This is a genomic window from Rhodococcus sp. 06-462-5 (assembly GCF_002258315.1).
GTDB lineage: Bacteria > Actinomycetota > Actinomycetes > Mycobacteriales > Mycobacteriaceae > Rhodococcoides.
In genome coordinates, this window is record NZ_NOYD01000028.1 from 1 (window position 1) to 57,671 (window position 57,671).

Consider the following 57,671-nt stretch of genomic DNA (forward strand, 5'->3'; position numbering starts at 1 on the left):
CTTGAGCAGCCACAGCGTCGAGTCCGGGATCCACAGGTCCGGGCGATTTCGGGTGCCCGCGATCTCGGTCGCCGTGTCGGTGGGGCGTTCGGGGCGGACCTCGAAGTTCACGCAGCCGCGCTCGACGTCGCCTGCCTGGGCGACGATCTGCTGCACCGGCTCGGCGATGGAAGTGTCCACCGCCAGCGAGACCGTGTCGAGGGAATCGCAGGAGTCCGCCCCGAACGCCCCACCGACACGGCGACCGAGATCGCGGGCACCCGAAATCGCCCGGACCTGTGGATCCCGGACTCGACGCTGTGGCTGCTCAAGACCCTCCGCTCGACCGGAGCGCTACCCGAGCTGGCCAAGACCTCCGTCGCGAACACGCTCCCGGTCCTGGTCTCGAAGTCCGATGCCGTACCGGTGACCGAAACCTGGCTCAGCGTGCTCCAGCTTCCCGGTCAACGCATCGGTGATCCCCTGACCAGCAGCGCCTCGAACGCCGCGATCCTCGGTGCGCTCGCCGAATCCGAGGTGGCGATCTCCGATGCCAAGGCCGTGTCGGCGGCACTGGTACCCATGGCACAGGACTTCGGTCGGATCGCGGACGCCCCACACGACACCCCGGATCTGGTGGCCCAGGTGGCCGCAGACGGTGGCACAAGCGTGGCCACCGAACAGGCACTGCTCGCGTACCAGGCCGACAACCCGGGGTCGGAGTTGACCGAGTCGGTTCCGCCGACCGGGAGCTACTTCCTCAACTACCCGCTGGCCGTGACCGCACCTGCCGGCCCCGAGTACGACCGTGTCAAGCAGGCCGGAGCGGCACTGGCTTCGGTGCTCGCCACCGCGTCGGCCGCCGACACCCTGGTCGCAGCCGGCTTCCGAACGTCGAGTGGCACACCACTTCCCGACGGTCGAGGCGTCGGGTCCGTCGCGTCGCTCGAGATCAAGAACCCGCTGTCCATCGAGACGACGCTGCGGGATTGGGCCGTGCTCGCGCTACCGCTGCGGACCCTCGTCGTCGAGGACGTGTCGGGTTCGATGGCCGCGAAGTCGGGCGACTCGACTCGTATCGCACTCACCGTCGACGCATCGGTGGGTGCCAACTCGCTGTTCAGCGACCAGACGGAAATGGGCCTCTGGGCATTCTCGATCGGCCTCGGCGGCGGAAAACAGGATTACCGCGAGCTGGTGCCGATGGGTAAGGCCGACGGTACCTTCAACGGAAAGTCGCAGCGCGACGCCATTCTCGATTCCATTCGAGGCCTTCCGGCTCTCGTCGGAGGCGGAACAGGGCTCTACGACACCACGTTGGCGGCGTTCCGGCGGGTCAAAGAGGGATACGACCCCGACTACGTCAACAGTGTCATCATCCTGACCGACGGAGCCAACGAAGACGAGGGCAGTATCTCCCTCGACCAGCTGCTGGCATCGCTGCAGAAGGAACAGGATCCGGTGCGGCCCATCGTGATCATCACCGTCGGCGTCACCGGTGATGCAGATCCTGTTGCACTGCAACAGATCTCGGCTGCGACCGGAGGAACCAGCTATGTCGCCGAGGATCCGCGAGACATCCCGGACGTGTTCGTCAAGGCCTTGAACTCGCGCACCGAACGTCTCGCGGGCGAGTAGATCAGCTCCACAGGAAGCTGATCGCGATGGCAGCGGCGCACGCCAGAGTCACCACGGTCAGCGTCACCGCGTCGGAGGCCTTGAAGCGCGCCTCGGTGGCGGTGATCATTCCGGTGCCTCCGCGGGCGGTGATGGCCCCACCCATCTCGTCGGCCCGTCTGATGGCAACCGACATCACCGTCGTGACGATGTCGACCAGAGAATTGTCGGACGCGCTGTTGACGACCGGCTTGGGGCGCAGGCGTCGGGCAGCGTTGAGGGTGCGCATCTCTTCGATCAGCAACGGAAGCGACCGCAGGCTCAGAGCCACGGCGATCGCCCACTCGTCGACCGGCAACTTCAGCTTCTTCAGCGGCGTGCCCAGTTTGGAGACCGCAGGGGCGATGTCGCTCATCGACGTGGTCCAGCCGATCATCATCGATGCGCCGAGCAGGACGAAGATGAACAGTGTCGCGCGCAGATACACCAGCACTGCCGCGCCGCCGATCGGCAGATTGATCAGGGCACCGACGCCGAACAAAGCCCAGATCCACCACGGTGGACGCGGCACTGCGGTGATCGGGACGTGCGCGATGATCGCGGCAATGACCAACAGCGCGAACACGATTCCGAGGGCGGGCCACGTCGGTGCCACGACGAGAGTGATGCTCAGCAGCAGCACGGCGACGAGTTTGGTGCCGGCCCACAGGCGGTGGATCGGTGAGAATCGCGGGACCTGACGCAATACGACGGTGGTCACGAGTGCACGCTCCCCAGGATCGAATCGGAGACGATGTGGCCGTCGGCCATCGTGATGGTGCGGCTGCAGACGGTGTCCATGCCGTCCACGTCGTGCGAGATGACGACGATGGCGACGCCGCGATCGCGCAGTCCGGCGAGAACGCCGATGATGTCGTCGCGTCCGGGAGGATCGAGCCCGGCCAGGGGTTCGTCGAGAACCAGCATGCGGGGCCGACGTGCAATGAGCCCCGCCAACACGACGCGTCGCATCTGACCACCACTGAGCGAATCGATGTCGCGAGCGGCCAACGACCTGTCCAGGCCGACGGCGTCCATCGCGGCCGATACTGTGGCAGAACCTGTTTCGGGACCGGCAGCGGCAGCGATGTCCTCGGAGACGGTGCGCCGCTGCAACTGCAGGCGGGAGTGCTGAAACGCGAGCCCGACCTCGCCGACGCGTGAGGTCATCGCCTTGCCGCCGAGCTGGGCGGTGCCGCTGGTCGGGCCGGTGAGGCCGGCCATGATCCAGGCGAGGGTGGATTTGCCCGAACCGTTGCCACCGAGAACCAGCACACCCTCACCGCGTTTGACGGTGATGTCGATGCCGTTCAGTGCTGCCTGCGACCAGGGGGTGCGGCGGTTGTACGTGTGCTCGACGCCGCTCAGTTCGAGGAGGCGTTCGCTCGAATTGTCGTGCAGCGCAGCCGGATTCTCGGTTCGAGCCTGCATCCACGTGGTGTCGTGCTGCACCCGGTAGCCCTCGTGCAGATGTACGACGCGATCTGCGGCGACGGTCTCCGAAACATGGTGGGTGACGAGCACGACCGACATCTGGTGCCTGCGGGGCAGTTCGGCGAGGAGCGTGACCAGATGTTCGCGCCCGGAGGCGTCGATCATCGCGGTTGCCTCGTCGGCGATGAGAAGCGCAGGACGGCGAGCAAGTGCTGCGGCCACGGCGAGTCGCTGCATTTCGCCGCCGGACAGGGAGGCAGTGTCGCGCGCTCCCATCCCGCCGAGTCCGACCTCGTCGAGCAGGGCCTCCACATCGGGGCGTGAATCGCCTGGAGGCAGTCCCCACACCACGTCGTCGGCGACGCGGGTGCCGAGGATCTGACTTTCGGGGCGCTGCAGCACCACCGCCGTGCCGCCGTACCGTCCGAGACCGGTCGAGCCGGGCCTGTCCACGGTTCCCTCCGACGGTTCGAGACCGGCGAGGATCCGCGTCAGCGTCGATTTGCCGGAACCGTTGTGGCCGACGATTGCCACGAATTCGCCGGTCTCGATCCGGAGGTCGACGCCGGTCAACGCGGACGTCGCGCTACCTGGGTAGCGGAATCCGACTGCCGAAAGCGTGACCGGCAGCGGCCCGATCTCGTCATCGGTGCTGGGGGCCAGCGGCTCGGGGATGGGAATGGTGGAGAGACGGTCGAGGATCGCGGTGAGAATGAGCCATGCGAACAGCGTTCCGGTGACGATGCCGAAGGCGATCGACCCGCCTGCCCACCACCACCAGTTGTCGAGCACGGCCGTCGAGCCGGTGCGGATCACGTCGGCAACTCCCTGCAGTGCCGATGTGCGCTCGAGCAGTCGAGAAATGCCTTCGAAAGTGTTGCGGAGAGTCTCGAGGAACAGCTCACGCAGCGGCACGAGGACGAGGAGCATCAGCACGGTCAATGCTCCGAGTGCAGGCCCGACGACCATCGAGGTGACCAGAACGCCGAACAGTCCCTGCTTCTTGCGCTTCGCCCGCCCGACCAGCCCGCCCAGTAGGGCGGCGCTGGCGACGGTGATGGCCGTCTGGGTTCCGGCCGCGACGAAACCGACGAGGGTGCCGGCGACCGCGGAGGTGACAAGTGCACGAGTCCGATACCGGAGCGCGACCACCGACATGGGGATCGCCGCCACGACCTGAAGTATCGCCGCCATCGGTACCAGCACACCGATCACCGTCAACGCGACGGTGAAGCTGCTCATCACAGCAGCGGTCGCCATCTCCTGCGGACCGAGGGGCCCTGACTTGTGCGTGGGGGAAGGGCTGACGGTCACCGCTCCAGTGTGCCAGTCGACGAGGCGCACAATGTCAGCGTGACTTCCGAGATCAGGACGCGCAGGCGGATCCACCCGGCCTGGATCGTTGCCGCTGTGGCGTTCCTCGCTCTCGTCGGCGCAGCGGGGTTCCGGGCCGCACCGAGCGTGCTGATGGTGCCGCTGCAGGACGAGTTCGGCTGGCCGCGGTCGATGCTGTCTCTGGCTGTAGGGGTGAACCTCGTTCTGTTCGGATTGACTGCACCGTTCGCTGCGGCACTGATGGAACGCTTCGGAATTCGTGCGGTGACGTCGACGGCGTTGGTCGTCGTGGCGGCAGGCAGCGCTCTGAGCGTGTTCGTGACCCAGGCCTGGCAGTTGGTACTGACCTGGGGCGTCATGATCGGCCTGGGTACCGGATCGATGGCCCTCGTCTTTGCGGCGGTGGTGACCGATCGGTGGTTCGTGCAGCGGCGTGGGCTCGTGTCGGGGATCCTGACGGCAGGCAGCGCGACGGGGCAGCTGATCTTTCTGCCCCTGATCGCTCAGCTCGTCGACAAGTCCGGCTGGCGTGCCGCCTCGTTCCTCATCGCAGGTGGGTCGCTGATCGTGGTTCCGTTCGTCCTGCGCTGGTTGCGCAACATGCCTGCGGACATCGGCGTGACCCCCTACGGAGCGCCGGAGGATTACACAGCGGTCGTTGTGGAGTCGACGGTGAACCCCGCCAGGGCCGCGATACAGGCATTGCGCGACGCGAGCCGGGTGCGAACCTTCTGGGCTCTGGTGGTCGGCTTCGCGATCTGCGGCGCAACGACCAACGGTCTCATCGGCACGCACTTCATACCGTCGGCGCACGACCACGGAATGCACGAGACCACCGCTGCAGGTCTGCTGGCGGTGGTCGGAATCTTCGACATCGTCGGAACTATCGCATCGGGGTGGTTGACCGATCGCGTCGACCCTCGCTACCTGTTGGCGGCGTACTACGGGTTTCGCGGAGTGTCGCTGCTGTTTCTGCCGTGGTTGCTCTCCGCAACCATTCAGCCGTCGATCGTGATCTTCGTGGTGATCTACGGATTGGATTGGGTGGCAACGGTTCCACCCACCATCGCACTGTGTCGCGAGGTCTTCGGCGAACGAGGCTCGCTGGTGTTCGGTTGGGTGTTCGCCTCGCACCAGATCGGTGCGGGTATCGCCTCGGTCGTCGCAGGCGTCGTGCGCGACGCGACCGGCGAATACACGATGGCATGGTTCGGCGCGGCTGGTCTCTGCGCGGTTGCTGCGGTGGTGAGTGTGAGAACAGCAAAGCGCGGAAAGCCCTCGTAGAGAGGACTTTCCGCGCTCAGGCCGATATCAGCGGCTGCGCTGGCTCGTGGCCGGTCCTGCTGCGCGACGGCTGTGGCCGCCACCACCGCTGCGCGGCTGACCTCCACTGCGCGGCTGACCTCCACTGCGCGGCTGACCGCCACTGCGGGCCGGGCCGCCACGTCGCGCGTTGTTGCTGTTGCGAGGATTCGCGGTGCGAGCCGGTGCCTGCTCGGCCTTCGGCGCGGGCTGGACGTAGCGAGCCTGCTCGCCGACGAGGTTCGCCACGGCGGGTGAGTCGGCGGTGACGCGGATGGGCGTGACCTTGATGTCGGCCTTGCGCAGCAGTACTGCGGTGTCCTTGCGCTGCTCGGGCAGGACGACGGTCACGACGTCTCCGGCACTTCCCGCGCGTGCGGTGCGGCCGGAACGGTGCAGGTACGCCTTGTGCTCGGCCGGGGGATCGACGTGGACGACGAGCTGGACGTCATCGACGTGAACGCCGCGAGCTGCGACGTCGGTGGCGACGAGGACGCGAGCCTGGCCGGACGAGAACGCGGCGAGGTTGCGGTCACGTGCGGCCTGCGAGAGGTTGCCGTGCAGGTCGACGGACGGGATTCCGGCGTCGGTCAGCTGCTTGGCGAGCTTGCGGGCCTGGTGCTTGGTGCGCATGAACAGGATGCGACGTCCGGTGCCGGAGGCGAGCTGGTGGACCAGCTTCTTCTTGGCTTCGACGCCGTCGACCTCGAACACGCTGTGCGTCATGGCCTCGACGTGTGACGTGGCCTCGTCGACGGAGTGCGTGATCTGGTTGTGCAGGAAGCGCTTGACCAGCTTGTCGACGCCGTTGTCCAGGGTCGCGGAGAACAGCATGCGCTGGCCCTTGTCCGGGGTGGCGGCGAGGATGCGGGTGACGACGGGCAGGAAGCCCAGATCGGCCATGTGGTCTGCCTCGTCGAGGACGGTGATCTGAACGCCGTCGAGGGTGAGGTGACGCTGCTTCATCAGGTCTTCGAGGCGGCCGGGGCAGGCGACGACGATGTCGACTCCGCCCTTGAGTGCGGAGACCTGGCGTACCTGCGAGACACCACCGAAGATCGTGGTGACCTTCAGCGAGTATGCGGACGCGAGGGGTTCGATCGCGACGGCGATCTGGGTGGCGAGCTCACGCGTCGGCGCGAGGATCAGGCCGCGGGGGCGGCCGGGCTTGCGGTTACCGGGAAGCTGGCCGGCGAGGCGAGCGACCATGGGGATGGAGAAGGCGAGTGTCTTGCCGCTGCCGGTCTTTCCGCGTCCGAGCACGTCGCGTCCCTGCAGTGTGTCGGGGAGCGTATCGGCCTGGATGGGGAATGCCTCGGTCTTGCCCTGGCTCGCGAGTACATCCGCGATGGCCTGGGGCACACCGAGTGCAGCAAAAGTCTGTGGGGTCGTCATAGTGATGAAAAGTGCCTTTCGGGCAGGGTGTTGCACCTGCGGGCCTTCGGGCCGAGATGCAAGGTGGCGAGACTGCCGGTGGGCAGTTTCGATCGCCGTAAGAGAAGCCTGTGCAGGGTGCACATGGAGGTTCGGGAGCATTCCACGACGTCTGGCGTGCAGCTGGGCGCGCCGTTGACGAGTGTAACCGAGTTGATGCTCGGTTTCTTCCCGCCGCGACCTGTCATGCGGCGTCGTCGTCGAAGAGACCGGTGATCATCACGTTCTCGATCCTCGAGCTGTAGAGCTCGACAACCGGCATCGGCGGCGCGCTCGAGTCATAGGTGTGCCCGGTGGGTGAGATGAGCGTGTAGCGGTGCCGTGCGTTGCGTTTGTCTCGTAAGGCCTCGGCCGTCCAGCCCTCGCCCTCTTTCGCGTAATTGCATGCGGCACAAAGGCCTGCGCCGTTCTCGGCACTCGTTCTGCCGCCTGCGGAGTGGGGTCTGACGTGATCGTGGTGACGAATCGGCGCGTCGCACCACGGAGTGCGGCAGGTGCGATCTCGAAGATCGATGAGGCGTCCCAGCGCCGTCGGAAATGCGCGTGATGTGGACTCCACTGCCGTCAGTGCGCCGGATGTCGGATGCGCGTAGAGGCGACGCAATGCGACGTGCGTCTCACTGTCGAGTGTGTCTCGGATGAGTTGTCGTGCGACGTCGGACGGAATGTCGCCGTAGCCGTGCATGTATGCGGACGTGGAACCGCCGGCAAGGAGGGCGGAATCGGCGATGACGATGTCGACGGTCACCGGTGGGCCCTGTGCGGCGGATGCGCCGGTGATCCGCTCGAACACGAGGTCGGCCATGATCTGGTCGCGGGTGCGCGTGTCACCGCCGGAGTTCATGATGGTGTCGGCGTCTCGTCGCAGCGTTGCCCACATGCAGACCGACTTCTCCATCGAGGTGAGCACGGTGAAGAACCCCATCGATTCGGGTGCGGGGCGGGTGCTGGTGCTGGTGCGTCGGGCGGCGTAGGCCTTGGCGCGGCGCTTCACCTGGGAAGCGGCGTCGAGTTCGTTGGCGAGAGCGCGGGCGCGGCCTTCGATGGTGCGGTCGCCCGCGCCGGCCAGTGTGGCGGGGTCTGCGCACAGTCTTTCGTCGATGGTGCGGCGGTCGTCGACGGTGAGGCATGCGGTTTCGCGGGCGAGGATCATGGCACGCCACTCGTTGAGTTCTCCGGCTCGTAGGCGAGCCAGGGTGTGCGGCATTTCGTGCACCAGAGCGCGAGCGAGGCCAAGATGAGTGCCGCCGCGGTTCGGTGATTCGCGACGGGCCAGGCCGATCTGTGACGCAATACCGATGCGCCACTGGGCTTTCGGCTTTCCGTGCTCTTTACGTTCGTTGCTGATGGTCGTCGCCACGGCGTCGGTCACCACGGCTTGAACGGCCACGCTGGCGCACTTGATCGTCTCGAGGGCGGAGATCAGATCGATGCCCGCTGCTGCGTCGGCATCGAACTCCGATGACTGAAGACGCGCAACGAAGCGCAGCACTTCATCGGACGTCAACGGCGAATCTTGTACAGCTGTGACCACGAGTTCCTCCCCAGTACTCGAATGCATGTTCGATGATACGGGGGATTTTGTGGCAGCGCAATAGTGGCAAGCAACTGATGGAGGCAGAAAGCGGGGACGACTCGTGGTGCCCTCGGCAGGATTCGAACCTGCGACCTACCCTTTAGGAGAGGGTTGCTCTATCCCCTGAGCTACGAAGGCTGGTGACCGTTCTCTGATCCGAAGCCCTTGTCCAGCAACGGCTTTCGATCCATCGAACAATCGGTTGCGGATGGGTTCGCTGCCTCCGGTGCACAGCTGGCCCACATCGCGCTCGCTAGTCTAGCGGCCCACGGTGTCGATCGTGAAGCAGGTTGCCGCTGCTCGTCACCGTCCCGGTCAGCGATGCGATCAGGTTCAGGGCAGTGCGGTGCTGGTGAGCGGTGTAATCGGCGATCGATTCGATGCCGACGAAGCGCTGGATGTCACGCGCGAAGGCGTCGAATGTCGTCACCCTCCTGCTGCAAACGCGCGCGCATTTGTCAGACGCGCGCATAGTCGACAACCGGACGTTGTCTATTTCGCTCGCACCTGACGAACGCGCGCGCGTTTGCGGATCCCTGGGCCCCGCAGCCGGAGTCCAACACCGATCCCCACCACCTAATCCGCCGCAATAGCGTCCACGATGTTCAGTCGCGATGCGTGCACGGCAGGCGGAGCCGAACCCAACAGCGAGAGGCCGAGGGCGACGAGTCCGTACAGCAGCACCGACCAGCTCGCGGTGTAGGCGACCGGAATCCCGATGCTGGCTCCGAGGATCAAGGTGCTCAGGTATTGCAGCCCCGCGCCGATGATGAGGCCGAGCACACCACCGACGATGCCGACCGACAGCGCCTCGGCGAGCACCATTCGCGCCAGGGTTCCTCGACCACCGCCCATGGCTCGCAGTACGCCGAGTTCGCGGCGACGCTCAAGCACCGACAGTGTCAAGGTGTTGAGCAAGGCGACGGCAGCGACGAGCGCGACGATCCACTGCAACGCGATCGCCAGTGCGCCGGACTGCCGGATGGCAGCGCTGGTGCCTTCGAGTGCGGCAGCGCCGGTGTAGACGAAGGCCTCGGGTGGAAGCGTCGAACGCAGTGAATCCTGTACGGCGGCAACGTCTCCGTCGACGCCGATCTCCAGGTAGGTCGCCCCGGGTCGGTCGTACCACCGCTGCATCGAATCCAGCGAGATCGCCATCGTGCCGCCGGCGGCGTTGATGTAGTCGACCAGATCCAACACCCGCACGGTCTGGACGCCGGTCGGCGTCGGCAAGTCGATGGAGTCGCCCACCGAGACACCCAACGTTCTGCCGAACCCCCGGGACAGCACAACCCCGTCACCGGCGAGCACCTGGGAACGCACATCTTCGGTGAGCGAGGTGAGAGTCACCGCGTTGCTACCGTCGGCGACGCCCTGGATGGATACCGTCTCGCCGTCGATCGTGGCGTATGCCCACTGCCCCTCGACGATGCGAGACACACCGGGCGTCGATGCGACGGCGTCTTCCACCTCGGCGGGAACGATCGGGCCCGACGGTATGGCGTCGGGCGAGGACATCGACACGTACAGGTCGGTATCGGCCAACGACGACAACGATTCGGCCGCCGAGTCGGTCATGTTGGTGAGCGAACCCGACACTCCCACACTGACTCCCACCGCGATCACGATCGTCATCACGGTTGCCCAGATACGCCGCGGGGCGCGTTCGATGGTGGCGGTCGCGAGGCGTCCGGCACCACCCCAGCGGCGGGGGACCGCTGCGGTGATCGACACGATCGGCCCCGTCGCGCCGACGCACAGCGCGACGACGCCGAACATGAACAGCGCACCGGCCCCGAGGGTCAGCTGCCCGTCGACGTTGACGGCGAACAGGAAGGATCCGGCGACGGCGAGCACGCCGAACACGGTTGTGGCCACGGTGAATCGCAGACCGGGACCACCCGAGGTCTCTCCGCCGCCGACCGCTAGTGCCTCGATCGGCGAGATTCGATACACCTGCACCGCAGCGACGGCCGAGGCACCCGCGCAGGCCAGCACGCACGCCACGATCGCCACCGGAATCGCGAAGCCGGGCAACACGTATTCGATCCGCGCATCGAAAGCCTGTGAGAGAAACGGCGGCAGGCTCTCGATCGCGATGCGGCCCATCACGATTCCGAGCGGAACTCCGACGGCACCGCCGACGAGACCGACCAGAACGGACTCGAACAACAGGTCTCGGACGATATCGCCGCGGCGGCCGCCGACTGCCCGGAGCAGAGAGATGGTGGGTCGACGCTTCGCGATGGCCATGTTCATGACATTGAAGACGAGGAACGCCGCGACCACGAACGCGATGAGCGAGACCATGAGTGTCGCATTGCGAGTCAGGCTCATGGCCTGGTTCGCGCGGTCGGCCCTGAAGTCCGGATTCATCACCGACACCCGGCCCGCCAGTGCGGCGTCGAGGTCGGTACGCAGAGTGTCGCCGCTGCCGAGGACGAAGATCGAATCGAGCTGATCGGGGCGGTCGGTGAGCGTCTGAGCCGTCGGGATGAGCGCGACGGCGAACATACCCCCGCCGATCCGCTGCGTCCCCGGGCCGTCGACCACGCCGACCACCGCCGTCGGAACATCGTCGATGGTGACGGTGTCGCCCTGCGTCAGACCTGTTGCGGCTCCGACCAATACCCCGGCCGGGTCGGTGAGCAACCCGGCCGCGTTTCCTACTGCGCCTTCCAGATCGGATTGCAGTGCCGTGATGGACGAGTCGACGCCGAGAATCGTCAGGTCTCCGACGTCGGACCGAACGGTGCTGCGCAGCAGTGGGACTGCTGTCTCGACGCCGGGAACAGCACGGACGGCGTCGAGTTCGCTCTGATCGAAGCCCGAGTCGGTGACACCGACGACCTCGTAGTTCGCGCTACCTGCAATCGACACCGCGAGGCGCTCGACGGATCCGGTCAAGGATCCGTACGTGCCGAGGACGGCGATGAGCAACCCGGCGGCGACGGCGACGACACCGGCGGAGACCAGCGAACGCACCCAGTGCATGCGGAGGTCGCGCAGGCTGATGACTCGAAATCTGCTGAGCGCGGTACCTATCACCGATCGAGGCCGGCCGTAGGAGTGTCGGTCTCGACGCGGCCGTCGATCATGCTGACGATGCGGTCGGTGGACCGAGCCGCCTCGAGGTCGTGGGTAGCCATCACCACTGCTCGACGCCCGTCACTGGCGTGCGCTACCTCGGCAAGAATCTCCAGGACGTTGTGTGAGGTCTTCGAATCGAGATTGCCGGTCGGCTCGTCGGCGATCAGTAGTGCCGGATCCATCATCAACGCCCGTGCGATCGCGATGCGCTGGATCTGACCGCCGGACAACTGTGCCGGACGGTGCTCGGATCGGTTCGAGAGTCCGACCATGTCGAGCAGACGCATCGCGTCGGACTTGGCTTTCTTGATGGGGGTGCCGTCGAGCAGTTTGGGAACGGCGACGTTCTCCCACGCGGACATCGTCGGCAGCAGGTTGAAGAACTGGAAGACGAACCCCACCTGGTGGCGTCGAAAATCGGATTGGGCATTGTCGTCGAGGGTGGTGACCTCGACGTCGTCGAACCGGATGGAACCCGACGTGGGCGTGTCGAGTGCGCCGAGCATATGCAGCAGCGTCGACTTGCCGGCACCGGACGGTGCGACGAGCGAGACGAACTGGCCACCCTCGATCGTGAGATCGATACCGTCCAACGCGCGTACCGGTTGCTCGCCGGTGGGGTACTCCTTGACCACACCGGACAGCTCGAGCTTCAACTTCGTCATCCAACAATCCCCTGCTCCTCGAATACTTCCGACGCTACCTGCCGTCGGGTCGAGAAACCGGTCGGAGTTCTCAGATCACGCTGCGCCGCGCGAGGATTCGAGGCGTCGGGCCACCAGGGCGGCCTGCAGGTGTCGGATTCCGGACGGACGCGTGGGGTCGAAGCCGGTGAGTTGAGCGATCCGCTTGAGGCGGTAGTCGACGGTGTTGGTGTGCAGGTGGAGCTGGCGAGCAGATCGCTGCCGGTTCAGATCGTGCGAGATGTGGATCTCGAGGGTCTCGAGCAGCTCCGGCGACGAGTCGAGTGGCTCGAGGATCTGGGTCAGGTGGCGACGGCCGGGTCCCGGTCGCGTGAGCTGGTACTCGAGCACCAGGTCGTCCATGCGGTACAGCCCGGACGGACGGTGCAGCTGGTGTGCCAACGACAGCAGTTCGTGGACCTGATCGGCTGCGGTGGGGATGTCGGCGGTAGCGGCCTGCTCCGCGGTGACGGTGACGGGAACCTCGGCTGCGGTACCGATGCGGTGCACCAGGGCCTCGACCCACTCGTCGTCGTGAACACCGGGGATCAGCACGGTGCCGCCTTCGGTGCTCAACAGGGACAGTGGGGTACGGCCGCAGATCGTGGCGAGCTCGGCCTGAACGCGGCGCAGCTTTCGCCGGGCGGCGACGGTCTTCTGGATGTTGGGGTCGTTCTCGTCGGGGTGCGGCGGCACCGAGATGGCGAGCACGAGGTAACTGTCGGCGAGCTCGATACCGGACTGACGGGCCATCGACACCGCATTGTGGCCGCTGAGCAGCGAGGTCACCAGGGTGTGTGCTGCCGTGTGGTGCTCACTGGCCACCGATTGGAGCTCCTCGACGTAGCTCTTGCTGGCCGCGATGGACACCTTCTCCGACAGCAGCACGAACATCCGCGCGGCCTCGATCAGTTGAGCGGCGTCGCCTTCACCTGCCCGCTTGGACACGAGATTCCAGCCGATCTGGATGCCCTCGTGGTAGACGCTGAGCACGGACTCGAGGGGCACACCCTCGCGCGCCCACTGACTGGCCTTGGCGCGGAGTTCGGCCAGGTCGGACTCCGCCGGAGCACGTCGTTCGTCGAGCATCTGCACGGCGATACTGATGCACTTGACGGTGAATTCGGTGACGTCGCCGTGGAGCTGTTCGCCCGGCAGCGACCCGCAGGGGGTGTTGGCGGCGAAGTGCCCCACGAGGAGCCGAGCCACCGCGCGGAAGTCGCGAAGAGGAGCCGACGCAGGCTGACCCGCGACCATGATTCCGAGGCTAGTCGAGTTGTGAACGGTCACAGATCAACCCTTCGTGTTGGATTCTTCAGGTCTCGAGAAAGCAAACTCACTCACGCGTATCGACGCGCTTCCACGGCTCAATGTATGCAATCCCCGACGAAACCGCGGCGTTTTCGTACTTCAAGTTTGTTTCTGGGCCTCTAACAGGATCGATCATAGGTTGTTATCAACGCGTGATCCACCATTTCGGCAAAACTCGTTGTGACCTATCTCGAGCGCGTGCCCCGGGCGCTTGCGACTTGCCCTAAACAATCGTCAAGCCGTCCCGACGGACGGGCCGCGCATCTACGTTGATCTCCGTCGGAGTGGGTGTGCGGGCGGCGAAGGGGTGGGTATGCGCAGTGACATCGGGCAGTTCGCGGTTCTGCGAGAACTGTTGCCGGCCATCGAGGCGAATCTCGTTCGGCATCGTGCCGAAGCCGTGCGGTGGGAACCGGCCGACTTCGTTCGGGCCGAGATGTACTGGGGTTCGCGTCCCTCCACCCTGACCGAAGCCGCCAAGGCGGCTTTGGTGACCACTCTGCTTGTGGAACAGAACATTCCGCTGTACCGGCGCGACACCACCGCCTCCGAGATCGGGGCCTGGCCGTCGTGGCTCACCGAGTGGAGCGACGAACGAACCCGGCACGCGGTGGCCGTCACCGACTACCTGGTCGCCACCCGCAGCGTCGATCCGATCGCCCTCGGTCGCGCCCGGGCACAATGCATGACGGTGGGTTTCGACGCCCCGATGAACGGAGCGCACCTGCTTCGGTCGCTGGCGCAGGTGACTCTCGACGAGTCGGTCGCGAGCATCTGTCATCGCAACACCGCCGCTCAGTGCCACGATCCGGTGGCCGATCGCCTGCTCGGACGCATCGTCGCCGATCAGGATCTGCATGTCCGCTTCTTTGCCGACCTGGTCTCCGCGGCGCTCGAGGTCGCACCGTCGCTCACCGTCACCGCGATCACCGAGGTGGTCATGAACTTCCAGCTCCCGGGCAGCAATCTGCCGGGGTTCGCGCGCAGCGCGATGCTCATCTCGCGTGACGGAATCTACGATCTGCGCCGCCACCTCGACGAGGTCCTGCGTCCCTTGCTGGCTCAGTGGGGCATCTTCGAGCGCACCGATCTCGGCGCGGGAGCCCGCAGCCGCGACCAACTGGCCGACTATCTCGATCATCTCGACGCCCAGGACACCGCTACCGAGCTCAGCCGCACGCGAAGCCAGGAGTACGCAAACGCATTGCGCGCCAGCTGACACCACATACCCCGGGGGGTCCGTGGGACCGGCGCCTCTTCGGTTCGATTCGAATCGAAGAGGCGCTTCGGCGGGGTCCATCGACTAGCCTGAACTCCTATTCGTCATACGCCCGAGGCCTGGTTCTCGCGCAACGACCGGAGGCCCGAAACGTGACAGGCTCTCGACCGATCATCGTCGGCATCGACGGATCCGCTGCAGCGGACAAGGCCGTGATCTGGGCGGCGCTCTGTGCTCACCGACGCGATCGGCGATTGCACATCGTGACGGCCGTGGACATGCCAGGGGTGGTCGACCTGAGCGAATTCGCCGGAGAAGCAACCGAATTCGTGGCCACGGCCAAATCCAGATTGGTGGCGGCGGAAACTCTGGCGGCACTGGTGGTCGACGATCCCGCGTTCGATGTGACCTCGAGTGCCGTCGAGGGCGGTGTGATGGACGTTCTCATCGGGGTCTCGGCTCAGGCCGAGCTCCTGGTGATCGGGGCCAGCGAAACCGGTGCTGTCACACTCTCGTTGGCTGCGCACAGCGTCTCTCCGGTCGCGGTGGTGCGAGGCCGTGACATCGACGGTCGGCCGGTCGCCGAGGGGCCGGTCGTCGTCGGTATCGACGGCTCTGAGGTCAACCAGGCTGCGGTCGAGTGGGCGTTCGTCGAAGCATCGGCCCGCGGAGCCGTGTTGATCGCGGTGCACGTGTGGTCGGATGTCGATCTGACCCAGTCGTTCGGCCGTGCACCGAGGGACTGGCAGGCCATCGCAGACGGTGAGGAGGCTCTGCTGGCAGAGAGCCTCGCCGGCTGGCAGGAGAGATTCCCGGACGTCGAGGTGCAGCGCATCGTTGCTCAGGACCGTCCGGTGAGGATTCTGAGCGGGTTGTCCGAGACCGGAGCGTTGATCGTGGTGGGCAACCGGGGGCGCGGCGGATTCGGTGGAATGTTGTTGGGCTCCACGAGTTTCGCGCTCGTCAACACCGCGGACTGCCCGGTGCTGGTCGTGCGGAAGCCGCTCACATAGCGACGGTCAGCAGAAAGCTCACGTCTTCGAGGGCCTCGACGCTGTGGCGGGCGTCGGGAATGACGAGAAGGTCGCCGGTCGAGCCCTTCCAGGAGCGCTCACCCGAGATCAGTTCGAGCTTGCCGCTGAGCACCAGGACGGTCGACTCGCCGGAGAGGTCGTGTTCGGCCAGCTTGTTGCCGGCGGCCAGAGCCACGACCGTCTGACGCAGGTGGCGTCGGTGACCGCCGTAGACCGTCTGCGAACTGCGGCCACTCGACGCGCCGACTGCAAGCTTGAGCTGTTGGCGGGCAAGGGCGGTGAGTGACTTCTTGTCCATGATCGTCAGTATGACGCACCGCTCGCAGTCGCGACGGGGGAATCCTGAACGCGCTCAAGAAGGTTGGGTAGGCTTTCCGTACTCGACCCAGCGGAATCGGGTGCCGTCGACGCGGCTGCTCTGCCAGTCGCCTGCCCTGGCGACCCAGCCGTCGGGAATTTCGGGAGCGCTCGTATCGCCCTCGACGTCGAGATCGACCTCGGTCACTTCCAGATGGGTCGCGATACCCATTGCACTGCGATAGATTTCGCCGCCCCCCATGACCCACAACGGGCTCTCGCCTACCAGGGCCAGGGCGTCGGCGACACTCGGTGCGTTCTCGGCACCGTCGGCGGTCCACGAGGAGTTGCGGGTGACCACGATGTTGCGACGGCCCGGCAGCGGACGGAACTTCGCAGGCAGTGAGTCCCAGGTCTTGCGGCCCATGATCACCGGATGCTCGGCCGTCTTCGACTTGAAGTGCGCCATGTCCTCGGGGACATGCCAGGGGATGGATCCCGCGTCCCCGATGACGCCCGCGGTGGTCTGGGCCCAGATCAGACCCACGAAGTGCGGTGCACTCACACCGCTACCGGTGCCTTGATCGCCGGGTGGTGCTGGTAGTCCACGATCTCGATGTCCTGGTAGGTGTAGTCGAAGATCGAATCCCGTTGCGCCAGTTTCAGAGTGGGGTACGGGTACGCCTCGCGCGAGAGCTGCTCGGTGACCTGATCGCGGTGGTTGTCGTAGATGTGGCAATCGCCGCCGGTCCAGACGAACTCGCCGACCTCGAGGCCGGTCTGCGCCGCCACCATGTGCGTGAGCAACGCATAGCTGGCGATGTTGAACGGCACACCGAGAAACATGTCCGCACTGCGCTGGTAGAGCTGGCACGAGAGCTTGCCGTCGGCCACGTAGAACTGGAAGAACGCGTGGCACGGCGGTAGCGCCATCCGCGGGATCTCACCGACGTTCCAGGCCGAGACGATCATCCGCCGCGAATCCGGATCGGTCTTCAGGGTCTCGATGACCTGGCTGATCTGGTCGATGTGCTCGCCCGACGGGGTGGGCCACGATCGCCACTGCACTCCGTAGACGGGGCCGAGCTCGCCGTCGGGAGCAGCCCACTCGTCCCAGATGCTCACGCCGTGCTCCTGCAGCCAGGTGGCGTTCGAATCCCCGCGCAGGAACCACAGCAACTCGTAGACGATCGACTTCAGGTGGACCTTCTTGGTGGTGATCAACGGGAAGCCCGCGGCCAGGTCGAAGCGCATCTGATGTCCGAACACGCTGGTGGTGCCGGTTCCGGTTCGGTCGGATTTCGCCGTCCCGGTATCGAGGATGTGGCGCAGCAGATCTTCGTACGGAGTCGGAACCATCACGACGGTCATCGTAGCTGCATACTGGGTACATGCCGGAATTACCCGAGGTAGAAGCCCTTGCCGGCTTTCTGCGCGAGCATGCCGTCGGTGCGGTGATCGGTCGCATCGACATCGCTGCACTGAGCGTTCTCAAGACGTTCGATCCGCCGATCACCGAGCTGCAGGGCAAGGACGTCACCGATGCCGCCCGCTTCGGGAAGCATTTGGCACTCCGCGCCGGTGACCTCTGGCTGATCACCCATCTCTCCCGCGGAGGATGGCTGCGGTGGGTGGACAACCCCAGCGTCGCACCGCCGAAGCCGGGCAAAGGGCCCCTGGCGCTGCGGATCCATTTCTTCACCCCGGAAGGAGCGACGCCCGCCATCGATCTCACCGAGGCGGGTACCAAGAAGCGGCTGGCGGTGTGGGTGGTGCGCGACCCGCAACAGGTCGCGAGCATCGCCAGGCTCGGGCCGGATGCGCTCACGGTCACCGAACTCGAATTCGCCGAGATCCTCGCCGGCACCACCGCGCGACTGAAGACCTCGTTGGTGGATCAGTCGCTGTTGGCCGGCATCGGAAACGCCTACTCGGACGAGATACTGCACGTCGCGAAGCTCTCGCCGTTCGCGTCGTCGAGCAAGCTCGATCCCGAATCCGTCGCGACGCTCTATGCCGCGATGCGCTCGGTCCTGTCCGACGCGGTGGCGCGGTCGGCCGGGCAGGATGCGGCGCGTCTGAAGGGGGAGAAGCGATCGGGGATGCGAGTGCACGCCAGAACCGGACTTCCGTGCCCGGTGTGCGGCGACCCGGTGCGCGAGGTCGCCTACGTCGATCGCTCGTTTCAGTACTGCGCGACATGCCAGACGGCCGGCAAGATTCTCGCCGACCGTCGCATGTCGCGACTGCTCAAGTGACGGGTTCGAGCTTCTGGCTGTCGTAGCCCCGGTAGCCTTCCCATGCCTTGCGCCGGTCGCTCCGTGGGTCCTTCTGTACCCGGGTGCGGGTGTCGAAGATCAATGTCCGACGCGAATCCTCGTCGTACGCCGGCCACGTGTCCAACGGTTTTCCGTTGGTGGCGAACGCAATCCAGTTCGACTGCACCTGCTCGGTGACCTCGGCGAAGGCCTTACGTCCTCCGGCCAGAGTGAGCCCCTTGCCGAAGAGGGTCTCGTTGATACCGAACACGGCGAACAGCTCGAAGCCGTGGGTGGCATCGAGGCCGAGCAGTTTCATCGACCGTGGGGCGAAGTCGAAGCGGTAGAAGTACGTGGGTGCGTGACGCGAATGTCCTTCGGCCACTTCGAGAGACGGCTTCCAGAAGGTGAAGTCGCCGCCGAAGTCGATGGCTGCCCGCTCACTGGGGTAGCCGCGATAGCCGGCGGTGACCACGGCTTCGGCGTCGGGATCGGTGAGTGAGAACAGCTTGGTGATGCGCTCGGGGTTGGTGGGCAGTGCGTCGAGGAACTTCGGAAACAGTGTTCCCTCACGGGCATTGGTGCCGATGATCAATGGGACGCGGTGCGCGGTGCCGTTCGCGTAGGCCTCGACCGGGCTGACCGGTAGGAAGTCGCCGTCGATCACCGGTCCGAACGGAAGCAGTCCGGGAGTGCGGTGCAGGGTGGTGAGGCCGAGTTTGGTGCCGGCGCGCCCGAGCCGGAGTACCTCGGCGTTCTCGAGGGTCTCGGCCGCTTTCTCGGCGGTGCCGCCGAGGTAGCCCACGTACTCGCGCGCCCATTGATCGGCGCGCTCCTTGGTGGCCGTCATGCCGGGAGCGGAGCTCTCGGAAATGGCCTGCTTGAAAAGGCCTTTCGCGGCGGGAACCGTCATGAGGGTGGTGACGGCATTGCCGCCGGCGGATTCGCCGAAGACGGTGACGTTGTTCGCATCACCGCCGAACTGGGCGATGTTTCGCTGCACCCACTCCAGCGCTGCGACCTGATCCCGCAGGCCCAGGTTGGAGTCGAACGGCCGCTCGGGAGTGGAGAACTGGGACATGTCGAGGTAGCCCAGTGCGCCGAGACGGTAGTTGACCGAGACGTAGATGATGCCGTCGCCGTCCTTCAGCGAGCGGCGCACCAGAGAGCCGCCGCCATACAGCGGGGTCGCCGACGTGCCGAGCGTGTAGGCACCGCCGTGGATGAACACCATGACCGGACGCGGACTCGCGCTCGGTGCGCTCGGGGCCAACACGTTGAGCGTCAGGCAGTCCTCGCTCGACGGCTGGTACTTGCCGACCGCGAGCATCGTGCCGCGCTTGTGCTGAACGGAGGCGTTGCCCCATTCGGTGGCGTCGCGCACGCCCGACCACGGTTCGGTGGGTTGCGGCGCTCGGAACCGAAGCGGTCCGACGGGCGGGGCGGCGTAGGGGATGCCGCGCCAGGTGGTGAGGTCGCCGACGGGCTTGCCCTCGATGATGCCGTCGGAGGTGGTCACGCGTGTCGTCACAGCCATGGCGCGAGTGTACTGATCCGTCCTTACCCGCGGGTAAGAACCGGCGGAGTTCGGTACCGGGCACACTCGAGAGCATGCCTTTCGAGTACCGCGCCGAGATCGTGCAGCTGCTGCGCTCGCCCACCCACGCCTACTTCGGTAGATCCAAGGACGGCCCGGCCGATTCCGCGACGGACCTTCCGACCAGCGTCGAGATCGTGGCGCACAAAGGCATTCGTGGAGATCGGTTCTTCGGCGTGAAGGCACACATCGAGGCGGCGGTGAGCTTTCTGGCCGTCGAGGCCTGGGACGCCGTCGGCGACGTACTCGGCGTCGATGTGCCCGATCCGGCTGTGGCCAGGCGCAATGTCGTCGTACGCGGTCTCGAGCTCGACCCGTTGCGAGGTCTGGAATTCGAGCTCGACTCCGGTGACGGCTGGATCGCGTTCCGCGGTGGCCGACCGGCCCATCCGTGCGCGTGGATGGACCGCATGGTGGTCGACGGTGCACGTAAAGCGTTGATCGGTCGCGGCGGACTGCGGGTCGAGCCCCTGTCGGACGGGGTCCTGCGGGTCGGGGAACTACTGGTCCGCTCGCCCGTCGAACTCGATGCCTCGCGGGCCGCGCTCTCGATCAGGCGCGCTCAACCGATCTGACCTGGCTCTCGGCGGACCCTCGTGGCTCGACGCTGCCCATGCTCTTGCTCACGAAGTAAATCTATGCCCATAATGTGGGTATTGGTGTGGTGGATCACACCGAACCGTGTGCCATGGCAGCGGTCACTCTCACCCAGCGGGAAGAATTGCCGATGTCCGACATGTGGATCGTGATCAACACCGTCGTCGCCGTGCTGGCAGTGGTGGTCTTCATCGTTCGTTTTCACTTCAACCCGGTGATCTCCCTGGTGCTCGGGGCTGCGTACCTGGGATTGGCGACGAAACTCGGGGTCGGGACCACCGTCGACACCATCACGGGCGGATTCGGCGAGATCATGGCCGAGGTCGGTCTGCTCATCGCCTTCGGCGTTCTGATGGGCTCGGTGCTGCAGGAGATGAATGCCATTCAGCGTCTGGTCGGCACATTGCTCAGAACCTTCGGTCCCAAACGGCTCCCGTACGCGCTGTCGCTGACCATCGCGACTCTGCTGCAGTCCATCTTCCTCGACGTGCTGCTCGTCATCTCCGCTCCGCTCGCTCGGAACCTCGCGCCCAAGATCGGCAAGTACGGCACAGCGCGAATGGCCACGGCGCTGGCCATCGCGCTCGAATGCGGCATCGTGTTCATGGTCCCCGGTGTCGCGACGCTCGCACTGGCCGGACTGCTCGGCGTGCCGCTGGGAAAGATGATGATCTACGGACTGATCCTGATCGTTCCGGTCGTCGTGCTGTCGGTGGCCGTCATGTCGTTCGTCTTCCGGCACGGTTGGTGGAACGAGGAGAAGGACGAGCAACAGATCACCGTAGTCCCAGAGCCAGTGGTCCCGGAGCCTGCCGACTCCGACGACGAGCCCCTCGAAACCGGAGGTGGCGTCGCCCAGAAGGTCCGCACCGAGAAGCAGACGTCGCTGCTGGTGTTGCTCTCGCCGCTGTTGCTCGCGCTCGTCCTCATCGCGATCGGTGCCGTTCTCGAAGTCGCCGAAATATCGATCCCCGTAGTCGAATTCATCGCCAGCCCGGTCATCGCGCTGCTCATCGGCTTGGTGGGAACGTGCCTCATCGGCCGCTACCACGTCGGTCAGGCACGAGTGGAGAAGGCGTTGGCGCGCGGTTTCGCCGAGAGCGGTCAGATCCTGATCCTCACCGGTGTCGGTGGGTCGCTCGCGGCCGTCATCAACGAGGCGGGTCTCGGCGACATCCTCGGCCAGTACTTCACCGCCAGCACGGCCGCTCCATTGTTGATGGTCTGGGTCATCGCTGCCGCGTTGCACATCGCCGTCGGATCGGTGACGATCTCCGCCATCACTTCGGCAGGCATTCTCGCCCCGGTCGCTCCGCTGATCGGTCTCGACCCGGTGTTCATCGCGCTCGCCGCCGGTGCCGGATCACTGTTCGCCGTGCACGTCACCAGCAACACATTTTGGCTCCTGCAGTCCTTGATGGGTCAGTCGACCCGGGGCACACTCAAGACGTGCTCGGTGGGCGTCTCGGTGGCATCGGTCATCGCCATCGCGTTGATCGTGCCGATGAGCTGGATCCTGTGAGCTTGTCTCCTATGAGTATCGAAAGGAACACGATGGCACTGCCGCTCAGCGGAGTTCGAGTACTCGAGCTCGGCAACTACATAGCCGCCCCCACTGCGGCGCGGATGCTCGCCGACTTCGGTGCCGAGGTCATCAAGGTCGAACGGCCGGGAACCGGCGACGAGCTTCGCAACTGGCGGCTGTACTCCGGCACCACGTCGATGCTCTATCGCACGATCAACCGCAACAAGAAATCGATCGTGCTCGACCTGCGTACCGAACAGGGCCGCAAGGACGTCGTCGACCTCGCAGCGAAATGCGACATCGTGCTCGAGAACTTCCGGCCCGGCACACTGGAGAAATGGGGTATCTCGCCGGAAGTGCTCAGCGCAGCCAACCCCGAATTGATCATCACGCGCATCTCGGCCTTCGGCCAGACGGGCCCCATGTCGCAGCGACCGGGATTCGCCGCTGTCGCAGAGGCATACGGCGGCTTCCGCAATCTGGTGGGTGATCCGGATCGGCCACCCGTCCGGGTCGGGGTCTCGATCGGGGACTCCATCGCCGGGCTGTACGCGGCGTTCGGATGCGTCATGGCACTGTTCCAACGGCAGACCCAGCGCGCGGCGCAGGCACCGGACTTGTCGCTGGCACAGCGTTCCATCGATGTGGCGCTGAACGAATCGATTCTGTCGATGATGGAATCGCTGATTCCGGATTACCTCGCCTACGGTGTCGAACGCGAGCGCACCGGCGGCCGGATGGAGGGCATCGCACCCTCGAACGCGTACCCGTGCAACGACGGTCACTCGATCATCATCGCCGGCAACGGCGATGCGATCTTCCAGCGCTACATGGAGACCATCGATCGTCCCGATCTGGGAGCCGACCCGGACCTGGCGTCCAACGCCGGCCGGTGGCGTCGACGCGACGAGTTGGACGCAGCCATCTCGGCCTGGACCGGATTGCATTCTCGCGAGCAGGCTTTGAAGATTCTCGACGCCGCCGGGGTGCCGTCGGGCCCGATCTACACCGCGGCGGACATCGTCGCCGACGAACAGTACGCCGCTCGCAACATGATTCAGCACTTCCCGGTCGACATCGGGGGCGACGAGCCCACCGACGTCGGATTCGTCGGCGTCGTCCCGGTGATCGGTGACGCGTCCCTGCCGATCCGTTCGGTCGGACCGGATCTCGGCGAACACACCAGGGAAGTACTGTCGACACTGCTCGGCCGCACCGACGAAGAGATGAGCCCCTAGATGTATCGATTCGCTCCCGCCGCAGAGCTTCGCGACGTCACGATGCGCGACGGCCTGCAGCTCACCGGCAAGATGCTCGCCACCGAACGCAAGCTCGAGATCATCAGAGCCCTCATCGAACTCGGCGTGCCCTCGCTCGAGATCGGATCGATGGCGCGGGGTGACAAGGTGCCGCCCATGGCCAACACCCTCGAGGTGATCGGTGAGCTCACCGCCGCCGAACTCGCGCGATGCTGGGTGTGGGTCGCCACTCCACGTCACGTCGAGAAGGCCGCCGCCGCCGGGGCCCGCAATTTCCAGTACTGCTTCTCCGCCTCGGACTCGCACAATCAGGCCAACATCGGCCGTACCACCGAGGTCTCGCTGGCTGCGATGCCCGACGCCGTCGACATCACGCGATCGGTGGACGGTGAGATAGAGCTCTGCATCGCGACCTCCTTCACCTGCCCGTTCGAGGGACATGTGCCGCAGGACCGTGTCATCGAGATCGCCAACGACGAACGAGCATCCGGTGCAACCGATATCGTCATCTGCGACACGCTCGGGCAGGCGGTTCCGGTTCAGGTGCAGTCGCTGATCTCGCGGGTGCGCGCGGAAACCCCCGACCGCAGAGTGGTGTTCCACGGCCACGACACCTGGGGGCTGGGCGTCGCGAACACCCTCGCCGCGATCTCTGCCGGAGCCACGATGGTCGACGGTTCGCTCGGCGGACTGGGCGGGTGCCCATTCGCTCCGGGGGCCAGCGGAAACACCTCCTCGGAGGACATACTCTTCGCGACACGGCCGGACTGGTTCGAGCCGAAAACCCTTGCAGCCATGGTGACTCTGTCGGAGGAGCTGCTCACCGAACTGGGCGAGCCCATGCGGTCGAAAACCGTTCAAGGTGCCAGGTCCGGAGGGCTGTCCTCATCCGGTCGTTCCGCAGGCTCCACTCCTGCCGCCTTCGAGTGGGTCGTATGAGCCGCATTCTCGTCACCACCGAGATCCCCGCGCCGGGGATGGATATCCTGCGGGCCGCCGGGGACGTCGACCTGCGGGAGGTCGACCACGAGCAACTCGTCGACGCCTGTGCATCGGGCGAGTACTCCGTTGTCGTGTCCCAACTGCGTGACCGGTTCGACGCCGACCTGCTGGCCTCGGCATCACTCGTCGGAATATCCAACTACGCCGTCGGATTCGACAACATCGATATCGCAGCCGCAACCGAGCACGGCATCACGGTCGCCAATACTCCCGGGGTGCTGACGGATTCGACCGCAGACATCGCGATGTTGCTCATCCTGTCCACCGCCCGCCGAGCCGTCGAGGCCGATGCATTCGTCCGTTCCGGCTCGTTCACCGGATGGGAGCCGGAACTGCTTCTCGGCAGCGATGTCTCGGGCCGAGTGCTGGGGCTGGCCGGCTTCGGCCGCATTGCCCGCGCCACCGCTCGCCGGGCACTGGGCTTCGGTATGACGGTCAAGTTCTGTCCCCGCCCGCCCGGCGACCGCGAGGTTTCCGAGAACGAGCTCGGTGCGTTCGTCGGTCGCGTCGAGCACGCATCCTGGGACGAGATCGTCACGACCAGCGACTTTCTGTCCCTGCATGTTCCGCTGTCGGACTCCACCCACCATCTGGTGGACGCCACCGTACTCGGGGCGATGAAGCCGTCGGCGATCGTGATCAACACCGCGCGAGGACCGGTGATCGACGAGGCCGCTCTGGTGACCGCGCTCCGTGAGGGGACCGTTGCCGCAGCAGGATTGGACGTCTACGAGCGCGAGCCGGCCCTCGAACCCGGGCTGGCGGATCTGCCCAACACGGTATTGCTCCCACATGTGGGGAGCGCGACGGTGTCGGTGCGTTCGGAGATGGCGCGGCTGTGCGCGACCAACGCAGCGGCGATGTTCGGCGGTTCGATGCCTCCGCATCCGGTGAATCCCGACGCCTGGTCTCACGCGGGGTAGCGGCCGCCGAGGGTCCTCGTGATCCGCTCGGCGTGGGAGATCAGCAGATCCACCCAGTCCTCGCACTGCGACTGCGGCATACGTAGTGTCGGTCCGCTGATGGTGACGGCACCGACGATGTCCGCGGCCGAATCGAACACCGGTGCGGACAGTCCCGATGCGCCGGTCTCGCGCTCGCCGGTGGTGATCGCGTAGCCGTCGGCTCTGGTCTGCGCCAACAGTGTTCGCATCGTCTCGGCTTCGGTCACCGTCTGCGCGGTCATCGATTCGAGTTCACGAGACAGGACACGCTCGGCCAGGTCGTCGTCCCAGGCCAGCAGGACGCGGCTGGCCGATCCTGCGCTGAGCGGAATCACCTTGCCGACGTACATGTCCCGTCGCAAGGCGTGGCGGGTCTCGGCGATGGCGACGCACACGCGATAATTCTGTTCCGGCCGAAAGAAGCACGCGGTCTCGGTCGTCAGATCGCGCATGTCCTTGAGCACGGGATTGACGACCGACAGCACGTCGAGGTCCTTGGTCGCTGTCGCCGCCCAGTAGGCCATGCGCACCCCGATGCGAATGCGATCCCCGCCCCGGTCCAGAAATCCTTGCTGCACAAGGTTGGTGACGAGACGCTGCACCGTCGAGGTGGGCAGGCCGGTGGTCTGCTGGATCTCACCGAGCGTCATCGAGGGACGGTCGAACGAGAAGGCGTCGAGAATCTCGGTGATCTTGCCCAGCACGAGAAGCGGTTGCTGCTTCGACGCGCTCTCGGTACTCACCCGACCAATCTACTCGTCAGACACGGCCGAGGAGGCGGTTGATCGGCGCTGTCAGCAACAGGACCAGCAGCGACCACAGGCCCAGCGGCGTGAACGCCAGTCCGAGAGCGGCCAGGATGAGGACCGAGGTGATCGCGCCGTTGCGCACGCCGCCGTGACGCGGTGTGTCGTCGGCAACGATGTTCGGATGCCGAGACACGATCACGTCGGCTACGAACATCGCGATGACCGACACTGCGATGGTGGCGACATACAGCGGCGCCGCGCTCGCGTCGTACCCGCTCTTCTCGGCGATCAACTTGGTGGGGAACGGCAGGAACACGATCGCGAGCAACCAGACGAAGTTTACCCACATCAGACCCCGGGTGTAGCCGACGAGGTTGCGGAACACGCGATGATGACTCAGCCACTGCGAGAAGATGATCAGAAAACTGAGCACGAATGCGAACAGCTCGACGCCGTGATCACGCAGAATATCGACGAATTGTGCACTGTCGTCCGGTTCTGCCAGCTCCACCAAGGGAAGAACGAGCAGTGTTGCGGCAATGGCGACCACGGCGTCGCTGAAGTTGACCAGTCTCTCGAAACCCCGCTCGTATTCCATGCCGGCAATTGTGCCCGTTCGATTACTCAGCGACGAGATTCGAGCAGCCGGAGCCAGATTTCGCTGACCGTCGGGTACGACGGCACCGCATGCCACAGGTCGTCGAGCGAAACCTTGCCGACCACAGCCACAGTGGCCGCATGGACCAGCTCTGCGACTCCCGGTCCGACGAAGGTCGCGCCCACTATCGTGTCGGCGGCGCGGTCGATCACCAGCTGCGCGCGTCCCGAGTAATCGTCCTGCTGCAGAGAAGAACCCGCGACGGCGATGTCCTGTGCGACGATCTCGACGTCGATGCCGGCCTCCCTGGCCTTGGCCTCGGTCAGCCCGACGGAGGCCACCTCGAGTGGAGTGAACACCACTTGGGGAACCTGACCATGATCCGCGGTCGCACGGAATCTTGTGCTGTCCAGGGGCTTTCCCTCGGCCCTGGCGGCGATGACGTCGCCGGCCACCCGGCCCTGGTACTTGCCCATGTGCGTCAGCGGCGCTCGTCCGTTGACGTCGCCCACCGCGTAGAGCCACTGGTGGCCGGGAACGTTCAGATGATCGTCGACGTCGATGTAGCGCCCCTCCTCGAGTCCGAGAGTCGACAACCCGAGATCCGCACTCGCCGGAGTACGTCCCGCGGCGACGAGGACTTCGTCGACCGTGATCTCGCTGCCGTCGACGACGAGACCGACCGGGCCACCGTGGATTCGGCCGATGCCGGTGTCGGACGGATTCTCCCGTGACACGGACTCGAGGGAGGCGTCGAGCATGATCGTGGCACCGCGCTTCTTCAGAGCCTCGGCGACGAGTTCGCCTGCGAACGGCTCGGAACCGGCCAGCAGCGACGAGCCACGCACGATCATCGTCACCTTCGCCCCGAGCGAGAGCAACCAGGTGGCCGCTTCCGTCGCGACGACGCCACCGCCGATGATGGCGATATGACCCGGGGTCTCGTGAATGTTGGTGGCATCGCGGGAGATCCAGGGCAGGGCGTCGCGCAGGCCCGGTGTGTTCGGTACCGAGGCAGTGGTTCCGGTGGCGAGAACGACTGCGTGCCGCGCGGTGAGCGTACGCCCGTCGACCTCGACGGTCTTCTCCCCGGTGAGGCGTCCGTGACCCCGGACGACGGAGATCCCCGCCGTCTCGGCCCACGTCATCTGCGACGAATCGTCGAGGCCGTGGGTGAAGGATTCGCGTCGGGCCAGGACGGCGTCGGCATCGAGGGGTTGATCGCCGACCAGTTCCTTGACCCCCGGCATGTTTCGTGCGGTGTCGAGAACCTCGCTGGGGCGCAGCAGCGCCTTGCTCGGCATGCACGCCCAGTACGAGCACTCGCCGCCGAGCAGTTCGTGCTCGACGATCACGACGGTGCGGTCGCTGCCCTGTGTCGCATACTGAGCGGCGTTCTCTCCGACCGGTCCACCGCCGATGACGATGACGTCGAATTCCGAGCTTTCTGAGGCCATTGCTCCACAGTGACATAGGCTCGCCGCTTATGGCGACCACTCGGAACAAGATTCTGATCACCGGAGCGAGTTCGGGGCTCGGTGAGGAAATGGCGCGACGGTTCGCGGGCATGGGCCGGGACCTGGCGCTCTGCGCCCGGAGGGTCGACCGACTCGACGAACTTCGCGCCGAGTTGATGCACCACAACCCGAACATCACCGTGGTGGTCCGAGCACTCGACGTCACCGATCACGACGCGGTGGGCGAGGTTTTCGGGAAACTGCGAGACGAATTGGGCGGACTCGATCGAGTGATCGTCAATGCCGGCCTCGGTAAGGGCGCGAAGATCGGAACCGGGCGAGCCGACGCCAACCTGCAGACCGCGCACACGAACTTCATCGGGGCGCTGTCGCAGGCCGAGGCCGCACTGTCGATCTTCCGTGAGCAGAAACGCGGGCACCTGGTGTTCGTCTCGTCCATCAGCGCCGACCGGGGACTGCCGGGGGCCAAGGCGACATACTCGGCCAGCAAGGCAGCAGTGGCGTCGTTGGGTGAATCGTTGGCCACGGAACTGTCGCGAACCGTCATCGCCGTCACCACCCTGCTGCCCGGCTTCATCGCCACCGACATGTCCGCCAATGCGGGCGACAGTGCCGCTCTCACAGCCACTCTGGACGAGGGGGTGTCGGCGATGGTCGACGCGATCGAGAGCGAAACCCGCCGCGCCGCGCTACCCGGACTCAAGTGGCGGGGCATCGACGCGGCGCTGCGGTTCCTGCCGAACGTGCTGACGGATCGGATGGTCTAGCTGCAGAGCTGGGGTTACTGCAGGTACCCCTCGACCTGGTCGACGCTGTTGGCGGTTGCGGTGTCGGGGTTCTTGCCTGCGTCGATGCGCGCCCGACGCTGGCGGAGCAGGTCCCAGCACTGATCGAGGGCGTGCTCGAGGGACGCCAGCTGGGCCTTCTCGGTGTCCGGGTCGATGTCGCCCGACTGGGCCTCGGTGCGAAGCTTGTGCTCTGTGGCGATGAGCTGCTGGATCTTGGTGTGGATATCGTGCTCGTTCATGGCGACAACGGTAGACCTACCAGGGTTCGGCGGCCAGGTTCCGCGTCGCCAGGGCCCGTTGCACGGCCGCGGTGAGCTCGGCCGTCGACCCGGCCAACGCGTCGTCGGTGCACACGAGCGAGAGTGTGTAGTTGCCGTCCAGGCGGGAGAGATAGGTCGACATTCTGATCGTCGACAGCGCGCCCGACGGATTCGGATGGATCGCGCGGGTTGCAAGTCCGCACGATCGGTGGGTGCCGAGTGCGGAGATGCCGTCGGGAATGTCGCCGATGTTGGAGCACAACACTTCTCCGCGCCCCGGGGTCGACGTCAGTTTCGCGGCGACTCGATGGGGGAGCAGCTGGACGATCTCGGGTGGATAGCCTGCCGGGGCTCCGACAGGCTTGCCGAACGCCTCCTTGCACGCTGCTCGGATGGCCGCGGGCGAGTCGTCCCCACGGACGGTGACGGTGGCCATCCCGATCGCGTTGGCGTCACCGGACCCGGTGCGAAAGGGAATGTCGACGGTCACCGCGGGTGACCCGAGTTCGCTCATCGTAGCGGCGACGACGGAGACGAACAGCGAATTGGCCGATCCGCCGACGCGTCGCGCAGCCGAATCCCATTCCGCAGCATCGATATCCACGATCACCGACTGCATCCTGTGCGCGTGGTGCGGTGCGATACCGCCGCGGTCGGCGGTGGTGAACGCCCGCAGTTCGGCTCGGGCCTTCTTGCTCACCCACAATCTCGCCGTCGCCGCGATCGATCGTAGGAGAACCGTGACGATCATCGAGATCGCGTCCTTCACATCCGAGCCCGGGTGCAGCACCGGCGCGGGTGTCGATCCGGAGAACGCTCGAGCGGCAGAGTCGATCAGCTCGCGAGCATCGGCCAGAGCATGCGAACACACAAGAGACAACACGGTGCCGCCGTGCGCAACCGGCGCCGCCGTCAACCGCCAGCCGGGTCCGTACTGCGGGTCGAGTCGAACGTCTGCCTGTGCATCGGCCCATCCGATGATGTCGTCGACCGCGTCGGTTCCGTACTCGAGCGGAAGCGATTCGGACGAGACGTCCCATCGAAGTCGTGCCCCGGGTGTGCGGGGCTTGCCGACTCGACGGCCGAGTTGCCCGACGGCCAGTTCGTCGTGGACCCGGTGGAGTTCTTCTTCGCTCACCGTCTCGGTGGTGCGCCAGATGCCTTGGAGTGCAATGGGAATTCCGTAGCCGCGGTGGGTCCGGAGAAAGATCTCGTCGATCACCGACAGGCGGGTGGATTTCACGGGCTCGGGGTGCCGTGTCGTCCCGCCCCCGAAGCGAACCTGCTCGCGCCGCTGAGCGCGTCGGCGTTGATGGAGATGGCACCGTGTCGGAATTCGTTCCTCAGGGCGGACTCTTCGTCGAGGCCGTCCTGTTCGAGCAGAGACAGTCGATCCTCCCGCATGCAGGTCTGCGGCAGCAGCGCGAGTTCGGCAGCCAACGCCTCCGCTTCCGACCGGGCTCGGCCTACCGGAACCACTTTGGTGATCAGTCCGATGTTCAGAGCTTCCTCGGCGTCGACGGCGCGACCGGTGAGGATCATGTCCATCGCGCGGCCGGTGCCGACGATGCGCGGCAATCGCACTGTGCCGCCGTCGATCAACGGAACTCCCCAGCGTCGGCAGAAAACGCCGAACGTGGCGTCGTCCTCGGCGATGCGGAGGTCGCACCACAGCGCGAGTTCCAGTCCGCCCGCGACAGCGTATCCCGACACGGCCGCGATGACGGGCTTGGACAACCGCATTCGCGTCGGACCCATCGGGCCGTCCCCGTGTTCGGTCGCGTGATTCGAGCGCGGTGTGCCCAGTGCCTTGAGATCGGCTCCTGAGCAGAACGTGCCACCCTCGCCCCACAGCACCGCCACCGAGGCGGATTCGTCGGCGTCGAACTCCTCGAACGCCTGGATCAACTCCTGGGCGGTGGGGCCGTCGACGGCGTTGCGTGCCTCCGGGCGCGACAGGACGATGGTGGTGACGGGGCCTGATCGCTCGATCCGTACCGGCATGTCAGTGAACGTTACTCGAGTTCTCTTGCGTGAAGCAATGAATCAGTGCTTCAATCCTTGCATGCCGTACCGACGAACCCCTGCAGTGCAGGCCAGGCTCGATGGCGCACGCACGAAACTCTTCGCCGCTGCCATCGAGGTCCTCTCGACGCAGGGGTACGCCGGCCTGTCGGTGGCGTCGGTCGCCGCGGCAGCGGGGGTGTCGTCGGGCAGCGTCTACACCCATTTCGAGGGGAAATCGGATCTGGTCGTCGCGATCTTCCGCGAGGTCTGCAGTCGGGAGGTCGCGGCAGTGGTCACCGCATGCGAACACGGCAGCGCCGTCGAGCGAGTGACCGCAGTGGTGCAGACCTTCGCCGGACGTGCCCTGAAGAACCGGACGATGGCGTATGCCCTGCTGGCCGAACCGGTCGACCCGGCCGTCGACGCCGAGCGGTTGGTGTTCCGGCAGAAATTCACCGACGCCTTCGCCGACGCGATCGTGGCCGGCATCGAAGCCGGAGAGATCCCCGAACAGGACGCGGCTGTCTCGGCAGCAGCGCTGGTCGGTGCCGTCGGCGAAGTGATGGTCGGTCCGTTGTCCTCGCACGATTCGGTGGATCCGATACCCAGTCTTGTCGCATTGTCGTTGCGCGCGTTAGGAGTTCGAGATGGACACACATGAGGTATTCAACCAGGCAATCGACCTGACGCCCTACGACACCTCCGCGGACCCGTCGTTGCTCGACGGCGTGGCGCGGGCAGGTGCAGGCTGGGCGCTCGACGAGGTCCGCCGGCTCGGGGCCCTGGCCGGTGGAGTGGCAGCCCAGGAGTGGGGCAGGCTCGCAAACGAGAACCCGCCCGTGTTGAAGACCCACGATCGGTACGGTCACCGAATCGACGAGGTCGAATTCCACCCGCATTGGCACAATCTGATGACCGTTGCCGTCGAGCACGGACTGCACGCCAGTCCGTGGGCCGTCGATCGCGTCGGTGCACACGTCGCCCGCGCCGCGAAGTTCTACGTCTGGGGACAGGTCGAGGCCGGGCACATGTGTCCCATTTCGATGACCTACGCCGTCGTTCCGGCGTTGCGGCACAATGCTTCTCTGGCTGCGCAGTACGAGCCGTTACTGGCGTCGAGGGAATACGATTTCGGCCTGCGGACCCCGTCGAGCAAGCGTGGACTGATCGCAGGCATGTCGATGACGGAGAAGCAGGGCGGATCCGACGTCCGAGCCAACACCACCACGGCCATGCCGTCGTCGGACGGGACGTACTCGATCGTCGGTCACAAATGGTTCACCTCCGCGCCGATGTCGGATATGTTCCTCACCCTGGCCCAAGCACCGGGCGGGCTCTCGTGCTTCATGCTGCCGCGCGTCCTGCCCGACGGCACCCGCAACCGAATGATGCTGCAGCGCTTGAAGGACAAGCTCGGCAACAAGTCGAACGCATCCGGTGAGCTCGAATACCACGGGGCCACCGGCTGGCTCGTCGGCGAAGAGGGGCGCGGTGTGCGCACCATCATCGAGATGGTCAACATGACCAGGCTCGATTGCGTCATCGGGTCGGCGGCCGGAATTCGCAACGCCACCGTGCGCGCAGTCCATCATGCGCGTCATCGGTCTGCGTTCGGGGCGGCACTCGTCGATCAGCCGCTGATGCGAAACGTGCTGGCAGACTTGACCATCGAATCCGAGGCCGCCACCGCCGCCATGATCCGCCTCGCACAGGCCACCGACGGTTCGGCCCGCGGCGACGAGCAGGAGAGCGCACTGCGCCGAATCGCGTTGGCCGTCACCAAGTACTGGGTGTGCAAACGAGCGCCGGCCCACGCCGCCGAAGCACTCGAATGTCTCGGTGGCAACGGCTATGTGGAGGAATCGGGAATGCCTCGGTTGTTCCGCGAATCGCCGCTGATGTCGATCTGGGAAGGCTCCGGCAATGTCGCCGCACTCGATTCCCTGCGCGCACTGGCCCGTCAACCCGACAGCGTCGAGGCGTTCTTCGGCGAAATCGGCCAGGCGTCGGGCGCGGATTCTCGACTGGACGACGCCATCGCCCGCGTCGGCAAGGAACTCTCCGACACCTCCGACATGGAATACCGGGCCAGGCGAGTCGTCGAATTGATGGCGCTGACCTTCCAGGGCGCGCAACTGGTGATGCACGGGGATTCTGCTGTGGCCGATGCCTTCTGCGCCAGTCGACTCGACCGAGACTGGGGCATCGCCTTCGGCACCCTGCCGACCGGAGTCGATACGGCAGCAGTGTTGGCTCGGGTGTGATGCTGGGGATTCACGCCCCTCGTGGGAATTCGCACCGCCTGTAGGGTGCGCATATTCCTACGAGCGCCGTAGCTGCGGGGAGGGGGAGCTCGGCGTACCGTCCACTCGGCGGGCCGAGGAGCAACGCACGCCGATAGGCAGCATGAAGCCTGTCGATGATGACGTGCGGAGTCGACAAGTCCCGCCAGTCGAATCTGAAGACGGTCCTGCCCTGCTCGGCGAGCCGGTTGTGGCGATTCTTCTCTGCGATGACTGCTTGCCGTGGCTGCGGACCGTACTTGCTTTCCCCGTCGAACTCGGCGATCACCTCGGCCAGATCGGGAAACAGGAAGTCGGTACGGGCGATGCGACGACCGCCGTCGTCGAAGATCGTCTGATTGGACAGCGGAGTCGACACTGTCTGCAGGATCAGTCGCGATCGACTTTCGCCGACACTGTCGCTGCGTGCACTCATCGCGCCGATTGCACGTCGAGCGCGTCCGGCACCGCTTCGGTGTTGCGCCGCATCGCAAAATTTCTCGAGTTCGTCGATTGTGGTGAGGTTGTGCCGCAATGCCCTATCACCGAGACACACCGCAACGTCGAGGGGCTGAGTCCTGGCGACGTCGACGATTGTGCGCGCTGGGCGTGTGACACGCATACCGTCGAGATGAAGCCACTCGTCGTCGAGTAGATCGGTGCCGTGAAGGAACCGGCGTCGACTGCGCTTGCCCGAGTGGCCGCGACGCGTGGTCATCGTCACCGTGTCCAGCGGTAAGTTCCACACGTCGAGTCCGAGAACCACCGCTGCGGATACATGACTGAGTACGACGTCGTCGCCGGAATCGACATAGGTCGCCTGAGCCAGGAGTGCATGCTGCTGCGCAGAGTCCAGTGTTGCGTGAACATCCCCTCGAACGAACCAGAGTCTGCGGATTGCAACGACGGACCTGTGTGCGCGTGCCCGTCGAAGGTCGTCATCGGTGAAGCCCGACGCGAGTGCATCGGCACGGGTGAAGAGCCCACGTTGGTCGAAGTCCATGCTCGATTGGACGCACGGCTGACCTGTTCGGATCCGCTGAGCGCAATCTACGGCCCGTCCAGGAATCCGCACCGCCTGCAGGGTGCGTAGATTCCTACTGGGGCCGTAGATCCACCGACCGCCCTCAGGCCGAACGACCCCGCTGCGATCGGTACCAGCGCACCAAGGCGTCCGTGGATGAATCCGATTGCACTGCAGGAGCTTCGGCGTCGGTGAGGACCGGTGTCAGTTCGAGTGCCTGGGTCTTGCCGAGCTCGACGCCCCACTGGTCGTAGGAGTCGACGCCCCAGATGACGCCTTCGACGAAGACCTGATGCTCGTACAGGGCGATCAACTGACCGACCACCGACGGCGTGAGCTTGGGGGCGAGGATCGAGGTGGACGGACGGTTGCCGGGCATCACCTTGTGCGGCACCACATCTGCCGGGGTGTCCTCGGCGGCGATCTCCTCGGCCGTCTTGCCGAAGGCGAGCACCTTGGTCTGGGCGAAGAAGTTGCTCATCAGCAGATCGTGCATCGAGCCGGTGCCGTCGCGGGTGGGCAGGTCATCGGTGGGCTCGGCGAATCCGATGAAGTCCGCAGGCACCAAACGTGTTCCCTGGTGCAGCAATTGGTAGAAGGCATGCTGGCCGTTGGTGCCCGGCTCGCCCCAGAAGATCTCGCCCGTCGGCGTGGTGACGGGGGAGCCGTCGGCCTTGACGGATTTGCCGTTCGACTCCATCGTCAACTGCTGCAGGTACGCGGCGAAGCGGGAGAGGTCATTCGAATACGGCAGCACTGCACGGGTTTCCGCGCCGAAGAAGGAGCTGTACCACAGGCCGATGAGGCCGAGCAGAACCGGCGCGTTCTCGGTGAGCGGCGTCAACCGGAAGTGCTCGTCGATGCGATGAAAGCCGTCGAGGAATTCGCCGAACGCTTCCTTGCCCACGACGGCCATGACCGACAACCCGATTGCCGAATCGACGGAGTAGCGTCCGCCCACCCAGTCCCAGAAACCGAACATGTTGGCGGTGTCGATACCGAAATCCGCAACCCGCTCGGCGTTGGTGGACACGGCGACGAAGTGCTTGGCGACGGCGTCTTCACCGAGTGCGTCGACGAGCCAGCGGCGGGCCGCGGTGGCGTTGGTCAGCGTTTCGAGGGTGGAGAACGTCTTGGACGCGATGATGAACAGCGTCGATGCGGGGTCGAGTCCGTCGAGCGCACCGACGAGATCCGCTGGGTCGACGTTCGAGACGAACTTCGCGGAGATCCCGGCGTCGGCGTAGTGCCGGAGCGCGTTGTAGACCATGACCGGACCGAGGTCGGATCCGCCGATGCCGATGTTGACGACGGTGGAGATCTTCTCGCCGGTGGCACCGACCCATTCGCCCGAACGCACTCGATCGGTGAATTCGCCCATGGCCGTGAGGACTTCGTGTACATCGGCAACCACGTTCTGGCCGTCGACGGTCAGGGAAGCATCGGACGGTAGACGCAGCGCCGTGTGCAGAACGGCGCGGTCCTCGGAGGTGTTGATGTGCTCGCCCGCGAACATGGCGTCGCGCTTGCCTTCGACATCGGCTGTGCGGGCCAGTTCGACGAGCAACTCGACGGTCTCGCGAGTGATGCGGTGCTTGCTGTAGTCGATGTGCAGGTCCGCGGCCTCGAGGGTGAACGTACGGCCTCGGTCGGCGTCCTCGGCGAACAGTTGCCGAAGGTGAGTTTCGGCGATCGCGGAATGGTGATCGGTCAGCTTCTGCCAGGCATCCGTGCCGGTGATATCGACGCTCATACGAACCAACACTAATCCCGTGCCCAGTCGCGCGCGCGTCGTTCTCGTTTGCGCCGGGCGCTGCGGAGGCATCATGGACGGTATGGACCAACGTGCATTGATCGAATCGATTCCGGCAAAACTGTGGATCGGCGGAAAGGCCGTCGACGCCGAAGGAGGTAAGACCTTCCCGGTGAACGATCCGGCCACCGGGCGGCCCCTGACGGAGGTTGCCGACGCCTCGCCTGCCGACGCGATGAAGGCGCTCGACGCAGCCGCGGCGGCGCAGAAGAGCTGGGCGGCAACACCTGCCCGCGAGCGCAGTGAAATTCTGCGAGCGGCATTCGAGAAGGTCACCGAACGCGCCGACGACATCGCGCTGCTGATGACCCTGGAGATGGGCAAGGCCCTCGCCGAATCCAAGGCCGAGGTGAAGTACGGTGCCGAATTCTTCCGCTGGTTCGCCGAGGAAGCAGTACGCATCGGCGGTCGCTACACCCCGGCCCCGGCGGGCAACGGACGAATCCTCGTCACCAAGGCCCCGGTGGGGCCGGTACTGGCGATCACCCCGTGGAACTTTCCGTTGGCGATGGGCACCAGAAAGATCGGGCCCGCTTTGGCGGCCGGCTGCACCATCGTCGTCAAGCCCGCTCGTGAGACCCCGCTGACGATGCTGTTGTTGGCTCAGATCTTCGACGAGGTCGGCTTGCCCGAAGGCGTGCTGTCGGTGTTGACGACGTCGAAGTCCGGCGACGTCACCGGACCCCTCATCGAGGATCCGCGGATGCGCAAACTCACCTTCACCGGCTCGACGGGCGTCGGTAAGTCTCTCGTGCAGAAGTCCGCGACTCGGCTGTTGCGCACGTCGATGGAGCTCGGTGGCAATGCACCGTTCGTGGTGTTCGACGATGCGAACATCGACGACGCGGTGGACGGCGCGATGCTGGCGAAGATGCGCAACGGCGGCGAGGCCTGCACGGCGGCGAACCGGCTGCACGTGCACAACAGCGTTCGGGAGGAGTTCACCACCAAGCTCGTGGCGAAGATGTCCGAGATGAAGCTCGGCCCCGGCGTCGACCCCGATACGAAGCTCGGACCGCTGATCAACGCCGATCAGCTCGAGACCGTGCAGGAACTCGTCGACGACGCGGTGGCCAAGGGGGCGACGGTGGCACTCGGGGGTACCGCACCGGGCGGCGATGGGTACTTCTACCCGGCGACCGTCCTCACCGACGTGCCCGTCGAGGCGAGAATCCTGAAGGAAGAGGTGTTCGGGCCGGTGGCTCCGATCGTCGGCTTCGACACCGAGCAGGAAGGTATCGACGCTGCCAACGCCACCGAGTACGGCCTGGCGTCGTACATCTACACCGAGAATCTCGATCGCGCGCTACGGGTGGCCGACGCCATCGACAGTGGCATGGTGGGCGTCAACCGCGGAGTGATCTCGGACGCGGCTGCGCCGTTCGGTGGGGTGAAGGAATCTGGATTCGGCCGCGAAGGCGGATCCGAGGGAATCGAGGAGTATCTCGAGACCAAGTACATCGCTCTGAAGTGAACGAACTCAGGTCGGGTGCGCCCACGGCGCGCCCGACCTGGGGGAATCAGTGGCCGAGACGACCGCGGCCGAGGCGGAGCAGCAGCATGGCGAGCGTGTGGCCTTCCTGGCCCAGGCTGCTGAAACGCTCGAGGACCTTCATCTCACGGCTGTGCACCAGGCGCGGTCCGCCGGAGGCCATGCGGGTGCGTCCGATGATCTGCGAGACCTCGGATCGACGTCGAACCGCGGCGAGAATCTCGGCATCGAGGCGGTCGATTTCCTGGCGCAGGTCGTTGATCTCGGCTTCGCTGGTGGGCAATGCGGTCTCTGAGTCGATCTTCGTCGTCATGGCCATCGTCTCTCCTCGGGTCACATCTTGGATCGTTGCGTCGTCCGTCACCGTTACGCCTTTCGTATTCGGAACTGCATCGCCGATCGTTCGGTTCCCGTCCGGAACCGGGGGCGTTGCGTCTATCGACAGGCTCCTGCACGCGTGGCCGAACAGCGGCCGACCCGATGCAAGCGATGACGTACGGTTTTTTCGATCACCGATCCAGTGTGCCACGGGTCAACCCTCCTGAAAAGTCGTCGGTTCGGCCGACGACCACGGGATGTGGGTTTGTCGGTACGCGCCGGTAACCTGACCAGACGATGAACACATTTCTCCAGGGCCTCCAGTCCCGACAGAACACCTCGTCCGACACACTGCTGGAAGGGCTCAATCCTCAGCAGCGTGAGGCCGTCGTGCACACCGGTTCTCCGCTGCTCATCGTGGCCGGAGCCGGGTCGGGCAAGACGGCGGTACTGACGCGTCGCATCGCGTATCTGCTGGCCGAGCGAGGAGTGTCACCCGGCCAGGTTCTGGCCATCACGTTCACCAACAAGGCCGCTGCGGAGATGCGCGAGCGAGTCGCCGGACTCGTGGGGCCGCGAGCGAACGCCATGTGGGTATCGACGTTCCACTCGAGCTGTGTGCGGATTCTGCGCGCGCAGGCTGCGTTGCTGCCCGGTCTGAACTCGAACTTCTCCATCTACGACGCGGACGACTCTCGGCGGCTGCTGACGATGATCTCCAAAGATCTGCAGATCGACACCAAGAAGTTCTCGGCGCGGCTGCTCTCGACGGCGATCTCGAACCTGAAGAACGAGCTGATCGGCCCCGACAAGGCGGCGGAGGACGCCGATGGCGATCCCGCCGAGCTGCCGCGGCTGGTGGCCAAGGTCTACGGCATCTATCAGCAGCGGCTGCGTGCGGCCAACGCCATGGACTTCGACGATCTCATCGGCGAAACGGTGGGCATTCTGCAGGCCTTCCCCCAGGTGGCGCAGTACTACCGACGCCGGTTCCGGCACGTTCTGGTCGATGAGTACCAGGACACCAACCACGCCCAGTACATGTTGGTCCGCGAATTGGTCGGTACCCCCGACGCCGACGGTGCACTCGAGGGCACCGTTGCACCGGGCGAGCTGTGTGTGGTGGGCGACGCGGATCAGTCCATCTACGCATTCCGTGGTGCCACGATCCGCAACATCGAGGAATTCGAGCGCGACTATCCCGACGCGCGCACCATCCTGCTCGAGCAGAACTACCGGTCGACGCAGAACATCCTCTCGGCCGCCAACGCGGTGATCTCGCGCAACATCGGCCGACGCGAGAAGAAGCTGTGGACCGACACCGGCGAGGGCGAGTTGATCGTCGGTTACGTCGCCGACAACGAGCACGACGAGGCGTCGTTCGTGGCCTCGGAGATCGACCGACTCGTCGACGGCGGAGACGTGCGCTTCGACGAGGTGGCGGTCTTCTACCGAACCAACAACTCCTCGCGTGCGCTCGAAGAGATCTTCATCCGACTCGGTCTGCCGTACAAGGTCGTCGGTGGTGTTCGGTTCTACGAGCGCAAGGAAGTACGTGACCTCGTCGCGTACCTACGCGTGCTGTCCAACGAGGACGACACCGTCAGCATGCGACGCATCCTCAACACTCCGCGCCGGGGGATCGGCGACCGTGCCGAGGCCTGCGTCGCCGTGCACGCCGAGCAGCGCGACATCAGCTTCTCGCGCGCATTGCACGACGCGGCCGCGGGCAAGGTGGCGCTGCTCAACTCGCGGCAGCAGAAGTTGATCGCGCAGTTCATGGAGCTGCTCGACGAACTACGCGCCGTACTCACCGCGACCGACGGGGACGGCAACGACATCGCAGACATCGGTGATGTCGTCGAAGCCGTACTCGACCGCACCGGCTACCGCGCCGAACTCGAAGCCAGCAGCGACCCGCAGGACGGTGCGCGCCTGGACAACCTCAACGAACTCGTCAGCGTCGCAAGGGAATTCACCTCCGAGGCGCGCAACCAGGCCGCAGTGGCGGCGGAAGCTCTCGAAACCGGGGACGACGAGAACGGCGACGAGGACGGTGGCGTCGACGGGTTGGCCGAGCCGGGTTCGCTCGCGGCGTTCCTCGAACGGGTCTCGCTGGTGGCCGACACCGATCAGATCCCCGATTCGGGTACCGGCGTCGTCACTCTGATGACGTTGCACACCGCGAAGGGTCTGGAATTTCCGGTGGTCTTCGTGACGGGTTGGGAGGACGGCCAGTTCCCGCACATGCGGGCGCTCGGCGACCCCAACGAACTGTCCGAGGAACGACGCCTGGCGTACGTGGGCATCACCCGTGCGCGGCAGCGGCTCTACCTCACGCGCGCCATCATGCGTTCGGCATGGGGCCAGCCCATCGCCAACCCGGAATCGCGCTTCCTGCAAGAAGTTCCGCAGCACCTGATCGACTGGCGACGCGAGGATCCGGGCACCGGAGGAGGCCGTGCCATCGGCGGCGGCAGATCCGGCGGTTACGGCTCGGGTGGCGGATACGGCTCCAACAGTTACGGCTCGAACAACTACGGCTCGGGTGGCTACGGCGGGTCCTCGAATCGCGGTCAGAGTTCGACTCCCAGTTTCGGTGCTGCCAAGGGCCGTAACTCGAATCTGGTTCTCGCCGTGGGCGATCGCGTCAGCCACGACAAGTACGGCCTGGGCACGGTGCTGGAATCGACCGGTGCCGGAGTCAAGGCGATGGTGTTGATCGACTTCGGTTCGGCAGGCCGCGTGAAGATGATGCTCATCGGCGGAGTCCCGATGACCAAGCTCTGAGTCTTTCGGTGCACGAAAAAGCCGGGCCCTGCGAAAGCGGGGTCCGGCTTGTTGTGCGATGTAGGAGTATTCAGTCCATCTCGGGGCCGAGGGAGATTCCTCGGGACGCGAGCCACGGTAGCGGGTCGATCTTGACCTCGCCCGGAAGGTGGACCTCGAAGTGCAGGTGCGGGCCGGTGGAGAAGCCGCGGTTGCCCATGGTTGCGATCTGATCGCCTGCCATGACGTCCTGGCCGACAGTGACGGTCGAGGTGTCGATGTGGCCGTAGACGGTGATCGTGCCATCGGCGTGCTGCACGCGAACCCACATGCCGAAGCCTGCGGCCGGACCGGAGTCGATCACCTTGCCGTCGGCGACGGCGTAGATCGGTGTTCCGATGGCATTGGCAACGTCGACGCCGGCGTGGAGAACGCCCCAGCGGGTGCCGAAGTTGGAGGTGTAGGTGCCCTGTGCCGGCAGTGCGAACAGGGGCCTGCGGGCAGCGGCTTCGCGTGCGGCACGCTCTTCGCTGAAGCGCTGGCCCTTGGCGAGCAGGTCGTTGAACTGGCTCAGATCCACCGGTGCAGCGATGCTGAGAATCTGCGGTGCCTCCGACGGCGTCGCGCTGGACGAGTCGGCGTCGACCTCGGTCGTCTGCGGCGTGGTGGTGGTCGGGACTGCTGCTGCGGCGGGTGCTTCACCTGCGGCGAGTGCGTACTCGGAGGTGGCGACCGCGGCGGGTGAGTCGTCGTTGACGACGGCCTGGCCTGCCGCGACAACCGCACCTGCGGCGACTGCGAGAACGGCAGCTCGGCCCTTGAGCGCGGTGGGGGGAAGTGGAATGCGATGTGCGCCTCCGCGACGGGCCACGGGGGTGGCGTCTGCGGTGGTGGCGAACGAGGTGACGACGGTCGGTGACTCGTCGGCTGCGATGTACGGAGTCTCGACGAACTCGGCCTCGGCGTACTGGTACGCGGGGTAGGAGTACGCGTCGTACGCGCTGTTGTCGTCGGCAGGTTCGGAGACGGGCTCGTAGCTGTAGACCGTGGTCGCGTCTTCGGCCGTGGGTCGAGAGAACCGGCTGGAAGTGAAGGACGCACGGTGTTGCTGCAAGACCTACAACCTCCGTTATCCGTGACCTGGCCGTTACTGAAAGACTCGGCAGACGGTAACGAAATGATTGCGGGGCGCGCAAGTTAACAGCCCAAACCCGGGGCATATGTGAGATGGCTCACAAGTCGACCAGCGGTTATGTCGTGACGAGCCACATCCGTAATCGGACACGAGAACCCGTGGACGGCACACGGCGACAGTAACGGTTCTCGCACCGATCGAGCCGATACCGTGATCCGAGTGCCCACTCCCACCTTCGACGACTCGTCTGCCCGCGGCTCCGAGCGAGCGGAACCACAACGGATCCGACCCCAGGACGGAGAGTTCGGCCGAGCGGACGATCCGTCGCCCACCCCGCGCGTCGCGCTTGCCGTCGCACTTGCTCTGATCGCTGCGATTGCCGCAGTGGTGGCCCAGCTGATCGGTGTCGTCCGCAGCGCCGACGGCTCGCCGGTGGGTGACGGGGAAGTAGTTGCCGCGATCCTGGCCGGTGCCGTCCCCGTTCTCGTGGTGATCGGAGCCGCGGTGGGGGTGGCGGGCAAACGCGTCGAGCTTGCGGCGGCCCTGCTGGCCGGATTCGGCGCAGTGGCACTCGGATTCACACTGCTCGACGTTGCGCTGTTGTCCGATCCCATCGACGCGAATCGGCTCGAGCTCTTCCGCCCGCTGAGCGCCGCGATGCTCGACGCCACCCCCGGTGCCTACGTTCTGCTCGTCGGTCACGCTGTGTCGGTTCTGGCGGGTGTTGCGGGGTGGTCTGCGGTGCATCGCGCCGGGCTCGGTGACGGGTACGGCCACTCGGTGTATTCCGAGCATGTGGGACGGTCGGCGGCGGGGCGTGTCGGGCCGATGCTCGCGGCGCTGCTCGGCGCGTTCGGTGTACTGGCGGCCGTTGCGGCGTTCGCCTCGCTGTATCGCTCGTCCGATCCCGTGGTGATCGTGACAGCGGTGGTGGAGTCGCCGGTGTTCGTCGCGGTGGGCTCCGGAGTCGTCGGTATCGCGGCACTCGTGGTGGCCGCATCTGCGCTGGCCGCACTGTCGCCGCAGGTCGCCTCGGGCGCATCCGTCGGAGCCGGGCTCGGAGTGCTCGGATTCGCCGGGGTCGGTCTGCTCGCGGGTCTCGGTACCGGTGACCGGGTGGATGCCGGCCTCGGTGCGTATCTGGGAACGGTCGCCGGGCTCGGACTGCTGGTCTGTGGCGCAGTGCTTGCGCCAGTCGCTGCAGCGCGCGACCGTCGAGCGTTGGAGAGAGCGCAGCAGCGCGAGACGGGTGCGCGAGGTGTCCGCGGTGTCGCCGGTCCAGGAACGACGCGGTGGCACGCCGTAGCCGGGAGCGCAGGAGTGTTGTCCGGAGTGCTGTTGGTCGTCGGATCGTTGCTGCCGATTCTGGAGACCGACTCGGGAATCGCCGCGCCACAGATCTTGGCCACTCGCGTGGTGTTGGTCGCCGGATTCGTGATGATTCTGGGTTCGGTGCCGCTGCTGTTCTCCGAGTTCGCCTCGGCTGCTCGGCCGTTCGTGTCGATGTTCTGGCTCGGCGCGGTTGCGGCCGCGGCCGCGGTACTCCAGTCGGTGGTGCTCGCCGAGGACGTGGAGGGGGTGAGCACCGGCGTCGGCGCTCTGGCGATCATCGCGGGCGTCGTCGCCGCGGCAGCCGCCGGAGTGCTGGCACTGTTCGCCGGATCTGCCGAGCGCGACGACGTCGACACGTCCCAGGACGCAGCGACCGACGGCGTGGTGCTCGGCACCGGATTGTTCGGTGCCGTGCTCCTGGCGGTGGGCCTGGCCCTGCCCCTGTATCGCGGCAGCGACCTGACGGCCGCAACGGTCACCGAATTTCCGTGGGGCTGGGACACCTGGGGCCAGATGCTGCTCGCCGTCGGAGTTCTCGTCGCCGCCGTCGTGGCTGCGCGTGCCAGGTCCGCTCGCGGTGCCGTTCTGCTCGCTGCCGCAGCCGTCGCGGGCATCGTGCATCTGTCGTCCTGGCCGCTGACATCCGCTCGCGCCACCGATCCCGAGATGGGACCCGGCGTGCTGCCGTCGGTGGCGGGAATCGTCGTTCTCGCTGTCGCGGCGGCACTTTCGGCCCGCCGCGCAGATCGGTGACGGCCGTTTCAACGAGCCGGTAGCGGTGAGATAGGCCACATAGCATGCATGCGCCCGATACGCCGTCGAGGCACCTGGATAAAGTCCATGCTCAGACCCGCTCACACCCGACGGAGCGGGCGTCAACGTAGACGAGACGGTGAGCTGATGGATCTCTTCGAATACCAGGCGAAGGAATTGTTCGCCAAGCATGGCGTACCCACCTCCGCAGGCCGTGTTACCGACACGGTCGCCGGAGCAACAGAGATTGCCGAAGAAATCGGCAAGCCAGTAATGGTCAAGGCACAGGTCAAGGTCGGCGGCCGCGGCAAGGCCGGTGGCGTCAAGTACTCCAAGGACGTCGCAGCAGCCACCGAGAACGCAGAAGCGATTCTCGGACTCGACATCAAGGGCCATGTCGTCAAGAAGCTTCTCGTTGCAGAAGCGTCCGACATCGCCGAGGAGTACTACATCTCCTTCCTGCTCGATCGCACCAACCGCACCTACCTCGCCATGTGTTCGGTCGAGGGTGGCGTCGAAATCGAGGTGACGGCGGAGGAGAACCCCGACGCACTCGCACGTATCCCGGTCGACGCCGTCAAGGGTGTCGACCTTGCATTTGCTCGTGAAATCGCCGAAAAGGGCAAGCTTCCCGCCGAGGTGCTCGACGCCGCTGCGGTGACCATCCAGAAGCTGTGGGAGGTCTTCATCAACGAAGATGCTCTCCTGGTCGAGGTCAACCCGCTGGTTCGCACCCCGGACGATCAGATCCTCGCCCTCGACGGCAAGGTGACGCTCGACGCCAACGCAGACTTCCGCCAGGCCGGCCACGCCGAGTTCGAGGACAAGGACGCAGCCGATCCCCTCGAGGCCAAGGCCAAGGAGAACGACCTCAACTACGTCAAGCTCGACGGACAGGTCGGCATCATCGGAAACGGTGCCGGACTGGTCATGTCGACCCTCGACGTCGTCGCATACGCGGGCGAGGCACACGGCGGCGTCAAGCCCGCCAACTTCCTCGACATCGGCGGCGGCGCATCGGCCGAGGTCATGGCCGCTGGCCTCGACGTCATCCTCGGTGACGAGCAGGTCAAGAGCGTGTTCGTCAACGTCTTCGGCGGCATCACCGCATGCGACGCAGTGGCCAACGGCATCGTCGGCGCGCTGAAGAAGCTGGGCGACGACGCCAACAAGCCGCTGGTCGTCCGTCTCGACGGCAACAAGGTCGAAGAGGGCCGCAAGATTCTCGCCGACGCCGCGCACCCGCTGGTGACGCTCGCCGGAACCATGGACGAGGGCGCCGACAAGGCCGCCGAGCTGGCAGCGAAGTAGAGGAAAAAATGTCTATCTTTCTGAACAAGGACAACAAGGTCATCGTCCAGGGCATCACCGGCGGCGAAGGCACCAAGCACACCGCCCTGATGCTCAAGGCCGGCACCCAGGTCGTCGGCGGCGTCAACGCACGCAAGGCCGGAACCACGGTCAAGCACGTCGACGCACAGGGCAACGACATCGAATTGCCCGTCTTCGCTTCGGTTTCCGAGGCCATGGAGAAGACCGGAGCCGACGTGTCCATCGCGTTCGTGCCGCCGGCATTCTCCAAGGACGCCATCGTCGAGGCGATCGACGCGGAGATCCCGCTGCTCGTCGTCATCACCGAGGGCATCCCCGTGCAGGACTCCGCGTACGCGTGGGCCTACAACGTGGAGAAGGGCAAGAAGACCCGCATCATCGGCCCGAACTGCCCCGGAATCATCACCCCCGGTGAAGCTCTCGTCGGCATCACGCCCGCGAACATCTCGGGAACCGGCCCCATCGGCCTGGTCTCCAAGAGCGGCACGCTGACCTACCAGATGATGTTCGAGCTCCGTGACTTCGGATTCTCGACGGCCATCGGCATCGGCGGCGACCCCGTCATCGGAACCACCCACATCGACGCCATCGAGGCGTTCGAGGCGGACCCCGACACCAAGGTCATCGTCATGATCGGTGAGATCGGCGGCGACGCCGAAGAGCGCGCAGCCGACTACATCAAGGCCAACGTCACCAAGCCGGTCGTCGGCTACGTCGCAGGCTTCACCGCTCCCGAGGGCAAGACCATGGGCCACGCAGGTGCCATCGTCTCCGGCTCGCTGGGAACGGCGCAGGCGAAGAAGGACGCACTGGAGGCCGCAGGCGTCAAGGTCGGCAAGACGCCGTCCGAGACCGCTGCTCTCGCACGCGAAATCCTGGAATCGCTGTCCGTCAAGTAGCACTCGCTTCTGGAAAAGCCCGCCACCGACATCGGTGGCGGGCTTTTTCGTGCGCCCCCGGCCCCGCGTCAATGGACCACTGCATGCGTCTGAGCGGTGCAATGTCACATTCACGCGGAGGGGTCTAGATTGATCCGCGTGCACAGGATCTTCACCACCGCCTTCAGCTCGGTCTATCCGCATTACGTGACCAAGGCCGAACGCAAAGGTCGGACGAAAGCCGAGGTCGACGAGATCATTCGATGGCTCACCGGTTTCGACCAGTCGGCCCTCGACCGTCATATCCAGGCCGACACGACGTTCGACGACTTCTTCGCGGCCGCCGACCTCAACTCGAACGCGGAACTGATCACCGGAGTCGTCTGCGGCATCCGCGTCGAGAACGTCGAAGACCCACTGATGCAGAAGATCCGCTACCTGGACAAGCTGATCGACGAACTCGCCAAGGGCAAGAAGATGGAGAAGATCTTGCGCGAATGACCTCGGATCCGAGGGTCTTAAAATCATGCTGAATCGAAGTGTGGTCATCGATTCGATGCCGGACTTCACTGATCGTCATGACAACCACCGAGAACCGTGCCCTCACCAAGTCCTGGCCCGACGCCCCCACCACTGCTGCCGGATGGATTTCCCGCGCGGGTGAGGTAGCTCAACTCCTTGCTGTCGATGCCGTCGCTCGCGACAAGGGCCGCGAGATTCCCGCCGCGGAGGTGCAGCTGCTCAAGGATGCCGGTCTCGTCACCCTGCTCGGCCCCGTCGAACACGGTGGCGCAGGCCAGGACTGGCCCACCGCGTACCAGGTCATTCGCACCGTTTCGAAGGCCGACGGTTCCATCGGCCAGCTGCTCGGATACCACCTGCTGTGGTTCTGGGCCGCGCGTCTGGTCGGCACACCCGAGCAGATCGAGGCCGTCGAGGCAGACGCCACGAAGAACAAGTGGTTCTTCGGCGGTGCAGTCAATCCTCGGGACAACGACGTCGCCGTGACCGACGAGGGCGACACCATCGTCTTCGACGGTTCCAAGACCTTCTCCACCGGCAGCCGCGTCTCCGACGTCACCGTGCTCGAAGGAGCACTCGAAGGCAGTACCGATCACGTGTTCGCGATCGTGCCGTCGAACATCGAGGGATTGTCGTTCCACGACGACTGGGACAACATCGGCCAGCGGCAGACCGAGAGCGGCAGCGTCACCGTCGACAAAGTTCGCGTCGACTGGGCCAGTGCAGCCGGCTTCGTGGACAAAGCCTTTCAGCCTCGCGTCTACAACACCCTGAACGTCCCGACCATCCAGTTGGTGTTCGTCAACTTCTACCTCGGGATCGCGAGGGGTGCTCTCGAAGAGGCGGCGTCGTACACCAAAGAGAAGACGCGCGCGTGGCTGCACAGCACCGTGGACAAGGCCGTGGACGAGCCGTACATCATCGACATCTACGGCGATCTGACCTCCAAGCTCTGGGCCGTCGAAGCCCTCGCCGACGCAGTTGCGCTGGAAGGAAAGAAGATTCACGACAACGCCTGGAACGTCACCGCCGAGGAGCGCGGTGAGCACGAGGTTCGGGTCGCCGCAGTCAAGGCTCGCGCTACCGAGGTCTCGCTCGAGATCACCTCGACGGTGTTCGAGGCGCTCGGCGCACGAGCGACGGCCAGCAAGTACGGCTTCGACCGCTTCTGGCGCAACGTGCGCACACACACCCTGCACGATCCGGTCGCGTACAAGCGACGCGAGGTCGGACGCTGGGTTCTCACCGGTGAGCTACCCGAGCCCACCTGGTACTCGTAATCCCCACCTTTCCGGCCCTGATCCGACCCCCGATTTCCGGATGAATGTGCCATTCACGCCGTCCGAGTGCGTGGATGGCACATTGATCCGCTGAAGGATGACGCACACATGAGCACCGAAAAAATCACCGACGCAATCAAATTCGCGTACTGGGTACCCAATGTCTCGGGTGGTCTGGTCACCAGCACCATCGAGCAACGCACCAGCTGGGATTACGAATACAACAAGAAGCTGGCGCAGACGGCCGAGAACAACGGCTTCGAGTACGCGCTCAGTCAGGTTCGATACGAGGCCAGCTACGGAGCCGAGTTCCAGCACGAATCCACCAGCTTCTCGCTCGCGCTGCTGCTGGCCACCGAGCGGCTGAAAGTCATTGCCGCCGTGCACCCCGGGCTGTGGCAGCCGGCGGTCCTGGCCAAGCTCGGTGCCACTGCCGATCACCTCTCGAACGGCCGTTTCGCAGTCAACGTCGTCAGTGGCTGGTTCAAGGACGAGTTCACCCACCTTGGTGAACCGTGGCTCGAGCACGACGAAAGATACCGTCGCAGTGCAGAATTCCTGCAGGTGCTGCGCAAGATCTGGACCGAGGACGACGTCGACTTCCGCGGTGACTTCTACCGGATCCACGACTTCACCCTCAAGCCCAAGCCACTGAACACTCCCGATCGGCCGAACCCCGAACTGTTCCAGGGCGGCAATTCGTCTGCAGCACAGGAGAATGCCGGACGTTACTCGGACTGGTACTTCAGCAACGGCAAGGATTTCGACGGCGTCACCGAGCAACTCGACAACCTCCGACGCGTTGCACGAGATCACCGGCGTGAGGTGAAGTTCGGGCTCAACGGCTTCATCATCGCGCGAGACAGCGAGAAGGAAGCCCGAGACACATTGCGCGAGATCATCGAGAAGGCGAACAAGCCCGCTGTCGAGGGTTTCAAGGGAGCGGTGCAACAGGCGGGCAACTCGACGGGCGACAAGAAGGGAATGTGGGCCGATTCGACGTTCGAGGACCTCGTTCAGTACAACGACGGCTTCAAGACCCAATTGATCGGCACCCCGGAGCAGGTAGCCGAGCGCATCGTCGCCTACCGTCGCCGCGGCGTCGACCTGATTCTCGGGGGCTTCCTGCACTTCCAGGAAGAGATCGAGTACTTCGGGGCCAAGGTCCTGCCGCTGGTTCGGGAGCTCGAGGCCGCCGAATCGACCGACCACGAGCTGGTTGCTTCGCGCTGACCTGGAGTTCCTCGAGCGGTCGGGTCCGTGCAGTAGCGTGAGTTCTCGGACCCGACCGACCTGGGGTACGGACAATCTCAGATGAGGAGACGCGATGACCTACTCGCCCGGCAGCCCTGAAACAGGGGGCTCCAACTCTGGTGGCTACGGCGGTGGTGGACCGTCCTACGGCCCGTCGTCCTCGCCGAATCAGCCGTCGTCCAACCCGCAAGGTCATCCAGGCCAGAACCAGCCGTTTCACCAGCCGTCGGTGTCCAATCCCTTCGGCCCTCCGGTCCCCGGTACCTCGGCACCGAACCCGGCTTCCGCTGCATCGCAGTCGAAGTCACCCGGATCGGCGCTGTCGAACCTGCCGAAGATTCTCACGTTCGTGATCCTCGGGCTCGGCATCGTCACCTTCCTGCTCGGACTGCTCGACCTGGTCACCGCCGAGGTCACCTCGTCTCAGGAACTGCCGAGCAGCATCCAGACGTCGTTCAGCACCACGTTCTTCGCGTCCGGTGGTAGCGCGGTGTCGATTGCTCTACTGCTGGCTGCGGGCTTGGTCGCGGGTGCTTCGCTGCTGCAGAAGGACGCCAGGAATCAGGCCGTGGTGGCTGCCCTGGCGATCGCCGGTTGGCTGGTGCTGGTCTTCCAGTCGTTCAGCCTGCCCAGCGCAGAGGGCAACGAGTTCGCCAGCACCACCAGCTCGCTGGGTATCGGTGCGATCCTGGTGCTCGTCCTGGGCTTCGTTCAGGCGGCCGCCGCAGTGGTGGCACTGCTGCTCGATGCCGGCATCGTCAAGGCTCCGGCTCCCAAGCCTGCGGGCTACGGCAATCAGAACCAGCAGCCCGGATACGGCCAGCAGAACCCGTACAACGCGCCGACGACATCGTTCGGTGGACCGTCGCAGCCGCAGAACTACGGCAATCCGCCGTCGTACGGTCAGCCCCAGGGAACCTCGTCCAACTTCGGTCAAGGCCTCAGCGGTCAAGCACCGAGCGGGCAGTCGTCGGGGCAGCATTCCTACAGCCCGGGTGGCCAGCCGCCGTACGGACAGTCCGCCCCCAACACCCCGTCGCCCCAGGGTGGCTACGCACCACCGCCGTACACCGGTCCCAGCGGCCCGGCCGCGGGGCAGGCCTACCCGCCGAACCAGTACGGCCGGCCGTCCGGATACGGCCAGCCCCCGGCCAAGTCGGACGAGCCCGAACCGGGCGAACAGTCGACTCCGTACGGCGCGCCCACCCAGTCGTTCGGTGCCACTCCCGCCGAGGATGAGAACAAGCGCGACTGATTCATTGCTTCATCACAGTTCGCTTCGCGGCGCGCCTGACCGGCGCGCCGCGAAGATGATGCGACTCTCGTTGCGATGAGCGATCTATTGAACCGAGAGACGCGACGCGCGGCCGCCCGGGCTCCCCGCGCGGGTACCGGACCGACGCCCGATCAGTCGCGCATGCTCGCCGCAGTGGCCTTCAAGACCTCCGGGCTGGTCGTGGTGATCGCGACGACTCTGGCTCTGATCACCCTCGTCTCGGTCAACAGCGACCTCACCGGAACCCTCGGGGCGATCGCCGGGTCGTGGTTCGCCGCCCACCTGGTACCCCTGAGCATCGGCGGGACGTCCCTCGGAGTCGCACCGCTCCTGCCGACATTGGTCATCGGCTGGTCCGTCGCCCGTACCGTCCACCACGCCGTGGACTCCGACACCGACCGCCGCATGGTTCGGTGGGTGTTCGCGGCATCGATGGCCGGCCCACTCGCCGTCACTGCCATCGCCCTGGCCGTCGCCAAGGACGCGTCCACCGTCATCGGACTGTCCAGCCCCAACGCACTCGTCGCCTTCTCCTGGGTCGCAGGCGTGCACGCGGCCGCATCCGGCACCGGCTTGATTCTCGCGCGCTGGGACTCACTGGTGATCCGCCGCGGACTCCCGGACTGGGTGCGCGCGCTCGTTGCGCCCTTCGTGCGCGCGATGTCGATCCTTGCCGCAGGCGGCGCGGCCGTCGTACTGCTGGCCCTGCTCGCCTCATGGGAGACCGCGGGCGCGCTGGTCGAGAGCGGGCGCGATGTCGTCGGCATGCTCGGGTTGACCGTGGTGTCGGTGCTCTACCTTCCCAACGTCGTGATCGGTGCCCTCGCGGTGGCCACCGGTTCCACTGCCGGGTTCGGCGAGGCGTCTGTCAGCCTGTTCTCCACCACGGGAGGTCCGCTCCCGCCGCTGCCGATCCTCGCCGTCCTCCCCGAAGGACCGGCCCAGACGATCTGGGTCGTGATGCTCGTCGTCCCGATCGGTGCCGGACTGCTGCTCGGCCGTGACTGCGCCATCCGCAGCGCCGACATCCAGGTCGCTGTGTCGTCCGTGTGGATCGTCGCGGCTGCAACCGGCGTGCTCGCAGCGCTGTTCGGCTACGCCGCAGGCGGCAACCTCGGCACCTTCGGCACCGTCGAAGTCACCGTGTGGAGCTTCGGGCTGCTGACATTCGCGTGGCTGGCCGTCGTCGGGTCCGCCTCCGCAGCCTTCGTCGTGTGGCGACGAGCAGAACCCGAGCCGGTCCAGGACGAGCCCGCTCCGACTCCTGTACCCGCGGCGGCCGAGTTGGCGATCGAGGCCGCCCCAGCCGAGTCCGAGGACGACGAACAGGTCGAGGAGGTCGTCGAGGCGGAGGTCGTGGACGAGGCGGTGGACGATGTCCCGGCCGAGATGCCCCCGGCCGAAGAACCGGACGCACCCGTCGAGGCCGCTACCGACGAACCGTTGGACGCCGAGGTCGTCGCGCCGCCCGGAGACCAGGACGGACCTGCCCGGTAGGGCTCGGAGGCGCAGCGACTAGGCTTTCCGCTGGCTCGAACGATCCGCCTCGATAATTCAGGAGTAGTGCGCTGACTGCCTTGCGTGAGACACCCGCGCGGGTCGTCGTCCTCGCATCGGGGACCGGCTCGCTCCTGCAGTCGCTCATAGCCGCGACTGCCACCGAGAACTATCCAGCCCGCATCGTCGCCGTCGGAGTCGATCGCGACTGCGACGCGGCCCGCCGTGCCGACGAGGCCGGAATCGCGAACTTCCGAATCGGGCTGAAGGACCATGCCGATCGGGCCCAGTGGGACATCGCACTCACCGAAGCCGTCCTGGGTCACCGGCCCGACCTGATCGTCACCGCCGGGTTCATGAAGATCCTCGGCCCGCAGTTCCTCGATGCTTTCGACGGACGCATCGTCAACACCCACCCCGCGCTGCTGCCGTCGTTCCCCGGCGCACATGCCGTGCGGGATGCACTCGACCACGGCGTCAAACTGACCGGTTCGACGGTTCATCTGGTCGATTCCGGCGTCGACACCGGGCCGATCCTCGCGCAGGAAGCCGTACCGGTTCTCGACGGCGACGACGAATCTGCGTTGCACGAACGCATCAAGACTGTGGAGCGACGGTTGCTGGTCGACGTGATCGCAGCCGTGGCCGCCAAAGGTGTCACCTCCGATGGACGAAAGGCTCAGATAATCCGATGAGTGAACGTAAAGCAGTGCGCCGCGCGCTGGTCAGCGTCTACGACAAGACCGGACTGATCGAACTGGCGACCGGCTTGCACAGCGCAGGCGTCGCTCTTGTGTCCACCGGATCGACGGCGAGCAAGATCGCCGACGCCGGAATCCCGGTCACCAAGGTCGAGGACCTCACCGGATTTCCCGAGACCCTCGAGGGGCGCGTCAAGACGCTCCACCCTCGGGTGCACGCAGGCGTGCTCGCCGACACCCGTAAGCCCGAGCATCTTTCGCAGCTCGAGGAACTGGGCATCGAAGCGTTCGAGCTCGTCGTGGTGAACCTCTACCCGTTCACCGAGACCGTTGCCAGCGGGGCGACGCCGGACGAATGCGTCGAGCAGATCGACATCGGCGGACCGTCGATGGTGCGCGCCGCGGCCAAGAATCATCCGTCGGTGGCCGTCGTCGTCGACCCGGCTCGCTACGAGGACGTGCTCACGGCCGTCTCCGGTGGCGGATTCACCCTCGCCGAGCGTACGTCGCTTGCGGCACAGGCCTTTCAGCACACGGCTGCCTACGACGTCGCGGTGGCATCGTGGATGAGCAACGTACTGACTCCCGACACCGAGACGGTGTTCCCGGAATGGATCGGCGGCACCTGGGACCGCTCGGCCGTGCTCCGCTACGGCGAGAACCCGCATCAGAAGGCGGCCCTGTATGTCGACTCGTCCGCTGCCGCAGGTATCGCGCAGGCCGAGCAGTTGCACGGTAAAGAGATGTCGTACAACAACTTCACCGATTCCGATGCGGCCTGGCGCGCGGCGTTCGATCACGCCGAGCCCACCGTCGCCATCATCAAGCACGCCAATCCGTGCGGTATCGCCGTCGGCGAGGACATCGCCGAGGCACATCGCAAGGCCCACGCCTGCGATCCGGTGAGCGCGTACGGCGGCGTCATCGCAGCCAACCGTGAGGTCACCGTCGAGATGGCCGAGCAGGTGGCCGAGATCTTCACCGAGGTCATCATCGCGCCGTCCTACGCCGACGGTGCACTCGGAGTGTTGCAGCGCAAGAAGAACATTCGCGTCCTGCTCGCGGTCGCACCACCCACCTCGGGCGTCGAACTCAAGCCCATCTCCGGCGGCGCACTGCTGCAGCAGCGGGACGTGCTCGACGCGGACGGCGACAACCCGGCCAACTGGACTCTCGCCGCCGGCGAACCCGCCGACGAGCAGACCTTGAAGGATCTCGAATTCGCCTGGCGTGCAGGCAGGGCCGTGAAGTCCAACGCAATTCTGCTCGCCCACGACGGTGCGTCCGTCGGCGTCGGAATGGGCCAGGTCAACCGCGTCGACGCCGCCCACCTCGCCGTGCAGCGAGCCGGGGATCGCGTCGTCGGTTCGGTCGCGTCCTCGGATGCGTTCTTCCCGTTCCCCGACGGCCTCCAGGTCCTCATGAGCGCAGGCGTCAAAGCCGTTGTGCAGCCAGGTGGTTCGGTACGCGACAACGAAGTGATCGCCGCGGCACAGGACGCGGGAGTGACGCTGTATCTGACGGGTTCGCGGCACTTCGCTCACTGATACCGTCCCGCCGAGCTCGAAGTTATGGACGGATTTCGCCGCAAATCCATCCATAACTTCGAGCTCGGCTAGACCTCGGCCCCGGCAGCGCGCAGTTTGTCGCGAACTCGCGCTGCGACTCCCCACGGATCGGTGCGCAATTGCATCGCGCTCACTCGGATCACCGTCCAGCCGAGTGATTCGAGGAGGTGCTGGCGCTCGATGTCCCAGGCCCGTTGCCTTTCGTCGGACCAGTGCTGCTCGCCGTCGTACTCCACCGCCACCTTCCACCGTGCCCAGCCGATGTCGATGCGGGCGAACGCCCTTCCGTCCGGACCCACCACCTCGATCTGAGTTTGCGGGCGAGGTAGGCCCGCTTCCATGAGAGCCAGTCTGGTGTGTGTCTCCTGTGGTGATTCCGCGCCAGCGTCGACCACAGCCAGCACGGCTCTGAGTTGAACGATGCCGCGGGCACCTCGATGGTTCTCGGCAAGCCGGGTGATGTCGTGAACGCCCACCCCGGTCGCACGACACAATGCATCCAGCCGTGCCACGGCGGTTCCGAACGGCCTGCGTCGGCCCAGATCGTAGGCAGTTCGGGCGACGGTGGTGACGACCAAGCCGTCGACAGTCTCGATTTCTTCCGGCAGCAACTCGTCGAAGCCGATCCGGAGGCCGTCGAACTTCCGTCTGTGTTCGGCCCAGATGAGCTCGGCATCGTGGTCGGCAGAGATCCAGCCCGATCCGTGCACCGCCGCGGCGCTCAGGCCTGACACCACTGCTCGTCCGCGGGAATACAACCAAGCCGCTCTTGCTCTGGTGGGCGCGTCCAGTTCGCAACCCGGGTCGATGTAGACGTCACGATAGATTCGACGAAAGTGCTGCCGGAGCTGCTGGCGCGTGACCATCCCGTTTGCCATTGCTTCGGATCCGACGAACGGTGCGCTGTCCATCCATGCACAGTGGCATCGGATTCAGGCGAATAGTGGGCCGAGCGCTGGCTGTGGATGAACAAAATAGTTGTCCACAGTTATGCCGCTGTGATCAATATCGGGCCGAGATGTGTATCGGCTGCCGAGCTCGAAGTTGTGGACGGAATTTGCCCGAATTTCGTCCACAACTTCGAGTTCGCGAGGACGGGAACATCGCTCTCGATGGCAGCATCGGCCAAACGCTCGTAGCGTGGAGAAGTGACCTCTACCAAACCTGGCATCTCCACTCTCGGCGAACTCAAGGCATCCGGACATCGGCAGCGGTCGATCAAGGAAGAGCTGCGGGAAAATCTTCTGAAGGCATTGCGTGACGGCACCGATCCGTGGCCGGGGATCGTCGGATTCGGCTCGACGGTGTTGCCGCAGTTCGAGCGCGCGATTCTGGCCGGTCACGACGTGGTGCTGCTCGGCGAGCGCGGGCAGGGCAAGACGCGGCTGCTGCGCACCCTGAATCTGCTGCTCGACGAGTGGGTGCCGGTGATCGCCGGAGCCGAACTCGGGGAGCATCCGTACGAGCCGATCACCCCAGCCAGCATCAGGAAAGCGAAGGAACTCGGCGACGACCTGCCCGTCGAGTGGCGGCATCGCAGCGAGCGGTACGCCGAGAAGCTCGCGACCCCGGATACCTCGGTGGCCGACCTCGTCGGCGACGTCGATCCCGTCAAGGTGGCGGAGGGCCGCAGCCTCGGCGATCCCGAGACCATTCACTTCGGGCTCGTTCCGCGCAGCCATCGCGGCATCGTGGCGATCAACGAGCTCCCCGACCTCGCCGAGCGCATTCAGGTGTCGCTGCTCAACGTCATGGAGGAGCGCGACATCCAGGTCCGCGGCTACACCCTGCGTCTGCCGCTGGACGTGATGCTGGTGGCGAGCGCGAACCCCGAGGATTACACCAATCGCGGACGCATCATCACCCCGCTCAAGGACCGTTTCGGCGCGGAGATCAGGACGCACTACCCCCTCGAGCTCGACGCCGAGGTGGCCGTCATCGACCAGGAAGCGGAGCTGCAGGCCACCGTTCCCACTTATCTGCTCGAGGTGCTGGCTCGATTCACCCGACTGCTGCGCGAGTCGCCGTCGGTGGATCAGCGGTCCGGCGTCTCTGCTCGCTTCGCCATAGCAGCGGCCGAAACCATCGCTGCCGCAGCCGTTCACCGGGCAGCGATACTCGGAGAGGCCGAGCCCGTGGCCCGGCCGGTCGACCTCGGCACCATCATCGAGGTGCTCCGCGGCAAGGTCGAATTCGAGTCGGGTGAGGAAGGCCGCGAAATCGAAGTCCTCGAGCACATGTTGCGCCGGGCGACTGCCGATACCGTCCGAGCCCACCTCGGCGGCATCAACCTCGCCGCTCTGGTGACGGCGATCGAGACGGGCGAGCCCATCGTCACCGGCGATCGCATCACCGCCAAGGCGTTGCTCGACGAGCTTCCCGACGTCGAGGTCATCGGCGACATCCACGAGCGGCTCAACGCCACCTCGGACGGCGAGAAGGCCGCCGCGGTCGAACTCGCACTCGAGGGTCTCTACCTCGCGCGCCGGATCTCCAAGGACCCCGACGACGACGGTCAGACGGTGTACAGCTGATGCGTCGCTCCAGATACGGGCGGTATCACGACGGGCCGGATCCCCTTGCGCCACCGGTGGATCTGCGCGAAGCGCTCGACGCCATCGGCGAGGACGTGCTCGAGGGCGCGTCGCCGCGTCGGGCATTGCAGGAGATGCTGCGACGCGGGACGAAGAACATGCGTGGGCTCGACGACCTGGCAGCCCAAGCCGCGAAGCGTCGACGAGATCTGTTGAAGAAGAACAACCTCGACGGCACGTTGCAGGAAGTGCGTGAGCTGCTGGACAAGGCGGTACTCGAGGAACGTAAGGCACTTGCACGTGCCCTCGATGACGACGCACGGTTCCAGGAGATGCAGATCGGTGACCTGTCACCGTCCACTGCCCAAGCGGTGCAGGAGCTTTCGGACTACGACTGGCGCTCGTCGGAGGCTCGCGAGAACTACGAGAAGATCAAGGATCTGCTCGGACGCGAGATGCTGGACCAGCGTTTCGCGGGCATGAAGCAGGCCCTCGAAGG

At 65.5% G+C, this 57,671-nt stretch carries 50 protein-coding genes and 1 tRNA gene (1 of these 51 running past the window's edge); 27 read left to right on the forward strand and 24 right to left on the reverse strand.

Translation table 11 applies throughout. The annotated features are described in order from the left end of the window. Positions 1–1,617: VWA domain-containing protein (locus tag CH251_RS14560; protein WP_143544974.1), on the forward strand; the 1,617-nt coding region annotated here is incomplete at its 5' end. 1 nt (position 1,618) lies between these two features. Here the strand turns inward: CH251_RS14560 and CH251_RS14565 are convergent. Then, positions 1,619–2,356: an energy-coupling factor transporter transmembrane protein EcfT gene (locus CH251_RS14565; RefSeq protein WP_094613776.1), complete on the reverse strand. Its 738-nt coding sequence runs from the start codon at positions 2,354–2,356 to the stop codon at positions 1,619–1,621. After that, entirely contained in the window at positions 2,353–4,383 is a 2,031-nt protein-coding gene (locus tag CH251_RS14570; protein WP_256979078.1) for an ATP-binding cassette domain-containing protein, read from the reverse strand. The genes CH251_RS14565 and CH251_RS14570 overlap by 4 nt, the downstream gene beginning before the upstream one ends. Positions 4,384–4,422: 39 nt before the next feature. On the opposite strand from CH251_RS14570, the gene CH251_RS14575 reads away from it, so the two are divergent. After that, the gene (locus tag CH251_RS14575; protein ID WP_218828303.1) at positions 4,423–5,688 is read left to right on the forward strand and encodes an MFS transporter; all 1,266 of its coding nucleotides are present in this window, start codon (positions 4,423–4,425) and stop codon (positions 5,686–5,688) included. A gap of 27 nt (positions 5,689–5,715) precedes the next feature. On the opposite strand, the gene CH251_RS14580 is transcribed toward CH251_RS14575, so the two are convergent. From CH251_RS14580 to CH251_RS14605, 7 genes are all read right to left on the reverse strand, one after another. Beyond that, the gene (locus CH251_RS14580) at positions 5,716–7,101 is read right to left on the reverse strand and encodes a DEAD/DEAH box helicase (RefSeq protein WP_094613778.1); all 1,386 of its coding nucleotides are present in this window, start codon (positions 7,099–7,101) and stop codon (positions 5,716–5,718) included. 223 nt (positions 7,102–7,324) lie between these two features. Continuing rightward, positions 7,325–8,674: an HNH endonuclease gene (locus CH251_RS14585; RefSeq protein WP_256979079.1), complete on the reverse strand. Its 1,350-nt coding sequence runs from the start codon at positions 8,672–8,674 to the stop codon at positions 7,325–7,327. Positions 8,675–8,778: 104 nt separating this feature from the next. Beyond that, a tRNA-Arg gene (locus CH251_RS14590) sits at positions 8,779–8,854 on the reverse strand. Positions 8,855–8,969: 115 nt separating this feature from the next. Then, complete coding sequence (locus CH251_RS27540; protein WP_179273511.1) at positions 8,970–9,146, reverse strand: hypothetical protein; 177 nt, start codon at positions 9,144–9,146, stop codon at positions 8,970–8,972. A gap of 146 nt (positions 9,147–9,292) precedes the next feature. Next, positions 9,293–11,710: an FtsX-like permease family protein gene (locus tag CH251_RS14595; RefSeq protein WP_143537869.1), complete on the reverse strand. Its 2,418-nt coding sequence runs from the start codon at positions 11,708–11,710 to the stop codon at positions 9,293–9,295. Between the two features lie 50 nt (positions 11,711–11,760). Continuing rightward, complete coding sequence (locus tag CH251_RS14600; RefSeq protein WP_032396254.1) at positions 11,761–12,462, reverse strand: ABC transporter ATP-binding protein; 702 nt, start codon at positions 12,460–12,462, stop codon at positions 11,761–11,763. Positions 12,463–12,546: 84 nt separating this feature from the next. Further along, entirely contained in the window at positions 12,547–13,746 is a 1,200-nt protein-coding gene (locus CH251_RS14605; protein ID WP_256979080.1) for a CdaR family transcriptional regulator, read from the reverse strand. Positions 13,747–14,113: 367 nt separating this feature from the next. Between CH251_RS14605 and CH251_RS14610 the strand changes: the two genes are divergently transcribed. Together CH251_RS14610 and CH251_RS14615 are read left to right on the forward strand one after the other, a co-directional pair. Beyond that, positions 14,114–15,019: an acyl-ACP desaturase gene (locus CH251_RS14610; protein ID WP_094613781.1), complete on the forward strand. Its 906-nt coding sequence runs from the start codon at positions 14,114–14,116 to the stop codon at positions 15,017–15,019. Positions 15,020–15,171: 152 nt separating this feature from the next. Next, the gene (locus CH251_RS14615; protein ID WP_094613782.1) at positions 15,172–16,032 is read left to right on the forward strand and encodes a universal stress protein; all 861 of its coding nucleotides are present in this window, start codon (positions 15,172–15,174) and stop codon (positions 16,030–16,032) included. Here the strand turns inward: CH251_RS14615 and CH251_RS14620 are convergent. The 3 genes from CH251_RS14620 to CH251_RS14630 are packed head-to-tail and all read right to left on the reverse strand — an operon-like array spanning position 16,025 to position 17,712. After that, positions 16,025–16,351, reverse strand: a complete 327-nt coding sequence (locus CH251_RS14620; protein WP_032395790.1) for a cupin domain-containing protein — start codon at positions 16,349–16,351, stop codon at positions 16,025–16,027. The two genes, CH251_RS14615 and CH251_RS14620, sit on opposite strands and share 8 nt — an antisense overlap. A 54-nt stretch (positions 16,352–16,405) precedes the next feature. Beyond that, positions 16,406–16,915 carry a dihydrofolate reductase gene (locus CH251_RS14625; protein ID WP_306436824.1) on the reverse strand — a complete coding sequence of 170 codons (510 nt, stop codon included), beginning with the start codon at positions 16,913–16,915 and terminating at the stop codon, positions 16,406–16,408. Beyond that, positions 16,912–17,712: a thymidylate synthase gene (locus tag CH251_RS14630; protein WP_094613874.1), complete on the reverse strand. Its 801-nt coding sequence runs from the start codon at positions 17,710–17,712 to the stop codon at positions 16,912–16,914. The genes CH251_RS14625 and CH251_RS14630 overlap by 4 nt, the downstream gene beginning before the upstream one ends. Positions 17,713–17,741: 29 nt before the next feature. On the opposite strand from CH251_RS14630, the gene CH251_RS14635 reads away from it, so the two are divergent. Continuing rightward, positions 17,742–18,608, forward strand: a complete 867-nt coding sequence (locus tag CH251_RS14635; protein WP_094613783.1) for an Fpg/Nei family DNA glycosylase — start codon at positions 17,742–17,744, stop codon at positions 18,606–18,608. Here CH251_RS14635 and CH251_RS14640 read toward each other — a convergent pair. Next, entirely contained in the window at positions 18,601–20,145 is a 1,545-nt protein-coding gene (locus tag CH251_RS14640) for a carboxylesterase/lipase family protein (protein ID WP_094613784.1), read from the reverse strand. The genes CH251_RS14635 and CH251_RS14640 overlap by 8 nt on opposite strands. A 74-nt stretch (positions 20,146–20,219) precedes the next feature. Between CH251_RS14640 and CH251_RS14645 the strand changes: the two genes are divergently transcribed. The 5 genes from CH251_RS14645 (at position 20,220) to CH251_RS14665 (ending at position 25,511) form a co-directional block, all read left to right on the forward strand. Then, positions 20,220–20,780, forward strand: coding sequence for a molybdenum cofactor biosysynthesis protein (locus CH251_RS14645; protein WP_094613785.1), 561 nt, complete (start codon positions 20,220–20,222; stop codon positions 20,778–20,780). Between the two features lie 152 nt (positions 20,781–20,932). Then, the gene (locus CH251_RS14650; RefSeq protein ID WP_094613875.1) at positions 20,933–22,324 is read left to right on the forward strand and encodes a GntP family permease; all 1,392 of its coding nucleotides are present in this window, start codon (positions 20,933–20,935) and stop codon (positions 22,322–22,324) included. Between the two features lie 11 nt (positions 22,325–22,335). Next, positions 22,336–23,565: a CaiB/BaiF CoA-transferase family protein gene (locus CH251_RS14655; RefSeq protein WP_094613786.1), complete on the forward strand. Its 1,230-nt coding sequence runs from the start codon at positions 22,336–22,338 to the stop codon at positions 23,563–23,565. After that, positions 23,566–24,525: a hydroxymethylglutaryl-CoA lyase gene (locus tag CH251_RS14660; RefSeq protein ID WP_094613787.1), complete on the forward strand. Its 960-nt coding sequence runs from the start codon at positions 23,566–23,568 to the stop codon at positions 24,523–24,525. Then, entirely contained in the window at positions 24,522–25,511 is a 990-nt protein-coding gene (locus CH251_RS14665; RefSeq protein ID WP_094613788.1) for a D-glycerate dehydrogenase, read from the forward strand. The genes CH251_RS14660 and CH251_RS14665 overlap by 4 nt, the downstream gene beginning before the upstream one ends. Here the strand turns inward: CH251_RS14665 and CH251_RS14670 are convergent. From CH251_RS14670 to CH251_RS14680, 3 genes are read right to left on the reverse strand one after another with little or no spacing between them, the layout of a single operon-like run. Continuing rightward, a complete protein-coding gene (locus CH251_RS14670) occupies positions 25,499–26,275 on the reverse strand; it encodes an IclR family transcriptional regulator (protein ID WP_094613789.1) in 777 nt (258 codons plus the stop codon). The genes CH251_RS14665 and CH251_RS14670 overlap by 13 nt on opposite strands. A 16-nt stretch (positions 26,276–26,291) precedes the next feature. Then, a complete protein-coding gene (locus CH251_RS14675; protein WP_094613790.1) occupies positions 26,292–26,879 on the reverse strand; it encodes a TMEM175 family protein in 588 nt (195 codons plus the stop codon). A 26-nt stretch (positions 26,880–26,905) separates the two neighbouring features. Continuing rightward, positions 26,906–28,336, reverse strand: a complete 1,431-nt coding sequence (locus CH251_RS14680; protein WP_094613791.1) for an NAD(P)/FAD-dependent oxidoreductase — start codon at positions 28,334–28,336, stop codon at positions 26,906–26,908. Between the two features lie 29 nt (positions 28,337–28,365). Here CH251_RS14680 and CH251_RS14685 point away from each other — a divergent pair, with 29 nt between their 5' ends. Beyond that, the gene (locus tag CH251_RS14685) at positions 28,366–29,124 is read left to right on the forward strand and encodes an SDR family oxidoreductase (RefSeq protein ID WP_094613792.1); all 759 of its coding nucleotides are present in this window, start codon (positions 28,366–28,368) and stop codon (positions 29,122–29,124) included. A gap of 14 nt (positions 29,125–29,138) precedes the next feature. Here CH251_RS14685 and CH251_RS14690 read toward each other — a convergent pair whose 3' ends face one another. Genes CH251_RS14690 through CH251_RS14700 form a run of 3 tightly spaced genes read right to left on the reverse strand, consistent with a single transcriptional unit; the run spans position 29,139 to position 31,409 of the window. Continuing rightward, positions 29,139–29,384 (reverse strand): DUF2630 family protein, encoded by a 246-nt coding sequence (locus tag CH251_RS14690; protein WP_094613793.1) that lies wholly within the window; start codon positions 29,382–29,384, stop codon positions 29,139–29,141. A gap of 16 nt (positions 29,385–29,400) precedes the next feature. Continuing rightward, a complete protein-coding gene (locus CH251_RS14695; RefSeq protein ID WP_094613794.1) occupies positions 29,401–30,648 on the reverse strand; it encodes a hypothetical protein in 1,248 nt (415 codons plus the stop codon). Next, positions 30,645–31,409 (reverse strand): crotonase/enoyl-CoA hydratase family protein, encoded by a 765-nt coding sequence (locus CH251_RS14700; protein WP_094613795.1) that lies wholly within the window; start codon positions 31,407–31,409, stop codon positions 30,645–30,647. The genes CH251_RS14695 and CH251_RS14700 overlap by 4 nt, the downstream gene beginning before the upstream one ends. A gap of 61 nt (positions 31,410–31,470) precedes the next feature. Between CH251_RS14700 and CH251_RS14705 the strand changes: the two genes are divergently transcribed. Further along, complete coding sequence (locus CH251_RS14705) at positions 31,471–32,073, forward strand: TetR/AcrR family transcriptional regulator (protein WP_094613876.1); 603 nt, start codon at positions 31,471–31,473, stop codon at positions 32,071–32,073. Next, complete coding sequence (locus CH251_RS14710; RefSeq protein WP_094613796.1) at positions 32,060–33,676, forward strand: acyl-CoA dehydrogenase family protein; 1,617 nt, start codon at positions 32,060–32,062, stop codon at positions 33,674–33,676. Before CH251_RS14705 ends, CH251_RS14710 begins: the two co-directional genes overlap by 14 nt. Before the next feature lie 10 nt (positions 33,677–33,686). Here the strand turns inward: CH251_RS14710 and CH251_RS14715 are convergent, their stop codons facing one another. After that, positions 33,687–34,697 carry a hypothetical protein gene (locus CH251_RS14715; RefSeq protein WP_094613797.1) on the reverse strand — a complete coding sequence of 337 codons (1,011 nt, stop codon included), beginning with the start codon at positions 34,695–34,697 and terminating at the stop codon, positions 33,687–33,689. A 124-nt stretch (positions 34,698–34,821) separates the two neighbouring features. Next, on the reverse strand, positions 34,822–36,471 hold the full coding sequence (gene pgi, locus CH251_RS14720; RefSeq protein WP_094613877.1) for a glucose-6-phosphate isomerase: 1,650 nt from the start codon (positions 36,469–36,471) through the stop codon (positions 34,822–34,824). Between the two features lie 82 nt (positions 36,472–36,553). On the opposite strand from pgi, the gene CH251_RS14725 reads away from it, so the two are divergent. Continuing rightward, positions 36,554–38,005 carry an NAD-dependent succinate-semialdehyde dehydrogenase gene (locus CH251_RS14725; RefSeq protein WP_094613878.1) on the forward strand — a complete coding sequence of 484 codons (1,452 nt, stop codon included), beginning with the start codon at positions 36,554–36,556 and terminating at the stop codon, positions 38,003–38,005. A gap of 46 nt (positions 38,006–38,051) precedes the next feature. On the opposite strand, the gene CH251_RS14730 is transcribed toward CH251_RS14725, so the two are convergent. Next, the gene (locus CH251_RS14730; protein WP_032396247.1) at positions 38,052–38,342 is read right to left on the reverse strand and encodes a chorismate mutase; all 291 of its coding nucleotides are present in this window, start codon (positions 38,340–38,342) and stop codon (positions 38,052–38,054) included. Between the two features lie 296 nt (positions 38,343–38,638). Here CH251_RS14730 and CH251_RS14735 point away from each other — a divergent pair, with 296 nt between their 5' ends. Beyond that, positions 38,639–41,131 carry a UvrD-helicase domain-containing protein gene (locus CH251_RS14735; protein ID WP_094613798.1) on the forward strand — a complete coding sequence of 831 codons (2,493 nt, stop codon included), beginning with the start codon at positions 38,639–38,641 and terminating at the stop codon, positions 41,129–41,131. 70 nt (positions 41,132–41,201) lie between these two features. Here CH251_RS14735 and CH251_RS14740 read toward each other — a convergent pair whose 3' ends face one another. Beyond that, entirely contained in the window at positions 41,202–42,224 is a 1,023-nt protein-coding gene (locus CH251_RS14740; RefSeq protein ID WP_094613799.1) for a M23 family metallopeptidase, read from the reverse strand. Positions 42,225–42,464: 240 nt separating this feature from the next. On the opposite strand from CH251_RS14740, the gene CH251_RS14745 reads away from it, so the two are divergent. The 10 genes from CH251_RS14745 (at position 42,465) to purH (ending at position 54,617) form a co-directional block, all read left to right on the forward strand. Next, entirely contained in the window at positions 42,465–44,330 is a 1,866-nt protein-coding gene (locus CH251_RS14745; protein ID WP_094613800.1) for a hypothetical protein, read from the forward strand. Between the two features lie 147 nt (positions 44,331–44,477). Further along, positions 44,478–45,641, forward strand: a complete 1,164-nt coding sequence (gene sucC / locus CH251_RS14750; RefSeq protein ID WP_032395771.1) for an ADP-forming succinate--CoA ligase subunit beta — start codon at positions 44,478–44,480, stop codon at positions 45,639–45,641. 8 nt (positions 45,642–45,649) lie between these two features. Continuing rightward, the gene (sucD, locus tag CH251_RS14755) at positions 45,650–46,561 is read left to right on the forward strand and encodes a succinate--CoA ligase subunit alpha (protein WP_032381720.1); all 912 of its coding nucleotides are present in this window, start codon (positions 45,650–45,652) and stop codon (positions 46,559–46,561) included. A gap of 138 nt (positions 46,562–46,699) precedes the next feature. Beyond that, the gene (locus tag CH251_RS14760) at positions 46,700–47,041 is read left to right on the forward strand and encodes a DUF2200 domain-containing protein (RefSeq protein WP_094613801.1); all 342 of its coding nucleotides are present in this window, start codon (positions 46,700–46,702) and stop codon (positions 47,039–47,041) included. Positions 47,042–47,118: 77 nt separating this feature from the next. Next, positions 47,119–48,342, forward strand: coding sequence for an acyl-CoA dehydrogenase family protein (locus tag CH251_RS14765; protein ID WP_094613802.1), 1,224 nt, complete (start codon positions 47,119–47,121; stop codon positions 48,340–48,342). Between the two features lie 108 nt (positions 48,343–48,450). Further along, positions 48,451–49,575: a dimethylsulfone monooxygenase SfnG gene (gene sfnG, locus CH251_RS14770; protein WP_094613879.1), complete on the forward strand. Its 1,125-nt coding sequence runs from the start codon at positions 48,451–48,453 to the stop codon at positions 49,573–49,575. A gap of 94 nt (positions 49,576–49,669) precedes the next feature. Next, complete coding sequence (locus CH251_RS14775; RefSeq protein WP_143537867.1) at positions 49,670–50,851, forward strand: DUF5336 domain-containing protein; 1,182 nt, start codon at positions 49,670–49,672, stop codon at positions 50,849–50,851. Positions 50,852–50,926: 75 nt separating this feature from the next. Then, positions 50,927–52,369 (forward strand): DUF6350 family protein, encoded by a 1,443-nt coding sequence (locus CH251_RS14780; protein WP_094613804.1) that lies wholly within the window; start codon positions 50,927–50,929, stop codon positions 52,367–52,369. Between the two features lie 71 nt (positions 52,370–52,440). Then, positions 52,441–53,064 carry a phosphoribosylglycinamide formyltransferase gene (gene purN, locus CH251_RS14785; RefSeq protein WP_306436825.1) on the forward strand — a complete coding sequence of 208 codons (624 nt, stop codon included), beginning with the start codon at positions 52,441–52,443 and terminating at the stop codon, positions 53,062–53,064. Then, positions 53,061–54,617 carry a bifunctional phosphoribosylaminoimidazolecarboxamide formyltransferase/IMP cyclohydrolase gene (gene purH, locus CH251_RS14790; RefSeq protein ID WP_094613806.1) on the forward strand — a complete coding sequence of 519 codons (1,557 nt, stop codon included), beginning with the start codon at positions 53,061–53,063 and terminating at the stop codon, positions 54,615–54,617. Before purN ends, purH begins: the two co-directional genes overlap by 4 nt. A 68-nt stretch (positions 54,618–54,685) precedes the next feature. On the opposite strand, the gene CH251_RS14795 is transcribed toward purH, so the two are convergent. Further along, positions 54,686–55,549 (reverse strand): DUF559 domain-containing protein, encoded by an 864-nt coding sequence (locus CH251_RS14795; RefSeq protein ID WP_094613807.1) that lies wholly within the window; start codon positions 55,547–55,549, stop codon positions 54,686–54,688. A 237-nt stretch (positions 55,550–55,786) separates the two neighbouring features. Between CH251_RS14795 and CH251_RS14800 the strand changes: the two genes are divergently transcribed. Together CH251_RS14800 and CH251_RS14805 are read left to right on the forward strand one after the other, a co-directional pair. After that, complete coding sequence (locus tag CH251_RS14800) at positions 55,787–57,172, forward strand: ATP-binding protein (protein WP_094613808.1); 1,386 nt, start codon at positions 55,787–55,789, stop codon at positions 57,170–57,172. Beyond that, positions 57,172–57,671, forward strand: partial view of a VWA domain-containing protein gene (locus CH251_RS14805; protein ID WP_094613809.1) — the 5' end (the start) only. It continues 1,447 nt past the right edge of the window; only the first 500 of its 1,947 coding nucleotides appear in the window; it begins with the start codon at positions 57,172–57,174; the stop codon falls past the right edge of the window. Before CH251_RS14800 ends, CH251_RS14805 begins: the two co-directional genes overlap by 1 nt.

Excerpts from the sequence above, each read along its gene's own strand:
- CH251_RS14580 (WP_094613778.1), bottom strand. The coding sequence starts at position 7,101 with ATGACGACCCCACAGACTTTTGCTGCACTCGGTGTGCCCCAGGCCATC.
- CH251_RS14595 (WP_143537869.1), bottom strand. The coding sequence starts at position 11,710 with ATGCACTGGGTGCGTTCGCTGGTCTCCGCCGGTGTCGTCGCCGTCGCC.
- CH251_RS14605 (WP_256979080.1), bottom strand. The coding sequence starts at position 13,746 with ATGGTCGCGGGTCAGCCTGCGTCGGCTCCTCTTCGCGACTTCCGCGCG.
- CH251_RS14610 (WP_094613781.1), top strand. The coding sequence starts at position 14,114 with ATGCGCAGTGACATCGGGCAGTTCGCGGTTCTGCGAGAACTGTTGCCG.
- CH251_RS14620 (WP_032395790.1), bottom strand. The coding sequence starts at position 16,351 with ATGGACAAGAAGTCACTCACCGCCCTTGCCCGCCAACAGCTCAAGCTT.
- CH251_RS14635 (WP_094613783.1), top strand. The coding sequence starts at position 17,742 with ATGCCGGAATTACCCGAGGTAGAAGCCCTTGCCGGCTTTCTGCGCGAG.
- CH251_RS14640 (WP_094613784.1), bottom strand. The coding sequence starts at position 20,145 with ATGGCTGTGACGACACGCGTGACCACCTCCGACGGCATCATCGAGGGC.
- CH251_RS14645 (WP_094613785.1), top strand. The coding sequence starts at position 20,220 with ATGCCTTTCGAGTACCGCGCCGAGATCGTGCAGCTGCTGCGCTCGCCC.
- CH251_RS14650 (WP_094613875.1), top strand. The coding sequence starts at position 20,933 with ATGTCCGACATGTGGATCGTGATCAACACCGTCGTCGCCGTGCTGGCA.
- CH251_RS14655 (WP_094613786.1), top strand. The coding sequence starts at position 22,336 with ATGAGTATCGAAAGGAACACGATGGCACTGCCGCTCAGCGGAGTTCGA.
- CH251_RS14660 (WP_094613787.1), top strand. The coding sequence starts at position 23,566 with ATGTATCGATTCGCTCCCGCCGCAGAGCTTCGCGACGTCACGATGCGC.
- CH251_RS14665 (WP_094613788.1), top strand. The coding sequence starts at position 24,522 with ATGAGCCGCATTCTCGTCACCACCGAGATCCCCGCGCCGGGGATGGAT.
- CH251_RS14675 (WP_094613790.1), bottom strand. The coding sequence starts at position 26,879 with ATGGAATACGAGCGGGGTTTCGAGAGACTGGTCAACTTCAGCGACGCC.
- CH251_RS14680 (WP_094613791.1), bottom strand. The coding sequence starts at position 28,336 with ATGGCCTCAGAAAGCTCGGAATTCGACGTCATCGTCATCGGCGGTGGA.
- CH251_RS14685 (WP_094613792.1), top strand. The coding sequence starts at position 28,366 with ATGGCGACCACTCGGAACAAGATTCTGATCACCGGAGCGAGTTCGGGG.
- CH251_RS14690 (WP_094613793.1), bottom strand. The coding sequence starts at position 29,384 with ATGAACGAGCACGATATCCACACCAAGATCCAGCAGCTCATCGCCACA.
- CH251_RS14700 (WP_094613795.1), bottom strand. The coding sequence starts at position 31,409 with ATGCCGGTACGGATCGAGCGATCAGGCCCCGTCACCACCATCGTCCTG.
- CH251_RS14705 (WP_094613876.1), top strand. The coding sequence starts at position 31,471 with ATGCCGTACCGACGAACCCCTGCAGTGCAGGCCAGGCTCGATGGCGCA.
- CH251_RS14710 (WP_094613796.1), top strand. The coding sequence starts at position 32,060 with ATGGACACACATGAGGTATTCAACCAGGCAATCGACCTGACGCCCTAC.
- CH251_RS14715 (WP_094613797.1), bottom strand. The coding sequence starts at position 34,697 with ATGGACTTCGACCAACGTGGGCTCTTCACCCGTGCCGATGCACTCGCG.
- pgi (WP_094613877.1), bottom strand. The coding sequence starts at position 36,471 with ATGAGCGTCGATATCACCGGCACGGATGCCTGGCAGAAGCTGACCGAT.
- CH251_RS14725 (WP_094613878.1), top strand. The coding sequence starts at position 36,554 with ATGGACCAACGTGCATTGATCGAATCGATTCCGGCAAAACTGTGGATC.
- CH251_RS14730 (WP_032396247.1), bottom strand. The coding sequence starts at position 38,342 with ATGGCCATGACGACGAAGATCGACTCAGAGACCGCATTGCCCACCAGC.
- CH251_RS14735 (WP_094613798.1), top strand. The coding sequence starts at position 38,639 with ATGAACACATTTCTCCAGGGCCTCCAGTCCCGACAGAACACCTCGTCC.
- sucC (WP_032395771.1), top strand. The coding sequence starts at position 44,478 with ATGGATCTCTTCGAATACCAGGCGAAGGAATTGTTCGCCAAGCATGGC.
- sucD (WP_032381720.1), top strand. The coding sequence starts at position 45,650 with ATGTCTATCTTTCTGAACAAGGACAACAAGGTCATCGTCCAGGGCATC.
- CH251_RS14765 (WP_094613802.1), top strand. The coding sequence starts at position 47,119 with ATGACAACCACCGAGAACCGTGCCCTCACCAAGTCCTGGCCCGACGCC.
- sfnG (WP_094613879.1), top strand. The coding sequence starts at position 48,451 with ATGAGCACCGAAAAAATCACCGACGCAATCAAATTCGCGTACTGGGTA.
- CH251_RS14775 (WP_143537867.1), top strand. The coding sequence starts at position 49,670 with ATGACCTACTCGCCCGGCAGCCCTGAAACAGGGGGCTCCAACTCTGGT.
- CH251_RS14780 (WP_094613804.1), top strand. The coding sequence starts at position 50,927 with ATGAGCGATCTATTGAACCGAGAGACGCGACGCGCGGCCGCCCGGGCT.
- purH (WP_094613806.1), top strand. The coding sequence starts at position 53,061 with ATGAGTGAACGTAAAGCAGTGCGCCGCGCGCTGGTCAGCGTCTACGAC.
- CH251_RS14795 (WP_094613807.1), bottom strand. The coding sequence starts at position 55,549 with ATGGACAGCGCACCGTTCGTCGGATCCGAAGCAATGGCAAACGGGATG.